Raw genomic sequence first — 57671 nt, 5'->3', positions numbered from 1 at the left:
CTCGGACTTGGCTGCGCTCAGTGCATTGATCGGCGCTTGCGGGCGAGCACCCATAATGCCGACGACAGACAGACCGGTCCCCTGCGAAGCGAGGACCCCCCGGGAGGTGGACGGGTTCGGAACCATCGATGCCATAGCGCTTGTCGAAGCGAGAGCCACGATGCAGTTCATTTTGTCTACCTCCCTCCTACTCGATTTCCGGCTGATCATTGTGCGCACCGGAAGTTGCCTCCCAACGCGCGTTCCCCACACTACGGGTGCGATACACAACCGCACAACCTATTTTTCACCTGCGGTTTTGCGATTTTTCTCGATGCCGCCGCCGGATCACCGGTTGCGCACGCACGAGCGCACGACAGCCAGTAGTTCCGGACCGAACTGTTGCGATTTCGCCTGCCCGATCCCCGGGATCGCGGCCAGTGCGTCCTCGTCCATCGGCACCTGTTCGGCGATCGCGGTCAGGGTCTTGATGCTCACCACGGCGAACGGTTTGATCTCGAGTTCCTCGGCCCGTTCCCGGCGCCACTGCTGCAGGGCACCGAGCAATTCGGCATCGACCTCGGCGGGACAACTCGAGCAGCGCCCGAGCAGGGTGTCGGTGGAATTGAGCAGCGAGCGCCCGCAGACCCGGCACACCGGCAGCCGTTTACCGCGCCGCCGACCGGTGGCGTTCGCGACCACCGAGGCCGGCGATTCGTCGGGCACCAAACCGGTGAGAAACCGGCTGCGACGGCGATTGCGGCGGCGGCCGTCCGCGCGGGCCAGCGCCCAGGACAGGCGCAGATGTTCACGAGCACGGGTGACCCCGACGTAGAGCAGCCGGCGTTCCTCCTCGAGCCCTGCCTCGTCGACCACCGCACCCCCATCGCCCAGGACGTGCGCGATGGGCACGGTGCCGTCGGTCAGCCCGACCAGGAAAACCGCGTCCCACTCCAAGCCCTTGGCCGCATGTAACGAGGCGAGGGTGACTCCCTGCACGGTCGGTGGATGGCGGGCCTCGGCGCGCGCCGCCATCTCACGCAGCACCCCGGCGAACCGGAGTTCGGCATCGTGGGCGGCGAGTTCCTCGGTGAGCTGCACCAGCGCCATCAGTGACGACCAACGCTCGCGGGCCTGAGCGCCCGCCGGCTCCTCGGCGGTCAGTCCCAGGCGGGCGAGGACCGCACGCACCAGCGACACCACCTCGGAGCCGCGCGCATCGGGCAGATCGTCACGCGCACCGGCCTGGCGCAGGGCCTGCACCGCCTGCCGGACCTCGGTGCGTTGAAAGAACCCCTCCCCACCACGTACCTGGTAGGGGATGTCCGCCTCGGTCAGCGCCTGCTCGTAGACCTGCGACTGCGCGTTGATGCGATACAACACCGCGATCTCGGACGCGGGCACGCCGTTGCCGAGCAGTTTCGCGATGCCCTTGGCGACAGCGGTGGCCTCCACCATCTCGTCGGCGTATTCCGCGAACGACGGTTCCGGGCCATCGGACCGCTGCCCCACCAACTGCAGCCTGGTCCCGGCGATCCGGCCGCGCGCCGCGCCGATCACCCGGTTGGCCAACGACACCACCTGCGGGGTGGAGCGGTAATCACGTTCGAGACGGACCACCGTGGCCTCGGGAAACCGGCGCGAAAAATCCAGCAGATACGACGGACTCGCACCGGTGAACGAGTAGATGGTCTGATTCGCGTCGCCGACCACGGTCAAGTCGTCGCGGTCACCGAGCCACGCGTCGAGCACACGCTGCTGTAATGGGGTGACGTCCTGATACTCGTCGACGACGAAGCAGCGGTAACGGCCTCGGAACTCCTCGGCGACGGCCGGGAAATCCTCCAGCGCCGCGGCGGTGTGCAGCAGCAGGTCGTCGAAATCGAGCAGCAGCCCCTCGGGCGTGTTCTTGAGTGTCTCGTAACCGGTGTACACCGCGGCGATCTTGTCCGCCTGATACGGGATATCGCGGTGGTGGCGGGCGGCGGCCCCGGCGTAGTCCTCCGGTGCGACGAGTGAGGCCTTCGCCCACTCGATCTCGCCGGCGAGATCACGCACATTCTCCGTGGCCGTCGGCAATCCGACCCGGTGCGCGGCCTGCGCGACGATCGTGAACTTGGAATCGATGAGCTTCCACGGCACCTCACCCACCACCTGCGGCCAGAAATACTTCAGCTGCCGCAGCGCCGCCGCATGGAAGGTACGGGCCTGCACCGTATTCGCCTCCCCGCCGAGCCCCAGCCCGCGTAGCCGGGAACGCAGCTCCCCCGCCGCCCGCGCAGTGAAGGTGACCGACAGCACCTGATCGGCGCGTACGTGTCCGGCCGAGACCAGATGGGCGATGCGATGAGTGATGGTGCGGGTCTTACCGGTGCCGGCGCCCGCGATCACACATACCGGGCCACGCGGCGCCTGCACCGCGGCCGCCTGCTCGGGGTCGAGCCCGTCGAGCGGCGGACTGGTCGATGGGGTCGGGACAGGCACGGGCTCCATCATGACAGGCGGTACCGACACGTGGTCGGCCCCTGCCAGGGCTCGTACTCCGGGTGCAGCGCGGGCGCCGGCGGACCGAGCACCGCGCCACCGCGGCCGCCGCACCGACCACGACACCGACGTCCGTCGCCGCGTGTCACACCACCGACGGGAACAACTGCGCCCGGATGCGATGTTTCACCGGATGTGACTGCAACTGACCTGACCATGTACTCGACGACCTGGTGCGGCTATTGCCGCCGCCTGGAGAAGCAACTCCAGGAGGCCGGCATCACCTACTCCAAGGTCGATATCGAACAGGATCCGGAGGCGGCCGAGTTCGTCGGGCGTGTCAACGGCGGCAACCACGTGGTGCCGACCTTGAAGTACGCCGACGGGTCGACGGCGACCAATCCGACCCTGGCCCAGGTGAAGCAGGCCCTCTCCGCGATCGGCTGACCGGCCCGACCGCCGGATCAGACCTCCGCGGCAGCCCAGGACTCGACGATCGTGCGGGCAATGGAGATGGACCCGGGCAGCAGTAGCCGCTGCTGCCCGGCCGCCGCGGTCTCACCGGTGACCGAACCCCACGCGCCCGAAGCCAGTGCCTGGCGCACCTCGTCGCGAGTGAACCAGTGCGCCTCGGCGATCTCACCATCGGAGAAGACCAGCGGGGCCTCCGGATCGGCGACTGCGGCGAAGCCCAGCATCAGCGACCGCGGCAGCGGCCAGGGCTGGCTGCCCAGATAACGGATGTCGCGCACCTCGACGCCGACTTCCTCGCCGATCTCACGCGCCACACACCGCTCCAGCGATTCGCCGGCCTCCACGAAACCCGCGAACAACGAGAACATCTTTTCCGGCCAGTTCTGCTGCCGGCCGAGCAGCACCCGATCGGCACCGTCGTGGATCAGGCAGATGACCGCCGGATCGATGCGGGGGAACTCCTCGTGCCCGGCCGCGTCGATCCGCGACCACCCGGCGTTGGAAGGTGTGGTCAAGCTGCCGTCGACGGCGCTGTAGCGAGCACGATCGTGCCAGTTCAACAACGCCAGCGCGGTGGACAACACCCCGAGATGCACATCGTCGACCTGCAGCGCGGCACCCACCACCCGCAGATCCATCAGTTCGCCGTCGAGGTCGTTGTCGCGGATGGCCCAGATGTGCTCGTCCTCGATCACCCCCAGCAGCACGGCTTCGGGCGCCGGCTCCGCCGAGTACTGCACAGCGCTCTCGAAGACGATGCGCTCACCCTCGACCCGGACCTGGCCGCGCCGCGTCATGCGCAGCAGCTTGGCACCCGACCAGCCCTGCTTCAGTGCCTGCTCGTCCGAACGCAACGTCTCGGCACGATCGAGGGCGGAACGCGACAGCAGCGGAAGATCATTCAGTTCGAATAGCGACACATACCGAGACTATCGGCCCGGGCTACTTCTGGACGCGGCGGATGAACAGCAGCTTGTCCCCCGGCTCGAGCGCGTCCACCTGGGGCTCGTCGACCCGGATGAGGATGCCCTCGCGGACCACGCCGAGCACGATGTCGCGCAGGTGCCGCGGCGAGCCACCGACCTCGTCGGATTCGACATCACGTTCGGCGATCGCGAACCCGGCCTCCGGAGTGAGCAGATCCTCGATCATGTCGACCACGCGCGGGGTGATGGTCGCGATGCCCAGCAGCCGTCCCGCGGTCTCCGAGGAGATCACGACCGAATCGGCGCCCGACTGCCGTAGCAGATGTGTGTTCTCCGCCTCCCGGATGGCCGCGACGATCTTGACCTTCGCATTGAGTTCGCGCGCGGAGAGGGTGACCAGCACCGCCGTGTCGTCCCGGTTTGCCGCCACCACCAGCGAGGCGGCGTGCTGGACCCCCGCCAGACGCAGCACATCCGAACGTGTCGCCGGCCCGTGCACCGTCACCAGGCCGGCGTTGGCCGCGATCTCCAGCGCGGTCGCATCGGTGTCCACCACCACGATCTCCGAGGGCTGCACCCCGTCGCCGAGCATCGCGTCGATCGCGGTCCGCCCCTTGGTTCCGTAGCCGACGACCACGGTGTGATTACGCACCTTCTGCCTCCATCGCTGAATCTTGAACGCCTGACGTGACCGCTCGGTGAGGACCTGCAGGGTGGTACCGACCAGCACGATCAGGAACAGCACACGCAGCGGGGTGATAACGATGGTGTTGATCAGCCGCGCCTGCTCGGTGAGTGGCGTGATATCGCCGTAGCCGGTGGTGGACAGCGACACCGTCGAGTAGTACGCGGCATCGAGCAGGGTCATTTCCTCGCCACGGGCGTCGTGATAGCCGTCGCGACCGAAATACACCACCAGAGTGGCGAGCACCAGCAGCAGAATCGCGAACATGACCCGGCGGGCGAGTGAGACCCACGGGCTGATGCGCAGTTCCGGAATGCGGAGAATGCCGACCAGCGCGTAGTCCGGACTCTCGGTCAACCGACCCAGCCCTCGCGGGCCCTTACCGAACACGGCATCCCCCGGATCCGTCGTCACTCACCTGTGCCACAAACCGGGAGCGTACCGGCACGGGACCGACTCGACGGACGGGGCACGCGAGTGCCACAGTGGGGCCGGGAAAGGACGAGAACCTATGAGTGATATCCCTCGCGCCGCGCAGCGGCGCGCCGTGCTGATGAGTGCCGCATTGTTCGGCATGGGCACCCTGCACTTCGTGCTGCCGAAACCGTTCGATTCGATCGTCCCGCCGGCGCTGCCGGGCCGGGCCCGCACCTACACCTATCTCTCCGGCGTGGCCGAACTCGGGGTCGCGACGGCACTGGCGGTGCCGCGCACGCGGCGTCTGGGCGGGCGGATCGCGGCACTGCTGTTCATCGCGGTCTTTCCGGCCAATGTGCAATTCGCCGCGGACTCGGTGCGCAACGCCGAGGCACCGAAGCCGGTGAAATGGGTGTCGGTGCTGCGACTGCCGCTGCAGTTTCCGATGATCACGCAGGCGCTGCGGATCAGCCGCGAGGCGCCCTCGATGCGCTGATCGCCCGCGGTGGCCTTCCGGACCTCCGGTTACTCCAGCTCTTCGGGCACAGGTTCCTCGGGCGCAGGTTCCTCGGGCGCAGGTTCCTCGGGCCCGGGGTCTTCGGGCTCCCCTGGATCGGGAGCCGCCGCCCAGCGCGGTGCCGCCGCGGCGATGAAGTCGGCGAGTTCGTCCGGATCGGGCAGGTTCGCCGGCGCCACGGTGTGTCCACTGCGGACGTAATGAAAGGCGGCACCGACCTTTTCCAGCATCCGGGCCTCGGTGTCGCCGGTGCGGGCCGCCATCATCCGGGCCCACGCGATCCGGTAGACCGCCAACTGCATCGCGACCGATTTCTCCTGGGTGCGGGTCGGCTCGGCACCGGTCTTCCAGTCCACCACCACCCAGCCACCGCCGGGCTCGGCGAACACCGCGTCGATCCGGCCGCGCAGCAGCGTGCCGCCGATACTCGTCTCGAACCCCACCTCCACCTCGAGCGGATTCCGGTCCGCCCACGGCGAGGCCAGGAACGCCTCCTGCAACCGAATCAGATCGCCGTCGCTGTCCGCACCATCCGCGGCGCCGGGTAGTTCGTCGAAATCCAGCAGGCCGACCGCGCCGAACCAACGTTGCAGCCACGCGTGGAATGCGGTGCCGCGGCGGGCGAGTGGACTCGGTGGATACGGCAGTGGGCGACGCAGTCGCGCCGCCAGCTTCGCCGGATCGGCCCGCATATCGACCAGCGCGGTCGCGGGCAGCTGGGTGGGCAGCTCCACTTCCCGGATGCCGTCCTCGGGAGCGAAGTGCTCGGCGAGCAGTGCGTCGACATCGGCGGCCCAGCCCTCCGGATCGGAGTCGGGCACCCCGGCTGCGATGCGCGGCTCCTCGTCGGACGAACTACCGGTTGCCGCTGCCCACCCTGCCGGTCCTTCGGACGAATCCGCGGCCGGCACATCCGAGGGCCCGGTAGCTGCGGACGAACCGCTGTCGTTGTCCGGATCGTCGAAGAGTTCCAACTGGTGCGGCGACTCGGACGCGGGCCCGGGCTCCCCGGCGGGGGCCCGGGTATCACGCAGTGCCGCGCGCACCAGCGCTGCACCCGACTCGACAGCAGACCGGTTGTGTTCCAACGGGTCTCGTGGCCAGTTCGCCACATCGGGACGGTCGGTGAACGGGTTGACGGCGTCGGCGGGCGGGGTCTCGGCCCACAGCTCGACACGAATGGTGCCGTGGCCGGGTGATTGCGGATGCTCGGTCCACCGCTTCAACTCCAGCAGGAAATCCGAGGGGCCCTTCGGGGCCGATCCGGTTTCGGCCCAGTGATGCGCCGAAACAAACAGTGCGCGTTCGGTTCTGGTCAGCGCGACATAGAACAGCCGCCGCTCCTCGTCGAGGCGGCGGCGGCCGAGCGCGTCCTTGTGCGCCTTGATGGCCTGCTCGAGGTCGGTGCGATCGTAGAGTTCGCGCAACTCCAGCACCGGGACTCCGTCGCGTGCCGTGGATTCGTCGGCGCCGGAGTCGGTTTCGCGCTGCCGGTCACCCCGCAGGGAGGTGGGCAGTTCGGCGAGCGCACCGAGCCAGGTCCCGGCGGCGGTTCCGGAGGGGAACAGTCCGCGCGAGACGTGCGGCACCGCCACCACCTCCCACTCCAACCCCTTGGCCGCGTGCACGGTGAGAATCTGCACGCGGTCGTGCGCCACCTCCACTTCGCCCGGCTCCAACCCGTTTTCGACCTCCTCGGCGGCGGCGAGGAAGCTCAGCAGACCGGGCAGGGTGGCGCGATGGTCTCCGGCGAATCCGGCCACCACGTCGGCGAAGGCATCCAGGTGCTCGCGACCGGCGCCCGTTCCCGCACCGGCCCGCCGGGTCTGGGTTTCCACGCCCACCCCGATGGTCCGTTCCACATCGGCCACCAGCTCCGACAGGGGTTGTCCGGCGCGCTCGCGCAGTGCCGCCAGCTCGCGGCCCAGCGCATCGATGCGGGCGTACCCGGATTCCGAATATCGTTGCGCCGGTCCGGGGTCGGCGATCGCATCGGCGATACCCGCCTGTTCAGCAGGTTCGGGTGCTACCTCGCGCAGTGCCGCCGACAGCGTGGCGGCATCGGTGATCGGTTCGGCGCGGCCGTGGTCTGCCACGATCGACAACTCCCGCGCCCGCGCCGCCAAGGCGGCCAGATCACTCACCCCGATGCGCCAGCGGGCGCCGGTGAGAATCCGCATCGCCGCACTACCGGCGCCGGGATCAGCGATGAGGCGCAGGGTGGCCACGATATCGGCGACCTCGGGAGTGGCCAGCAGGCCACCGAGGCCGACGATCTCCACCGGTAGTCCCCGCGCCCGCAGTGCCTCGGCGAGCGGTGCGGCATCGGCATTGCGGCGTACCAGGACCGCGGAGGTGGGCGGTGGGTCGCCACGCTCGGCCGCCTGCGCCCATTCGGCGGCGATCCGCTCGGCAACCCAATCACGTTCGGCTGCCACGGTTTCGGCGAGCGCCAGTGCTACCGCACCGGCGGTCGCCTGTGGTCTGGGACGCAACGCGTCCACCCGCACCCCGCTGTCGCGCAGCGGTTCGGCCACCAGATTCGCCAGATCCAGTGCTTCGGGCGGGTTGCGCCAACTGGTCAGCAACGGCAGCACCGGAGCCGGAACCCCGGGCGCGGCCGGGAAGTCGGTGGTGAAACGCGGCAGATTCGCTGCCGACGCACCACGCCAGCCGTAGATGGACTGCATCGGATCGCCGACCGCCGTCACCGCGGGACGGGCCGCACCGCCCGAATCGGACCCTTCCGCCCCGATGTCGACGGCCGAGCGCTCACCGAACAGGGCGGCCAGCAGAATGCGCTGGGCGTGCCCGGTGTCCTGATATTCGTCGAGCAGTACCAGCCGGAAGCGGTCACACTCGGCGTCGGCGACCTCCGGATGGGTAACCGCCAGCCGCGCCGCCAACGACATCTGCGAGCCGAAATCCAGTGCGCCCCTGCGGCGCAGCTCCTCGCCGAGCCGTTCCACCAGCGGTAGCAGCGCCACTCGGTCACGCTGCACCTCGACGATATTGCGTAATTCCTGTTTGGGCCCACCGCGCTGTCGCGGTCCCGCGGGCAGGGTGTCGACCAGATGCTGCAGCTCACGGTGTGCGTGCACCAACTGTTCGGGTTCCACCAGGTGTTCGGCGAGCTGACCCGATAAGGCCAGAACCGATTCGGTGACCGAGACCGGGCTGCGCTCGGTATCGAGATCACCGTCCCAACCGGTGACCACGCGGTGCGCGAGCTGCCACAACTGGGTCTGGGTGAGCAGGGTGGCCGAAGGTTCCACCGGCAGCAGCAGACCGTGTTCGCCCAGTAACCGGCCCGCGTAGGAGTGGTAAGTACTGATCTCCGGTTCGGATCCCAGCAGGGTGGCCCGCAGACGCCCACCGGCGTCGATGTCGCGCATCAGCGGCGCACCCGCCAGCCGGGCCAGCCGGGTGCGGATACGTGTGGTCAACTGCTGCGCGGCTTTACGCGTGAAGGTCAGGCCCAGCACCGCATCGGGGGCGACGAGCCGGTTGGCCACCATCCACACCACCCGCGAGGCCATGGTTTCGGTCTTCCCGGCCCCGGCACCGGCCACCACGAGCGTGGGCCCGGCCGGTGCGGCGATCACGGCGTCCTGCTCGTCCGTCGGCGGCGGCAGACCCAGCGCCTGCGCCAGCTCGCCGGGCGTGATCATCTCTGCGTCACCTGGCGGCCCCGGTCCTGCACCGGGCAGCTCCCGGCAACCTGGCAGTGCCGGCATCCGTCATTGCGCATGGCCAGGAAGCTCGGCCCGCGCGTAGCCGCGGCCGCGGCGTGAATATTGTCGCGCCACTGGGCGATACCGTCGGAGTCGAGTGCGGACTGGAGGCGTTCGGTGGCGCTGCCCCGGCTGGGCTTGGCCACGTAGACCAGCCGGGCACCGCCGGGTTCGGTGTCGCTGCCGTCCTCGGCGCTCAGGCCGTTCGCACCGGCGGCCACCTGGTAGGTGGCGAGCTGGGCGTGCTGCTGGGCGGACTGCTTGGTGATCGGCGTCTTCCCGGTTTTGATATCGACGATAACGAAGCGGCCGAAGGCATCTCGCTCCACCCGGTCGACTCGACCGCGAATGCGCACCGGTATCTCGTCGGCGTCGCGCGCCGGGAGGACACAGTCCACCGGGACCTCGACGCCGACCGCCTCCAACTCGTCACGGGTGTTGCGTACCCAGGCCACGAAGGTGTCGACCATCGACTCGGTGCGGCGTAGTTCCAGGCGCGAGTGCCAGCTCCGCGGACCGTCCTCACCAGCACTGGGGTCCACCGTCTTCCACGCCTTGACCAGTGCCTTCTTGACCTGTTCCTCGGTGACCCGGCCCGCCAGTGCCTGCACCAGCGTATGCACCAGGTTGCCCTTGACGGCGTGCGGATTGTCGCCGTCGCTGCCGCCGTGCCGTTCCAGGGCCCAGCGCAGCGGACAGGTGCTCAGCAGTTCCACGGTCGACGGGGACAGCGCCACCGGTCCGTCACCGGAATCCCACAGTGCCAGTTCCGAACTGGGATCCACGAGGCCGTACCACTCGTCGGGGTGTGCGCCCGGCACCCCGGCTCGCGCCAACCGGGCCAGTTGGCCGGCGGCGCGTTCGCGGCGATGCGGTTCGGCCTCGTCGTCGCAGACCACGCCGCGCAACTCGGCGATCAAGGCCTGCGCCACCAGCGCGCGGCCCGGATCGACCGGTGCCGGGACACGGCCGGGCTCCCCCGGCTGTGCGTCCGGATCGAGTTCGGCGAGAAATCGGGACGGCACCAGGTCCCGGTCCCCACTGACGGATTCGACGGCGGTGACCAGCAGGCTGAACCGCGCCCGGCTGCACGCCAGCAGGAGCAGCCGGCGCTCCTCGGCCAGGATCGGTGCGGCGCGGCTGAGCTGCTCACCGGGCTCGGCGACACCGCCGACCAGATCGACCAGCTCCTCGACGCCCAGCAGGGTGCCGCGCGGGCGCAGATTCGGCCAGATCCCCTCCTGCACGCCGGCTACCGCGACCACATCCCATTCTCGACCGGCCGCGGCATGCGCGCTGACGATGGCGACCGCGTCGCCGGGTTCGGTCAATGGTGCCGAATCCTGGCTGATCTCTTGTAATTCCAGATATTCGACGAAGCCCTCCAGGGAGGCGCCGGGGAGCCGGTCCACATGGGCCGCGGCCGCATCGAACAGGCCGACGGCCGCATCCAGATCACGGTCGGCCTGCACCGCGCCCGGTCCGCCCCGCTCGGACTGTGCCACCCAGCGCTTCTCCAACCGGGAAGCCGTCCACAGCGCCCACAGCACATCTTCGAGACCGGCACCGCGGCGCAGCGCCCGCCGGGCCCGGTCGACGGCCTTCAGCACCCGCACCAGCGGCGCCACCTCGACCTCGGTGAGCTGTTCGATCACACTGCGGTCGCCGACCGCGGTGATGAGATCGCGGAGTACCACCGCGGTGGAACGGTCCAGCTCCGAATACGGCGCCAGGTCCTCATCACCGCTGCCGTCCCGGTCACCGTCGCCCGGGCCGCCGGATCCCGCGTCCGTGTCATGGTCGAGCGGCGGGCCCGCACCGTCGCCGGGCACCGCGCCGGTATCGCCGCCGGGCACCGCGTCCGTATCGACGTCGGCTTCCGCGTTCCCCTTGTCCCCCCGGGCGATCATCGCGCGCCGCACCCCACGGCGTAACCGGCGCAGGCTGATCTGGTCCGCTCCGCCCAGCGGACCGACCAGCAGATCCAGCGCGTCGTCCGCGGTGAACGCCCCCGGGCGGTCGCGTTCGACGACCAGCAGTGCCCGCAGCGACTGCAACATCCAGGCCGCGCCGCGCCGCCGCGCCAGCGGGATATCCGGTTTGGGCCGCAGCACCGGAATACCCGCAGCCGTCAGCGCGCGGCGCAGCGGGCCCAGCGACAGCGGTACCGATCGCACCACCACCGCCATCCGCGACCACGGCACCTGGGTGGTCAGGTGGGCACGGCGCAGGTGGTCGGCGATCAATGCCGCCTCCTTGGCCGGGGTGGTGAGTACCCGGACCTGTACCTGACCGTCGACCGCCGGTTCGCCGAGGAGATGCGGACCGCCGATCCGCACGTCGAAGCGGTGTTCGGTGCGGCCGGGCATCCGGGCCGCGATCCGGGCCACGGCATCGTGCACCGCCGGTGCGCAGCGGTGGTCGTCGTGCAGGACGATGCGGCGCGCGGCGGCGGCGCCCGGGTCGGTGACGAATCCGGTGTCGGCGCCCCGGAAGCTGAAGATCGACTGATCCGGATCTCCGGCGACGACCGTGGTCGCCGGGCCCGAACCGATGGCGCGAATCAGCTGCGCGGCCAGTGGATCCACATGCTGGGCGTCGTCGATCAGCAGGGTGCGTACCCGGTCGCGTTCGGCGGCGAGCAGCTCGGAATCCGCGATCAGCACTTCCAGCGCGGCGCCGACGAGTTCGGCCGCGTCCAGGGCGGGTGCGCTGGCCTCGGGTGCTTGCACGCCGACCGACCAGCGCAGCAGCATCATCTCCTCGTAGCGCTGTGCGAACGCCCCGGCGGCCTCCCATTCCTCGCGGTGGTGCAGACGGCCGAGGTCGACGAGGTCTTCGGGGCCGAGGTCGCGCTCGGTGGCCCGCAGCATGAGATCGCGCAACTGTTCGGCAAAACCGTTGGTGCCCAGGGCCGCGTGCAGGCGCTGCGGCCACAGCGGTGCGGCCCCCTCGGTCCCACCGGCCATGTCTGCCATGTCCGCCAGGTCGCCGCGCAGCATCTCCCGCAGCACCACATCCTGTTCGGCACCGGTGAGCAGTCGTGGCGGCGGATTGCCGCGGGCAGCGGCATGCTCGCGCACCACGGCGAAGGCATAGGAGTGCACGGTGCGCACCATGGGCTCACGGCTGACGCCCGGAACACCGTCGAGTCCGGGAGCTACCGCGTTCAACTGCCGGGTGAGCGCGCCGCGCACCCGCAGCGCCGCCTGCTTGGAGTGGGTGAGGATCAGTACCGACGACGGGTCCGCGCCGGCGGTGATCCGATCGACGGCGAGGTCGGTGAGCAGGGCGGTCTTGCCGGTCCCCGGCCCGCCCAGCACCTGCCAGGGGTGCCAGCCGGGATCGGCCGCCGACCCGCCCGCGAACAGCGTTCGGGCATCGGCACCCCATTCGCGTGGCCGGGGTGCGGTCTCACTGCGGCGCACCAGTCGCACCGAGCTATCCGATCGCATCACAGCGGCTATTTCAACAGACACCCCCGACAGAGTCGGATCCGACCGACAACCTCCGGCTATCACCTCCGCCGACCACCACTACTCGGGCGCCGGACACACCGGCACAATGGGCGGGTGCACGACGCCCACATCCACCGTTTCGGTCCCGAGCAGGGCCCGCTCGTCCTGGCTTTGCACGGTCTGACCGGACACGGCCGGCGCTGGGCGGACCTGGCTCGGCATCAGCTGCCGCAGGCCCGATTCATCGCCCCGGACCTGCGCGGACATGGTCTGGCCGACCCGTTGCCGCCGTGGACGTTCGAGCAGATCGTCGACGATCTGGTCGAACTACTCACCGAACCGGCGGTCGTGCTGGCGCACTCGTTCGGCGCCGCGGTGGCGGTTCATCTGGCCCGGCACCGCCCGGACCTGGTACGAGCGCTGGTGCTGCTCGATCCCGCCATCGGGCTGGATCCGGCGCTGGTGGCCGAGATCGCCGAGGCCGGGCTGGCCCGGCCCGACTACGCCGATATCGCGGCGGCCCGGCAGGACAAACTGAGCACGGCCTGGGCCGAGGTCGCCCCGGAGCTACTCGAACAGGAACTGGCCGAACATCTGGTCCCGACGACCGGCGGGCGGGTCGGCTGGCGCATGAGCTTGCCGGCGATCACCTCGTACTGGGGACAGCTCGCACGTGAATTGGTGCTGCCGCCACCCGAGGTGCGCACCGTGGTCGTGCGCGCGGAGAAGGCACCGTTCGTCACCCCGGCGACCATCGCGGCGTTCCGCACCCTGCCGCGGTTCACGCTGTACGAGTTCGACTGCGATCACATGGTGGCGCAGGCCCGGCCGGCCGAGACCGCGGACATCGTCCGGGCGGTGTTGTGATGCCCACCTCCGATGCGGAGATCGAACGGGTCCGGGAACTGGTGGCGGCGATTCCACCCGGGCGGGTATCGACCTACGGCGATATCGCGGCGGCGGCCGGTCTGTCCACGCCCCGCACCGTCGGCTGGATCATGCGGACCGATTCCGCGGACCTGCCGTGGCACCGGGTGTTGCGTGCCGACGGCACTCCGGCTGCTCACCTGCGGCAACGGCAACTGCACCGACTGGCCGAGGAGGGCGCCCCGGTGCGCGGCGACCGGGTCGACCTCGCCGTGGCGCGGTTCCGTTTCGGCAGCTGACACGACGCGCATCGAAGATCCGCGCAATCCGCACATATCGGCGGCCGGCGAGGTTACCGTTGAGTTATGTCCACCCGTCTGGCGTGCGTGGTGTTCGATGCGATCCGGCCACACAACGTGGCGCGGTTCTGGGCGGAACTGCTCGGCTGGCAGATTACTGTGGATCGTCCACAGGCGGTCGAGGTCGCCGCGCCCGATCCGGACGCCGCGGATGTGTCGTTGATGTTCGTTCCGACCATCCGGCCGAAGACCGCGAAGAACCGCATTCATCTGGATCTGGTCGGGCGGTCCCTGGATCACCAGAGCGTCCAGGTGGACCGGGCACTGACCTTGGGCGCGCGGCCGCTCGATATCGGCCAGGGCTTGGTGCCGTGGTCGGTGTTCGCCGACCCGGAGGGCAACGAATTCTGTGTTCTGGAGCCGCGCGAGGAATATGTGGACACCGGTGCGGTCGCCGCGATCGTCGTCGACACCCCGCATCCGAGCCGGCTGGCCCGATTCTGGTCCACCGCCGCAGGCTGGCCGCTGACCTACGATGCCGCCCGGGTGTCGGGCATCCGCGCCGCCACCGGCCAGGGCCCTTGGCTGGAATTCCCCCGGACCAGCGCCGCACCCCGGGAAGGCGACCGGCTGCACCTGGATATCGTGGCCTGCCCGGCCGATGATCCCGCGTACGAGGTCGCCCGGCTCACCGCCGCAGGGGCCCTGCCCGGCGACGACCTGCGCACCTATCCGACCGCGCAGGCGGTCCTGACCGACCCGGAAACCAATCGCGTCCGCCTGCTACGCGCCCCCGAAGACTGACCACCCGATCGACCGGGCGAATCCCGCCGAACACCCGCATTACGATCGGTGCATGATCTACCAGCCGAGTGAGCCGCTGTGACAACTGTCGACGCGATCGTGCTGGCCGGTGGGCGCGCCACCCGGATGGGCGGAGTGGACAAACCCGCGATCATCGTCGGTGGCCGACCCATGTTGACCGCCGCACTCGAGGCGACGGCGGGATGTCTGCGCCGCGTCGTGGTGGGCCCACCGCGACCCGAGCTGACCTCCGAAATCGGGCAGGTGCAGGAGGTTCCGGCGGGCGCGGGTCCGGTCGCCGCCGTCGCTGCGGGAATGGATGCGCTGGCCGAGCACGATTACCCCGCCGATCTGGTGGTCGTCCTCGCCGCCGACCTGCCGTTCCTGTCCACCGGGGTGATCGACGAATTGGTCGCGCAGACAACCTCTTCCGGCGCAGCGGCGGCATTCGCCACCGACGACTCCGGCCGGGCACAGTATCTGGTGGGCGTATGGCGACGGACCGCTCTGGTCGCTGCCTTGCAGCGCCTCGAGTCGGTGGCCGATCAGCCGATGAAAGCCCTCGTTCCCGACGACGCCCTGCTGGTGCGTTCGGCCGGCGTCGCCGATTGCGACACCCCCGAACAGGCTCGTGCCGCACAAGCCGCCGCACCACCCCTGCCCCTCGCGCGGGCGCGCGTCGTGCTGCACACGGAAATCACCGGAATACCCGTGCGCGAGGCAACTCTGGCCGCCGCCCGGGGTGCGGCGCTGGCGGCACCGCTGCGGGCCGGGGAGGCGCTGCCTCGCTTCGATGTCTCGGCCATGGACGGCTATGCCGTGGCCGGATCGGCGCCGTGGCGGCTGCGCGACGAGATCGGCTTCGCCGGCGGCGAGCGCGCGGCCGGCCTGCGGAACGGGGAGGCGGTCCGGATCGCTACCGGCGCCCATATTCCCGACGGCACCGACACCGTGGTCCGCGACGAGTACGTACGGCTCGACAACGGTGTCGTGCACCGATTGCCCGACGCTCCGGTGCGCGACGATGTGCGCCGCCGGGGCGAGGACTGGCTACCGGGCGACGTCGTCGCCGCCGCGGGCACGCCCGTCTCGTCCGCCCTGATCTCGGTCGCCGCCTCGGCCGAGATCACCGCACACCAGGTGCGCGGACCGGTGCGGGCGCGAATCGTCATGACCGGTGACGAGATCCGTGCCGACGGCCCGCTGCGCAGTGGCCAGACCCGCGATTCCCTCGGTCCGGTGCTCCCGGACCTGCTGTCCTGGCACGGCATCGAGACCACCGGCCGGATCCATCTGCGTGACACCGCGCACGGCTTCGACGACATCCTGTCCGGTTCTTCCCGCACCGGGCCCGTCGACACCGACGACCTCCTCGTCGTGGTCGGCGCCACCGGTGGCGGGGCGGCCGATCAGCTCCGCGGTGCACTGGACCGGGCGCAGGCACGGATTCTGCTGCACCGCTTGTGGATGCGACCCGGCGGGTCGACCGTGGTGGCCGAATTATCCGGCGGGCCGGTGGTTCTCGGATTGCCCGGCAACCCGTTCGCCGCGGTGGCGACGCTGTCGGCCCTCACTCCGGCGATCGTTTCCGGTCTCACCGGACGCAGACCGGCGCGACCGCTGTGCGGACCGCTGCACAACGGCGCCGCCATCGCCGGCCCGGTTCCACGGATCGTGCCGGCCCGCGCGGCCGAGGACGGCGGCTGGTTCGGTGACCCGAATATCCGTACCGCCCACCTCGCGGGCCTACTCGGACGCGAGGGACTGGTCGTGGTGCCGGCCGGTGCGACCGACGGTGACCAGGTGGAATTTCTGGCGCTTCCCGGCTGAAAAGGGGCCGCACGGTCACGACGCCGGACGGTGCCCGCAAGCCGGTCCCACGGTGTTAACAAATGTAAAACGCTCGCGACCGTGCAGTTTCGAAAGCTTCACCGACCGCCGCCGAACCCGCGCCCGCGGCGGCCCGCCACCGCGCGGAACCAGTGTTCGCGCAGGTCGACCCCCGCCCCCGCGAGGCACTCGGGAATCGGCCGGTGACCACTGCGTTTCCCCCGGCTCACAGCTCACAGCTACCGCAGACAGGATGTGCGCGAACTGTTTTGCCGCCTGCCCGGCGATCCCTACTCTCGGATCCGTCAGCCCGGTTCAACAGTCTCGATGGGGGCGCTGTGGTTATCTCGCACAACAAGGGTCCGGCCCCTACCTCGCATGGTCGCCCCGGCCCGGCGCGGCCGAATCCGGATCCCGCCGCCGAGGCGCTGTTGAAGGCCGGAAGGTATTTCCAACGCGGCGAGGTCTCCGAGGATCTGCGTACCGTCCACAAGACCGGCGGCCGCGAGGCCGACGAGTTCTACCGTGACCGCTGGTCACACGACAAGGTGGTGCGGTCCACCCACGGCGTGAACTGCACCGGTTCGTGTTCGTGGAAGATCTACGTCTCCGAGGGCGTGATCACCTGGGAGTCGCAGCAGACCGACTATCCCTCGGTCGGCTCCGACAAGCCCGAATACGAACCGCGCGGCTGCCCTCGCGGCGCCTCGTTCTCCTGGTACACGTATTCGCCTACGCGAGTGCGCTATCCGTACGTGCGCGGGGTGCTGCTCGAGATGTACCGCGAGGCCAAGCAACGACTGAAGGATCCGGTCCTCGCATGGGGAGATATCGTCTCCGATCCGGAGCGGGCCCGGACCTACAAGTCCGCGCGAGGAAAGGGAGGATTCGTCCGCGCGGAATGGTGGGAGGCCGCCGAAATCGCCGCCGCCGCCCATGTTTACACGATCAAGGAATTCGGCCCGGACCGCATCGCCGGCTTCTCCCCGATCCCGGCCATGTCGATGGTCTCGCATGCCGTCGGCGCCCGCTTCATCTCCCTGATCGGCGGCTCCATGCTGTCGTTCTACGACTGGTACGCCGATCTCCCGGTGGCCTCACCACAGGTCTTCGGCGACCAGACCGACGTGCCCGAATCCGCGGACTGGTTCGACGCCGGATACCTGATCATGTGGGGGTCCAACGTCCCGGTGACCCGCACCCCCGATGCGCACTACATGACCGAGGCGCGCTACCGCGGCCAGAAGGTGGTGGTCGTGTCCCCCGACTACGCCGACAACACCAAGTTCGCCGACGAATGGGTACCCGCACGTCCCGGCACCGATGCGGCACTGGCGATGGCGATGGGGCATGTGGTGCTGCGTGAATTCTTCGTCGACCGATCCACTGCCCGCTTCGACGATTACGTCAAGCGCTACACCGATCTGCCCTTCCTGATCATCCTGGACGAACGCGCGGTCGGCGACCCGAGCCCGGAAGGTGCGGACGGCGGCGCCACCTGGCTGCCCGGAAAGTTCCTCACCGCGGCGGATCTCGTCGCCGCCGGCGCGACGGAATTCGACACCGAACACGCCGACCACAAAACGGTGCTGCTCGACGGCGACGCGAACCCCGTGGTGCCCGGCGGCACCCTCGGCGACCGATTCTCCGACTCGGGCGCCGGCCGCTGGAATCTGGATCTCGGTGCTGTCGATCCCTTGACGACACTGTACGGACACACCGGAGACAGCACGCCCGTGCAGTTTCCGCGGTTCGACGACGAGACACGCATCGTCACTCGTTCGGTGCCGAGCACCGTCGTCGCCGGCCGCCGCGTCACGACCGTGTTCGATCTGCTGCTCGCCCAGTACGGCGTGGGGCGGCCCGGGTTACCGGGCGAATGGGCCGGCGGATACGACGATGCCACCGCGCCCTATACCCCGGCTTGGCAAGAATCCATCACCGGAGTACCAGCCGCCCAGGCGATTCGGATTGCGCGCGAGTTCGCCGACAATGCCGATCGTTCCGGTGGCCGGTCGATGATCCTGATGGGCGCCGGCACCAACCACTGGTTCCATTCCGATCAGATCTACCGCGCCTTCTTCACCCTCACCCTGCTGACCGGATGTCAGGGCGTCAACGGTGGCGGCTGGGCCCACTATGTGGGGCAGGAGAAGTGCCGCCCCGTCACCGGCTGGAACACCCTGGCCTTCGCCTCCGACTGGCAACGTCCGGCACGGCAGATGCAGGGCACCATCTTCTGGTATCTGACCAACGACCAGTGGCGCTACGACCGGTTCACCTCCGAATCCTTCGCCTCCCCCCTCGGCTCCGGCCTCTTCGCGGGACGCACCACCGCCGACGACATCGCGCTGGCCTCGCGGCTGGGCTGGATGCCCAGTTACCCCACCTTCGACCGCAACCCGCTCGATCTGGTCGACGACGCCGAGGCAGCGGGCCGGTCACCGCAGGACTACGTGGTCGACGCGCTGACATCGGGAGATCTGTCGTTCGCATGCGAGGACCCCGATGCGCCGGAGAACTTCCCCCGCCTGCTCACGGTGTGGCGGGCGAATCTGCTCGGCTCCTCGGGTAAGGGCAACGAGTACTTCCACCGCCACCTGCTGGGCGCCGATTCCAACCTGCAGGCCGATGATTCGGCGGGAATACCACCCAGCGAGGTGCGCCGGCCCGATCGGGCGCCCACCGGCAAACTCGATCTGCTGACCACCCTGGATTTCCGGATGACCTCGACCACGTTGTTCTCCGACATCGTCTTCCCGGCCGCCACCTGGTACGAGAAACACGATCTGTCCTCGACGGATATGCATCCGTTCGTCCATGCCTTCTCTCCTGCGATCTCCCCGCCGTGGGAGGCCAAGACCGATTTCGAGGCATTCCACCGCATCGCCCGCGGCTTCTCGTGGCTCGCCGACAAGCATCTCGGCGTGCGCAAGGATCTGGTCGCGGTACCGCTGCAACACGACACCCCCGACGCCCTGGCGCAGGCGCGCGGCCGCGTCCGGGACTGGAAGGCCGGCGAATGTGAACCGATACCCGGGCGCACCATGCCGAAACTCGTTGTCGTCGAACGGGATTATCCGGCTGTCGCCGAGAAGATGGCGGCACTCGGGCCCCTGGTGGAAACGCTCGGAGTGACCACCAAAGGCGTGACCACGGTCCCGGACGCCGAAGTCGACTACCTGCGCGGCACCAACGGCACCGTCGTTTCCGGTGTGGCGCAGGGTCGTCCCTCGCTGGCCAAGGATGTGCATGCGGCCGAGGCGGTGCTGGCATTGTCGGGCACCACCAACGGCCGACTCGCGGTGGCCGGATTCCACGCCCTCGAACAGCGGACCGGCACCCGGCTCGCCGATCTCGCCGCGGAGCACGAGGGCAAGCGGATCAGCTTCGCCGATACCCAGGCCCGCCCCGTTCCGGTGATCACCTCGCCGGAATGGTCGGGCTCGGAGACCGGCGGTCGCCGTTACTCTCCCTTCACCATCAATACCGAGCGGCTCAAGCCCTGGCACACGCTCACCGGACGCCAGCACTTCTACCTCGATCACGATTGGATGATCGAACTCGGCGAACAACTCCCCACCTTCCGCCCGCCGCTGGACATGTCCGCACTGTTCCGGGAGCCGGGAATCGGCGCCGTCGGCGACAGCGGTCTCACCGTCCGTTATCTCACTCCGCATTCCAAGTGGTCCATCCACTCCGCTTATCAGGACAACCTGCATATGCTCACCCTCTCCCGGGGTGGGCAGGCCATCTGGATGTCCGATCGTGACGCCGCGAAGATCGGTGTCGCGGACAACGACTGGATCGAGGCGGTGAACCGCAACGGTGTGGTGGTGGCACGCGCGATCGTCAGCCACCGGATGCCCGAGGGCACGGTCTTCATGTACCACGCGCAGGACCGGACGGTGAACGTGCCACGCATCGAGGGCACCCCGCAACTGCGCACCGGCAAGGGCAAACGCGGCGGCATCCACAATGCGCTGACCCGCATCATGATCAAACCCACCCATCTGATCGGTGGTTACGCCCAGCAGTCGTTCGCCCTGAACTACCACGGCCCCACCGGAAATCAGCGCGACGAAGTCACCACGATTCGTAAGCGTTCGCAGGAAGTGGAGTACTGATATGCGTGTCATGGCGCAATTGGCCATGGTGATGAACCTGGACAAATGCATCGGCTGCCATACCTGCAGCGTCACCTGTAAACAGGCGTGGACCAACCGGGGCGGAACCGAATACGTGTGGTTCAACAACGTGGAAACCCGGCCGGGACAAGGCTATCCACGCGGGTACCAGGATCAGGAGAAGTGGAAGGGCGGCTGGACGCTGAACCGCCGCGGCCGGCTGACCCTGAAATCCGGCTCCCGGATGAAGCGGATGCTGAACCTGTTCGCCAACCCGGATATGCCGACCGTGTCGGACTACTACGACCCGTGGAGTTACGACTACGACACGCTGCTGTCGGCGCCGGCCATGGATACCAGCCCGGTGGCGCGGCCACGATCGCTGATCACCGGCGAGGAGACGGCGATCACCTGGGGCGCCAACTGGGACGACGACCTGGGCTCCGGACCGGACCAGGTCGGCCGGGATCCACTGCTGTCGCGCCTGTCGGAACAGGTCAAGCTCGAATTCGAGCAGACGTTCATGTTCTATCTGCCGCGCATCTGCGAGCACTGCCTCAACCCGTCCTGTGGTGCGTCGTGCCCGTCCGGGGCGATCTACAAGCGGACCGAGGACGGCATCGTGCTGGTGGATCAGGACAAGTGCCGGGGCTGGCGGCAGTGCATCACCGGATGTCCGTACAAGAAGATCTACTTCAACCACACCACCGGCAAGGCCGAGAAGTGCACGTTCTGCTATCCGCGGGTGGAGGTCGGCATTCCGACCGTCTGCTCGGAGACATGTGTGGGACGGCTGCGTTATATCGGCGTCATGCTCTACGACGCCGACGCGGTACTGGAGGCCGCCTCGGTCACCGAGACCGATCAGCTGTATCCCGCACAGCTGGGCGTCTTCCTCAACCCGCACGATCCGCGCGTGATCGCCGCGGCGGAGCAGGCCGGTATTTCACCGGAATGGATTGCCGCCGCGCAGGACTCACCGGTGTACAAGCTCATCGTCGACTACAAGATCGCGCTACCGCTGCATCCGGAGTACCGGACCATGCCGATGGTCTGGTACGTGCCGCCGCTGTCACCGGTGGTGGATGTGCTCACCGAAACCGGGCACGACGGGGAGGATGCGGCGAATCTGTTCGGCGCCATCGACTCACTGCGCATCCCGGTCGAATATCTCGCGGAACTGTTCACCGCCGGTGAGGTGGGGCCGGTGCGCGCCGCACTGGAACGGCTGGCCGGAATGCGGTCGTTCATGCGCTCGATCAACCTCGGTCAGGAACCGGATCTCACCATCCCGGGTGCGGTCGGACTCGACCCCGAGGAGATCGAGGCCATGTATCGGCTGCTCGCGATCGCCAAATACGAGCATCGCTACGTGATCCCGTCCGGCGCCACCGCACGAGCCCACGAACTGGATTCCCTCGCCACCGGATGCAGCCTCGACAACGACGGCGGGCCGGGAATGAACGCCTTCGACGTGACTTCGGAGAAGTTCGCGCTGGTCGATGCGAACCTCGCTGCGCCGGAAGAGAAGTCGAGCCGTATCAACCTGCTGAACTGGGACGGCGGATCGACCGAGGGTCTGGTGCCGGCCCGCGACGGCGAGACCGGCACCGACACAGCCGACGACATGCCCCGCCCCCACGCCGCCGAACCGAGGAGTCACGCATGGGACTGCTGACGCTACGCAGACGGCCCGCGCCGGAGACCGAGATGTCCGAGCGCGACCGGCGGCTGACCTGGCGGATCGCCGCACTGGCCCTGGACTATCCGGGGCCCGACACCCTGGCGATGCTCGACGAGCTGAGTGCCGCGGCCGAGGCACTACCGGATCCCGTCCGCACCGGTCTCACCCGCCTGCTGTCCCACCTCGCCGCTACCGCACCGCTGGTGCTCGCCCGCGACTACGTCGAGACCTTCGATCTGCGCCGCCGCGCCAACCTGCACCTGACCTATTACGCCTACGGTGACACCCGCAAACGCGGTATGGCGCTGCTTCGGTTCAAACATGCGTACCGGCTTGCGGGGGTGGAACTGTCGGACCGTGAACTACCCGATCACCTGCCGGTGCTCCTCGAGTTCGCCGCAACCGTCGACCCGGTCGGCGGTGAGCGTCTGCTCGGGGAACATGTGCCGGTTCTGGAGATGCTGCGACTGTCGTTGTCGGACAGCGCCTCTCCGTATGCCGATGTGCCGGCTGCCGTGCTCGCCACGCTGCCCCCGCTCACCACTGCCGACCGTCGCCGCGTCGCCGAGCTCGCGGCGCAGGGGCCGCCCGGCGAAGACGTCGGTATGGAGCCGTACGCGATGTCGTCCGATGCCCTGCATCCGGCGATGAACCCCGAGTTGTATTCCGCCCCCGCGGCCGGGGCCGCTACCGGCACGGAGCCCGTCGCAGGAACCGGAGACCGACGATGAATTCCACAGTCTGGGCGGCCCTGCCCTATGTCGCGTTCACCTCGTTCGTACTGGGTCATCTGTGGCGTTACCGCAACGACCAATTCGGCTGGACCACACGGTCTTCGCAGATCTACGAATCCCGGCTGCTGAAACTGGGCAGCCCGCTGTTCCACTTCGGCATGCTCGGGGTCATCGGCGGACATGTGCTGGGCGTGCTGATCCCGCAGTCCTGGACCGCGGCGATCGGCATTTCCGAGCACGTCTACCATCTGGTCGCGGTCACCGCGGGCACGGCCGCCGGGCTGGCCGTGCTCGCCGGGGTCGTCCTCCTCGCCTATCGCCGCTTCACCGTCGCGGCCGTGCGCAGGGCCACGACCACCAACGACAAATTCATGTATCTGCTGTTGGCCGGCGCCCTGCTCACCGGCCTGCTCAACACGGTCGGCTCCAACCTGCTGTGGGGCACCTACAACTACCGCGAAACCGTCTCCCCGTGGTTCCGCAGCCTGTTCACCGCCACCCCCGAACCCGGCCTCATGGTGGGCACGCCCTGGACCTTCCAAGCCCACGGACTGCTGGTGCTGACCCTCATCGGAGTCTGGCCCTACACGCGCCTGGTGCACATGTTCAGTGCACCGGTCGGCTACCTGGTGCGTCCCTACGTCGTCTACCGCAGCAAACCGGCCGATACCACCGACAAGCGCAAATACGCCCGCGCCTGGCAGTCCCCGGTGGTTCCCCCGTCCCGCTGACCCGGTGGAGTCGAGCCTGCCGCGAGGGTGGACGCTCGCGTATGCAACCAAGCTTCCAGACCATGGGAACGCTCGCTCTATCTCGCTTTACTGAGTACATGACAGCGACCACCGCCTCCGCCAGTTCCACCGCCTCCGGCTTCGCCACCGGATCCCTGATCGGTGCGACCATCACCACCGGTCTACTCGCCGGTGTCTTCTACGCCTACGCCAGCTCGGTCATGCTCGCGCTGCGCCAACTCGACGACCGCACCTTCGTGGACGTGATGAACCGGATCAACACCGTGATCGTCAATCCGGTCTTCATGCTCAGCTTCCTCGGCTCGGTCGCCTTCACCGCCCTCGCCGCGGTCCTGCACCTGCGCGCCGATCAGCGCCCCGTGCTGTGGTGGATCCTGCTCGCCCTGGCACTGAATGTGATCAGCTTCCTCATCACCTCCGGCGGCAATGTGCCGCTGAACAACCAGTTGGCCGATGTGTCGTCCGGAGATTTCGCGGCACTGCGGCAGCAGTTCGAGGGGCCGTGGGTGGCCCTGAACATCGCGCGCGCCGTCGCCAATACCGGCGCGGTCGGCGTGCTCGCCTGGGCCTTGCGCACCGCCGGCAGAGGCTGAACGCCAGGCCCGCAGCACCGATCCGCCGCCTCTCCTATCTACCGAAGGAGAACACCTTAACCCTTCTCCACGGCTGACGCCGGGGGATTTCCAGCTCGGACCGCACCACCAACCGCTCCCGAGGGAGGCCCGTGATGTCTTACGTCGTCAGCACTGACACGGTCGAGTTCTACCGCGGCCGCCAAAATCACTCGGGCAGCATTACGATCTCGGTCCTCGGTGTGGCCACAAGCAGCACACTCGAACACACGTATATCCAGTCCGAGCCGCTGCTTGGCTCTCGCACCACAACTCGAACACGTCATCGTCGTATACGCGGGCGGAACCAACACCACCTTCCGCCCCGCCCGCACAGCACACTCGACCAACTCCCGTTTCGCCGCACCGATCGCAGCATCAGCCGCCTTACGGGCCATCGTGGACTTCGCAAGAAACTTCGGTGTGAAATCCTCGACCGCGATCGTGTGGTGATCGGCGACCACACGCCGCGCCCACACCCGAGCCGCATGCGTGTTCTGCCGGGCGGCCTTCTTGGAAATCTTCGCCGCCCGGCGACGCGCGCGCACGTAGCCCGCACTCGGAGCTTGCCCGCGCGCACCGCGACGGCGAGCCATCTTCCGTTGCGCCCGAGCAAGTTCGGCGGCACAACGTTTGCGGTGCCCCGCATATGGGAGGTCATAGACCGGGTCGGTGGCGGTCGCCGTGGTCGACACACCCCAGTCGAAACCGATACCACCCGTCGCGGTAGGAACGCTGGTGTCAACTTCTCGCCGCACCACGAACGAGGCGTACCAGTGGCCGAGCGAATCCCGATACACACGCACCGACGACGGCTCCGACGGCAACTCACGCGACCACACCACCGGGACCGACACCTTGCCCGGCAATCGCAGGCGACCGTCTCTGATCGAAAAACCACGCGTCGTGTACTCCAGCGACGGCAAAGAAACCTTGCGAGGCTTGACGGTCGGTCGGCCGCAACCTTTCACCTTGAAGGAATGGTCCAATGCCTGAGAGTAGGTGCGCAGCATCTGCTGTTGGGCAACCTGCGACCCATCGCGCAACCATGCGGTGCGGCCGCGGGCTTCGGTAAGCATCTTCGACAGACGCGAGAAGGTGGGCTTCATACCCGTGCGCTGCTGGTGAACAGCTTCGTTCCACAAGTACCGGCAGCGATGCCATTCGGTTTCGAGCGCGCGCACTGCTTGCACGCCGGGGCGCAAACGGTAGGTGTAGCGCACGATCTCTTCCACTTCGGCAATCGTATCCTAGTGTTCGACAAGGCGTTTCACCTAGCGGGCCGCCGCAACCTCGGGCACCGAGGTGATCCGATTCGACCTCGCCGGCGAGGCACAACGGCTGGCCCGGGTGCTGGCCGCACTGCTGCCCGACGAACCGGAGGTTCTCGGACTGCTGGCACTGCTGGAGTTGACCGCCGCACGGTTCCCTGCCCGCACCGGGCCCGACGGCGCGCCCGTCCTGCTGGAACAGCAGGACCGCCGACGCTGGGACCGGGCGGCGATCGGCCGCGGCCGGGCCTGTCTGGCGCGTGCACAGCGACACGGGCTGGGCTATTACGGGATCCAGGCCGCGATCGCCGAATGCCATGCCGTGGCACCGTCGGTCGCCGACACGGACTGGCCGCGGGTGGTCGGCCTGTACGAGGCGCTGGGCCGGTTGGCCCCCTCCCCGGTGGTCGAGCTGAACCGCGCGGTCGCGGTAGCCATGATGGACGGTCCCGCGGCCGGGCTCGAGATCGTGGACCGCCTGCGCGACGACGGCGCATTGCCGAAATCGCAACTGCTGCCGACCGTCCGAGGCGAATTACTCGCCCGGTCCGGGCGCACCGCCGAGGCACGCACGGAGTGGGAACTGGCGTTGCACTGGTGCACCAACGACGGTGAGCGCACGGTGTTGCACCGCAAACTCGACGACCTGGACGGGCAGTCGAGCGCGGACTGATTCCCGCCGCCACGGTCAGGACGCGGCGAGGAACCGCCCGGAACGCGCCGAACCGAGTCCGGGCGCCGCCACTCCGTCACCGAAAACCCGCCGCCCGTTGACGAATACGGCGTTCACCGCGGCATCGTTGCGGTTCACCATTCGGGAAAGATTGCCGTAGCAGGGAACCGTCTGTTCCGCGTAGCGGTCGAGTTCGTCGTCCAGACGTTCGGGATCGATCACCACCACGTCGGCCCGGTCGCCCACGCGCAGACGACCGGCATCGATGCCGTACCAGTCGGCCAGTTCACCGGTGAGCCGGTGCACCGCATGTTCGACCGTCATGAACGGCCGCCCGGCCTGCTGTGCGTCGCGCACCCGGCGCAGTAGCCGCAGCCCGAAGTTGTAGAAGGCCATATTGCGCAGATGCGCTCCGGCGTCCGAGAAACCCAGCTGCATACCGGGATCCACCGCGAATCGATTCAGGACGTGCGGACGGTGATTGGAGATGGTGGTACGCCAGCGCACCTTGGCCCCGTACTCGACGACCAGATCCAGGAAGGCGTCGGCGGGATGGACCCCACCTCGCTCGACCCCGATCTGTCCGAAGGTCTTACCGATCACGGACTCGTCCGGACAGTCCACGATCTCGGCGTCGAACAGGTCGCGATGCCACACGCGGGGCCCGTATCTGTGGTCGTAGTCCTTGCGGAACCGCCGCCGGTACTGTGTGTCCTGCAGCAGCTGGTGGCGTCGGTCGAGCTGGTCGGCCAGGTGCAGTGCCTCCGCCCCGGAGCCGAACTCCTCGAATATCACCAGGTCGATGCCGTCGGCGTACACCTCGAACGGCACCGGCAGCTGCTGGAAGCGGAAATCGCCACCCAGTGCGTTCACCGTCCGGGCCAGCACCGGGAACAGGTGTGCCATCACCGGAATCGCCTTGATATCGGCCGCCGAGAGCAGGCTGACCTTCAGATTCGGCTGTCCCACCCCGAGACTCGACAGACCCATGGTCACCAGGCTCTGCGGCCGCGAGACATCGGGACCGCCCTGCAGCGCGCGCCGACGGCTCCGCAGGATCGAATTCAGTTGGTGCCGTTCCCGCATCGACGCATAGGTGGAGGGCAGCGTGCGGGAGCGGCAGGTGTCGCCGTCGAGTTTGTCGAACAGCAACTGCTGCGAGGACATGCCCACGAAACCGGCGTCGAGGGCCTCTTCCAGATGCCGGCGCATCGCGGTGAGTTCACCTGCGGTCGGCTTCACCTCGGCCCGGGTGGCCCGGTCGAGTCCCATCTCGGCGGCCCGAATATCCGAATGTCCCAGGAAACTCGCGATATTCGGGCCCAGCGGGAGCGCATCCAGGGCGGCGGCGTAGTCGTGGGCGCTGCGCCAGGTCTTCGCCCCGGCCACCGCATCGATCACGTGGGCCCGCGGTATGGCCTCCACCCGCCCGAAGATATCGCCCGCGGTCTCGGGATCGACGTGCACGGTCGACAGCGAACAGGAGCCGATCAGGACCGTGGTGACGCCGTGACGCACCGATTCCGACAATGCCGGGTCGAGCAGTACCTCCACGTCGTAATGGGTGTGGATATCCAGCATCCCCGGAATCACCCATTTTCCGGCGGCGTCGACCACGTGGTCACATCCGGACTCGTCCAGCGGGTCGGTCGACAGCGTCGTCACCCGGCCGTCACGGATGCCCAGGTTGCGCAGCGCCGGTGGCGCGCCTGTACCGTCGAACCACATACCGCCTTTGATAATGCTGTCGTACACGGCAGTCCTCTTCTCACCCATCCGCCCCGACGGGACGGTCAGATCTCAATAGCACGCCGCACGACCTTGCCGGTGGCGTTTCGCGGTTACGGTATGAGCACGGCACGGCCCCGGATCAGGCCCTGGTCGAGCCGCTCGAAGGCGGCGGGCCCGGCGGCGAGGTCGAACCGTTCCACCGCGACGTCGATCGCGCCGCGCTGAGCGAGAGCCACCGCCGCGTAGAGGTCACTTCGAGTGCCGCCGTACGACTTTCGTACGGTCGCACCCCACGGCAGGCCCGGACCACCGGCCGGCCCGGCATCGATACCCGGAATGCCACCGTCCAGGCCGACCATGCGATACGCGCCGTTGGGTGCGACCGATTCGACGGCCAGCTTCGCGGTGGTGTCGTTGCCGACGAAGTCGAAGACCGCCTCCGCGCCCCGGCCACCGGTGCAGTCCAGAATCTGTTCGGCGGTCGTCGGCCCCGCCTGCAGCGTGAGATCGGCACCACAGCTCGTGGCGAGATCCAGTTTCTCGGTGGTGATGTCGACGGCGATGATCCGGCAGGCCGTGACGGCCTTCAGGATCTGCACCGCCACATGCCCGAGCCCGCCGATGCCGATCGCGACCGCGGTGGCGCCCGGCCGCAACTGATCGGCCGCGCCGCGAATCGCGTGATACGGGGTCAGTGCGGCGTCCGCGAGCGGTGCGGCTTCGGCGAAGTCCAGCTCACCGATCGGCACGAACGCGCTCGCCGGGATCCGGACGTATTCCGCCATCCCGCCGTCCGGCCCCAATCCCGGACACGGCGGCATCGCGGTCCGCCCGGCTGCCAGGCAGACATTCTCGTTACCGCTGACACATTCCCGGCACACACCGCAGGACCAGCACAGATACACCAGTCCGCGTTCGCCGGGCCGGCGGCCCTCGACCTGGCTACCGACCCGTTCGATGGTGCCGGCGATCTCGTGCCCCATGGTCAGCGGATCCTCGCGCAGCGGAAACGGCAGGCCGAGCACGAACGAGTCCGAATGACAGAGACCGGCGGCGCCCACCTTCAGCAGGAGATCCGCGGGGCCGATTTCCGGGATCGGTATCTCCCGCAGTTCCAGGGTGCCCGGTGCGGTCAGTTGCAGTGCGCGCATCACAGCGGAACCTCCATCGCGGCGTAGATCGCTCGTAGGTAGGCGTCGGCGCGTTCGTCGATCAGGAGGGACGGCCCCATCCGATTCATGCAGTACGCCACTGTCGTCCGGCGGTCGAGATCGTTGGCGACCAGGGAGCCGCCGTAGCCGGCCCACCAGCACACCCGGCCGGACGGCAGCGCGGCCGTGGCACGCGGGTGCGGCAGGCCGTAGCCGATCCCGAAGCGCACGGGCAGCCCGAGCGCGAGGTCGATACCGTCGGATTGTTGTTCGAAGATCAGGTCGAGGGTGCGTGGCGACAGGATCCGGGTGCCGTCCAGCTCTCCGCCGGCGGAGACGATCGACTGCACCCGAGCGATCGAGCGCGCGTTGCCATGTCCGTTGACCGCACCCAGTTCGGCCCGGCGCCACTGCGGCGTGGCTGTTTCCGCGATGTCGAGCACCGGGCTGGTCATGGTGCGCACCGCGATGCTGTCCGGGTCGAGCTTGCTGCGGTCGACCACGCGTCGCGGCGGGGGCACCAGAGTGGCGATCCGATCGAAATGTGCTGCGCCGGTACCGATATGAAAGTCGGCGCCCGACGGCCCCGCCAATTCCTCGGCGAAGAACCGGCCGAGGCTACGACCGGTCACCCGGCGGATCAGCGCATCGATCAGATGGCCGTAATCGAGTGCGTGATAGCCGGAGGCGGTACCCGGCTCCCACCAGGGCGCCTGCGCGGCGAGCCGGTCGGCGGCGGCCGGCACGTCGTAGATATCGGCCAGTTCGATCGGCCGATTCCAGCCCGACACCCCGGAGGTGTGCGCGAGCAGCTGCCGAACCTCGATGTCGCCCTTCCCCGCTGCGGCGAACTCCGGCCAATAATGCGCCACGGGCCGACGAGGATCGAGTTCTCCGCGATCGATCAGCAGCAGCGCCGACAGCGCTGTCATGGTCTTGGTGATGGAGAAGACATTGACCAGTGTGTCTGATTCCCAGCGCTTTTCCCGCGCCGCGTCGGCATAACCGCCCCACAGGTCGACGACCGGCTCCCCGTCGCGGATCACGCACAGTGCGGCACCTGTTTCGGCCCCGCTACTCAACTGCCGATCGAACAACTCCCGGACGGGTGCGAACTGCTCCTGGCACAGCCCCGCGCTGGTCACCCGGCCTCCTGTACCGCGCGCGGCCGAACCGGCAGCGTACTGCCCGCGGCCGCGGCCCGGGTAGCACCCACTTCCAGTTCCTTGGTCAATTCCGCCACGTACGGCGCGAATTCGACCTGGATGGTGTGACGTGGGGAGTCGTAGTAGCGGGCCGCACGCCGCGACTCGCGCGCCGCGATGGCCGTGTTCATCTGCTCGGGTGTCGGCGGGTGGTAGCGACCGGTGAGGTAGGCGGCGACGAACTTCGACTGCTGTTCGGCGAAATTCACCAGCGTGGGCAACGGTTGTGCCAAGCCTACGTAGAACAGATTGTCGATCCCCGGCTTCATCATCTGCTGGTACAGCGAAATTCGATTCTCGCTGTCGGGCAGCAGGGCGGGATCGGTGAAGAACGGGAAGCTGATGTGATAGCCGGTCGCGCACAGCACCACATCGATCTCTTCGACGCTGCCGTCGGCGAAATGGACCTGCCGCCCGTCCAGCCTGGTGATCTCCGGTTTGGCGGTGATATCACCGCTGCCCGCCCGGTGCAGGAACTCTTCGCTCGCCGACGGATGCGCCTCGAGCGGAAGATGATCCGGGTCGGGAAGTCCGTAGCCCGACATGGACCCCAGATTCTTGCGAATGAAACGCTGCCGCAGTTTCAAGGCCAGCTTCGGCGGTAGCCACCCGGGTGTGCTGCGCCGGTCGGCGGCCATACCCTTCACATACTTCGGCAGCACCCACACACCTCGGCGGGCCGACACGAACAACTTCTCGGCGAGGAAGCGCTGCGACAATTCCGAGGCGATATCGAGTCCGGAATTGCCCATCCCCACGACCACGATTCGCTTGCCGCGCATATCGATCGGATCGAACGGATCGTTGTAGGCATGACTGTGCATGAGCACACCGTCGAATTCGCCCGGATATTCGGGAAGACGAGGGTCCCAGTGGTGGCCGTTGCAGACGATCAACGCGTCGTAGGTCCGGACGTTCCCGGCCTCGGTGGTGACGAGCCACAACCCGTGCGCATCACGCTCGGCATGCAGCACTGTCGTGTTGAACCGAATGTGGTCGCGGAGGCCGAAGTGGTCGACGTAATCCTTGAAGTACTCGAACAATTCGGAGTGGTGCGGAAAATCGGGCCAGTGTTCGGGGGCCGGAAAATCCTCGAACTGCAGCCGGTACTTCGAGGTGTCGATGTGCAGGCTCTGATAACAGGCCGACATTCCGTTCGGGTTCTTGTAGTACCAGTTACCGCCGACCTCGTCGGAGGCCTCGTAACAGTCGAAGGGGATGCCGTATTCGGCGAGCCGCTTGGCAGTGGTGATACCCGACGGTCCGGCGCCGATGACGCATACCCGGGGCAATGGGCGTGTTTCCAACTCGATCTCCTGTTCGACACGCTGCCGGACGTGACGTGGCACACACGCTAGCACTCACTGGACATGGCGTCCAGTGAGTTGGCAGGCGGCTATCATCGACTCCATGCCTTCGGAATCGACGGCCCGGCGGGGGACGCTGCGCGACGAACAGAAGCGTGCGACACGGCAGCGCATCGTGGGCGAGGCCAGGCGGCTGTTCGCCCAGGAGGGCTACACCGCCGTCCGGGTCGACGACATCGCCGCGGCCGTGGGATGCAGCCGGGCCACCTTCTACCTGCATTTCACCGGGAAACCGGAAGTCCTCCGGGATATCGCGCGGGACGACACACTCACCGGGGTCCAGTCCTACTATCGCGATCTGGACCGCGTGCTCAGCAGCAACTCCCGCGACGAATTCGCCGACTGGGTACGCCGGGCCATCGGATGGTTCGTCGACAACAAGGAACTGCTGCCGGCCTGGGACGAGGCGACGGCACTGGAACCGGAGTTCCGCGATCTCGCTCGCCAGGGCATCAATCAGCTCGCCGACAGCATGCCGGAGTACCTGTCGCGCTGGCCGCGCGCACGCCACGACGAGGCACGGTTGCGGATCGAACTACTGGTGGCGCAGCTGGAACGCTTCTTCACCCGGTGGGCGATGCAGGGCACCATCGAGGTCACCGTCGACGAGGCGGCGGAGGTACTGACCGAGATCTGGTATCCGGCGCTGCGAGCACCCGCGAGCTGATCGGCCGCGGCGCCGAATTCAGACGCCCAGCGCGCCGGCGAAAACCGGCCACGAATTGTGCAGGTCGTCCTGCCAGTAGGGCCAGGCGTGGGTCCCGTTGTGCTTCACTACCGTCGCCGGAACACCCAGGGCAGCGAGGCGATCGGTCAGTTGCTGCGTGCACTGGCCGACGACGGCCTCCATCGCACCGCCGACGCTGATCCGGTTGGCGAGTTTCGCCGCATCACCGGCAATCGAGGGATCGGCGAGCGTGTCGTGCACCCCGGGCGAACCGTTGCCCGAGGAGATGTAAAGCGCCATCCCCCGCAACCGGTCGGCGTTGGCGACCGGATCGTGTGCGGTCCAGGCGGGATCGATCGGACCGCCCCACATATTTCCGGCATTCGCACCGAAGATCCCGAGCTGGGAATACACATACGCCTGCGCCAGCGGGCCGCTGGTCACCGGGCACCCGCTGTAGGACCCCACCGCCTGATACAGGCCGGGGGCGCCGATCGCGAGATCGAGCGCCGAGGTCGCCGACATCGATGTCCCCGCGACGGCATTACGGCCGGTCAGCTGGAATCGCGATTGCAGCAGCGGCGGCAGCTCCCTGGTCAGGAAGGTGGTCCACTGATTGCGGCCCAGCACCGGATCGTCGGACTTCCAGTCGGTGTAGTAACTGGCCCGGCCACCCATCGGCACGATCACGTTGACCGGTTTGTCGGCGAAGAACTGCGCGACATCGGTCCGGTTCATCCACGGACCACCGTCCTCGCCACCGTCGATCGCATTGAGCAGATACAGCGCCGGCGCCGCGAAATCCGGATGCGACATCCACACGGTGATCTGCCTGTTCATCGCCGGTGAGTAGACGTCCACCGAATACTGACGGCCACCCAGGGGGTGGACACCGAGGATTGCCGGAGCCCCGGGAGCGGCCGACGCCGTCCCCGGAACGATCGCCGCAATCGAGGCGAATGCGGCGAGCAGGACAGCAAAACAGCGTGGTAGCCGGTGCATTCGTGGAGTATGGCACCCCGCTTCGGCCGCCGCAGCATCCTCGGTACGCGTGTTCTCCCGGTCCACTGTGGTGCGGATCAGCGCGCACCGCGACGGCCGAGGAATTGGGCCACACCGGCGGGATCGATGCGGACCAGATCGCCGGTCCGATAACAGCGGCGGCCCGGATTCTGCGGATCCGCGACGAAGTGGGCGGCCGTCGCCGCCGGATCACCGCGGTACCCCTGCGCCACCCCGTCACCGCCGAGGTACAGCTCACCCAGACGTCCGGGCGGCACCGGCAGCAACCGTTCGTCGAGTACGAGCGCACGCACACCAGGCAGCGTGGTGCCGATCGGGACCGCGCCGTCGTCCTCACGCACCTCGCACTGGGTCGCCATGACCGTGGTCTCGGAGGGGCCGTAACTGTTGAACAACCGCACGCATCCGCGCCACCGGCGGGCCAGGTGCGGCGGGCATACCTCCCCGCCCACCACCACGACCCGCAGCCGTGGCAGCTCACAGGGCTGCAGCGTCGCGAGGATCGCGGGCGTGCTGAGCAGATGGGTGATACCACGCTCCCGCAGCAGGTCTCGCAGTTCGGCACCGGCCACCACGGCGGGTGGTTCGACGATCAGGCGGGCGCCGGCAGCGAACGCGGCCAGCAGCTCCAGCAGATGCGCGTCGAAGGAGGACGTATGCGCGTGCAGTACCCGTGAATCCGCGCGCACCGCATAGGTATCGACGATGTGCCGGGTCAGATCGGCGAGTCCACGATGGGTCACGACCACTGCTCTGGACCGTCGCCTGGACGCCGAGAGCGGGACGACGTAGGCGGGATGATCCGGGCGCAAGCGACGGATTCGCTCCCCGGACGCAACCGCCGCGCCGGACCGGCCCGCCACCCGTGCAACGCATTCCGGACTGTCCAGCACGACCCACTCCGGGCCGTCCGGCAACCCGGAGCGCACGGCACTCGAGGTGATCCCGACGCGCGCCTGCGATCCCGACAGCGGCGCGACCGAGGGGCCGGACGGGTCGATGGGATCGAATGCGGCGCCGGTCATCGCGATCGCCCACAGCGCCAGCACCGATTCGGCCGAACGTGGCAGCGCAACCGGCACCGAATCCCCGGGGCCCACACCGTGTTCGAGTAGCTCACGCGCCCACCGCGCACCCCATTCGTCCCACTCCCGGTAGGTCCACCGCCGGTCCCCGTCCACCACCGCGATCGCGTCGGGGTCGGCGTCGACCGCGCGCCGGAGCAGCTCGGGCAACGTACGGGCGCCGGCGGTGACGCGACGCGGGGGCACCACCACGATGTCGCGCGGCGACAGGCCCGAAATCACTTGATCCGGTGCGGCGCCCAGGAAGTCGTGCAGGTAGGTGAGGAAGTGCTCGTGGTGCCACGCGAGGGTGGCCCGCGAGTACAGTGCCGGATTCGCGAGCATGTCGACGCGCGCGGAATGCTCGTCCGCACCGAGCTGGTACGCACTGATCAACAGATCCTCGACCGGCCCCTGCGCCAGCAGTACCGCCTGACCGGTGACGGAGCCCAACCGCAGCGGCTCGCCGAACCCCAGCACATTGACCACCGGACCGAAACCGCTACCGGGCACCCGGTTCTCGCGGCGGCCGGGGCGCGGGTCCGGGCCGCGATACCGCTGATGGCGCAGCGCACCGATCAGCCCGAGCCGAACCTGATCGATGAGCTCCGACACCGTCGCCTCCCCCACCCCGCGCAGCCGCAGCGGGACCACGTTCGACAACGAGCCGGCGGAGTGGCGTAACGCAGCGGTGGGACGCACCGCCAGCGGCAGCGCTACCACCGCATCGTCGCGTCCGGTCATCGCGGCGAGATAGCCGGCGAAGGCGGCGATCGTGAGTTCGGTGAACCCCGCCCCGGTGCGCGCCCGTGCCTGTGCGAGCCGGCGGGCGGTGGTCTCGGGAACAGGTCCCCCGATCCGGTGCGGGGTCGGCTCCGCCGGCGCGGTGGTTCCGCTCAAGCCGGTGCAGGACGGCAGTTCGGCGAGCTGTTCACGCCAGTACTCGGCATCGGCACGCGCGCTGTCGGAGTCCCGATACGCGGCCTCGTCGGCGACCAGGTCACCGATCGACAGTGGTTCCCGGGTCACCGGGCCCACCGGGTCGGCGCCGATACGGTCGGCATACAGTTCGGCGGTGCGGCGCAGCACCGCCGCGGCGCCGACCCCGTCGAGAACGATGTGATGACTACGCAGGTACAGCAGGTGCCGCTGCGGTTCGAGGCGGTACACGACGGCCGTCGACAATCGGTCGCGCAGCAGGTCCAGCGGCGTACCGTAGTCGTTCGCCATCTGTTCGGAGGCCGTCCGGATCGGGTCCGCGGTCCCGGCGAGATCGACCACCCGCAGCGTGTCGAATGCCTCCGGATCCAGGTACTGCCGCGGTCCACCGGCGCGGATCCGGAACCGGATGTGCGGCGACTGCAGGTCCCATGCCGCCATCGCGGCGGCCTCCCGCAACGGCTCGATCCGCAGCGGGCCGGTCAGGTCCAGGTACATCGCCACGGTGTGGGGAAGTCCGGGATTCAACTGCTGAGCAACCCACCAGCGCAGCTGCGCCTCGGAGAGCGGGCGATCGGCGATATCACCCGTATTCAACCTTGTTGCAGGGTCAGCGACTCGAGTCACCGGGCCTCCTCCCAGTCCGGGGAGCATCCATCGAACGGTCTCCCGGCAAAGCTACGGCATACGCATCCGGTCCCGGTGTACCCGCGCGCCGCGACTCCACACGCACCCGCCCGACCGCTGCCGATCCCCGCCGGCGAACGCCCGCTCCGGTCCCGGACGGAGCCGTCGGCATCCGCTGAGCGATACCGGCCACGACACGCGGGGACTCGCGGTAGGCACGTCGGCGCCCCGGGGGCGGGCGACTACCGATTCGCCACCGTGCTGTCGTCCGGTACACGCGCCACAGTCCTGCGGCACTCGCACGTACCGACGGATCTCCCCCGAATCCGAAAGCAGCCGCAGCCTGTGCTCAGCTACCCGACAACCGGTCCAGCGCGGCCTGGCTCTGCGGATCAGCCGCCCGGTAGATGACCAGGCGCTGATCGGGGTCCTGCAACGGCATCAACGTCTCGTAGGAAACGGTGACCGCACCGGCATCCGGATGATGCATCGTCTTGTACCCGCGCCCCTGGACCCGCACGTCGCGCTGCTCCCACAGCGCGGCGAATTCGGCGCTGGTGGTGCGGAATTCGTCGATCAGAGCGGCCAGGACGCCGTCGTCGGGATGAGCGGCCCAGGCCGAACGCAGTCCGGCGATCCCCTGCCGCACAATGGTTTCCCGGTCACCGTAGAAGGTGATCATGTCCGGGTGCAGCAGGCACAGCCACAGCGCATTGCGCTGCGCCGACGGCAGCGTGTCGAAGTCGAGCAGCAGCCGTGACATCTGCGGGTTCCACGCCAGGATGTCGTGGCGGTGGTTGAGCACCATCGCCGGTAGTGGCGCCAGATCGCGCACCAGCCGCACCAGCTCCGGTGATGCCTCGGTGGCGGGTTTACCGTCGTCGGGCAGGCGCTGCCTGGCGAGGTCGAACAGGTACATCCGTTCGTCGGGATTCAAGCGCAAGGCACCGGCCAGCGCCTCGAGCACCTCCGGCGAGGGGCGTAAACCGCGGCCCTGTTCGAGCCGGACCACATAGTCGATACTCACGCCGGCCAATTCGGCGACCTCTTCCCGGCGCAGCCCCGGAGTGCGGCGGGACCGGCGCCGTTGTGGCATACCCAATTCGTGCGGGTCCAGGCGTTCGCGCCGAGTACGCAGGAACGCACCCAGCTCGTGTGTCACTTCCACCGTGCCGGTCACCCCACGATCCTACGACGAGCCTGGTACCGGCGATCCCAGGAAGTTTCTTCCCTTACCGCGCCCATCGACGCGACGCAGACTGTGCTCCGGATCGCATTCACACAGGAGGACACACCATGGCGCTCACTCTCGACACCTATCGGCTGCTGGGCCGGTCCGGGCTGCGAGTCTCCCCCTTGGCGCTGGGGACGATGACCTTCGGCTCCGATTGGGGCTGGGGCGCCGACCGCGACGACGCTCGCAAACTGTTCGACGACTACGTCTCGCGCGGCGGCAATTTCATCGACACCGCCAGCTTCTACGCCAACGGCAGTTCCGAACGGCTGCTCGGCGAGTTCACCCGCGACAATCGCGAGAGCCTGGTGCTGGCCACCAAGTACTCGATGCTGCGCCGGCCCGGCGACCCGAATTCCGGCGGTAACGGCCGCAAATCGATGATCGGATCGGTCGAGGCCAGCCTGCGGAACCTGAACACCGACTACATCGACCTGCTTTACCTGCATGCCTGGGATTTCACCACCCCGGTCGAGGAGGTGCTGCGTGGCATGGACGATCTCGTCCGGCAGGGCAAGGTGCTCTACGTCGCCATCTCCGACACACCGGCGTGGCAGGTATCGCGCATGCAGGCCATCGCCGACCTGCGCGGCTGGTCACCCCTGGTCGCCCTGCAGGTGGAGTACAACCTGATCGAGCGCACAGTGGAACACGACCTGTTCCCGATGGCGCGCGAGCTGGGCCTCGGCGTCATTCCCTGGTCGCCGCTGGGCAGCGGGGTGCTGACCGGAAAATACAGCGCGGCGGATCTGGCAGACGAATCCACCGGCGGCCCCGAAGGCACCCGGCGTCAGGTCGCCCTGGCCAACGGTTCGCTCACCGCACGCGGCCTGGCGATCGCCGACGTGGTCGCCGAGGTGGCCGCCGACCTCGGCCGCACCCCTGCCCAGATCGCGCTGGCCTGGACCTTGCGTAATCCCGCGGTGACCTCGCCGATCATCGGTGCCCGCACCCCGGCACAGCTGACCGACAACCTCGGTGCACTGGACGTGGACTTCGATCCGGCGCACGTGGAGCGGCTCGAGGCCGCGAGCGCGGTCGCACTTCCGTTCCCGCACAACATGCTGGCCCGGGAGATGACGCAGGGCGTCATCCACGGGGACCTCACCATCGCACCGCGCGTGTGAGCCGGCCGGCCGCGACCCCCTCCAGCTGCGCGCAACGACTCATACTGCGGTGACGAGGAATTCACGAGCGTGGGCCCGGTATCGGTCGAGCAGCAGCTCGACCACCGCCGGGTGGACGCCGAGCGGGTCGGCCACGCCGTCGGCTCCGGCCTGGTGCAGTCGCTGCTGGAACAGCCCGTGCGCCAGCAGATAGGAACCCACGAATACCCGCCGCGCACCGGATTCGCGCAGTTCGGCGACCACGTCGGGAACCCGAGGCGTCCCGGTGGCGATGTAGCCGATGCGCACCGGCCCGCCCAGTTCCGCGGCCAGCATGGCGGCAGCACGCCGCACATCGTGGCGCGCACGAACGTCGGAGGAGCCCGCGGCCGCCAGCACCACCGCGTCGCCCGCGCGCATACCCGCTGCGCGCAGCCGCAGGCGCATCACCCGGGCCAGCTGCGGATCCGGGCCCATCGCCGGGGTCACGACCACATCGCGGCGGCCGCTGTCACGGACCTCCCGCGGCACATCCTGATAGACGTGATATCCGGAGGCCAGAAAGGCCGGAACCACCACGGCCGGACCACAGTCCAGCTCCCGCAGCACCGTGGCGGGCGAGGGGCCGAGGACGTCGACGAAGGCGGTGTGCACCGGTGTGCCGGCTGCACCCGAGCGGTCCAGCTCCGCCCGCACCGCGGCCGCGAGCGCACCGATCATGTGCACCCCCTTCGCGCTGCGGGTGCCGTGGGCGGTCAGCACCAGCGCGGGGGCGCTCACCACACCTCCACCATCGACGCCGGTCGCGGCGGCTGGGAGGACGAGTCGTATCCCGCTGCCGGACGCGGCGCGTCGACGCAGTCGGCCGGATCCAACGCCAGCCGGTAGCCCCGTTTGACCACCGTCTGGATCGCCTTGGGGGTTCCGAGAGCCGCACGCAGGCGGGCGATTCCGGTTTCCACGGCATGGGTGTCCGCACCTCCGCCGGGCAGCGCCGCCAGCAGATCCGCACGCGAGACCACCCGGCCCGGCTGCCGCGACAGCGCCCGCATCAGCGCCATCGGCGCGGGAGCGAGCTGACGTACCGCGCCGTCGACGACAACACAGCCACCACGCACACTCAGTTCGTGCCCGGAGGCGTGGATCCGGTTGGCACGCCGGGGCAGTTCCTCGGCCACATGCCGCGCCAGCGCTCCCAGCCGCGCCCGGCCGGGTGTCGACGTCACCACTCCCAGATCCTCGAGCGGTGCCCCCGTGATCGGCCCGACACACGCCGGCAGTACCCGTGCGCGCATCGCCTGCAGCACGCCCTCGAGCAACCCGGTTTCCTTGGCACGCATCAAGGTCGAGGCCACCGCCGGCGCGCTGGTGAAGGTGACACAGTCCAGACCCGAGGTGACCACCCCCTCGAGCAACCGGTCCATGGCGGTGCGATCCTCCGGTGGCACCCAGCGATACACCGGCACCGGTACGACATCGGCTCCGGCGCAGCGCAATACCTCACAGAAGTCCGGTACCGGCTCCCATTCGGTGGTGGCGCCGTGCAGTTGCACGGCGATCCGCATCCCCTCCACACCCTCGGCGAGCAGATGATCGAGCACCTCCGCCGAGGATTCCGACGCCGGTGACCACTCCTCCCGGAGCTCCGCGGCGCGGATGGCGCCCTTCGCCTTGGGGCCGCGGGCCAGTACCCGGGTCGAGCCCAGGGTGGCACGCAACTCCTCGGCCAGGCCCCAGCCCTCCGCGGCCTCCATCCAGCCGCGGAAACCGATTCCGGTGGTGGCGACCGTCAGCTGCGGCGGATCGGCGACCAGTCTCCGGGTGACCCGTTCCAATTCGTTGTCGTCGGACAACGGAATGATGCGGATCGCGGGCGCGACGACCACGGTCGCGCCGCGCCGCGCCAACAGCGTGGCGAGCTCGTCGGCCCGGCGCGCGGCGGTCACCCCGACGGTGAACCCGTCCAAGGGTCTGGCGTCGCTCACGGCCGACCGCCACGATCCAGCGGCTCGTTGGACACCGCGACCACTCCGTCCACCACCCGCACACCGTAAACCGGCAGCGCGTGCGTGCCGTCGTCGAGACAGTGCCCGTCGATCAGCGAGAACGCCTGTTTGAGCAGCGGCGAGACCACCACGGGCACGATGCCGCGGCTGCCCACGAGGCCCCGTGAGATCACGGCAGCGCGACCGAACGGGTCGATATTGCCGACCGCGTACAGGGTGCCGTCGGGCAGCAGGAACAGCGCGGCCTGTCGCCCACCGCGCAGCAGCACCGCCACGCCACGACCGGGGATCAGATGGTCGAGCCGACAGGCCGAGGTCCAGCCGCTGGTAGGTGCCGGTACGAAGCCGGGTGCGTCGATTACGGTCATCGGTACTCTCCCTGGTGATGAACGCCTTATCCAATAGGTACCGGCGTCCTGTTTCCGCACGATTACGTGACTATTTCCCGGGCGTGGCAGATGAAACAGGCGCTCCGGGTACCCCCGGCAAACCCAGCAGCACCGGCACCTTGCGGGCGCCCGTGTCGTCGAACGAGATGGTCGGGTCGGTTTCCTCGGGGGCGTTGACGAAGGAGACGAAGCGGGACAGTTTGTCCGGGTCCTCCAGGACCGCGGCCCATTCGTCGCGGTAACCGGCCACGTGGCGGGCCATGCTCTCCTCCAGTTCGGCGGCGATACCGAGCGAGTCCGCACAGACGACCTGCTTCAGGTGCTCGATGCCGCCCTCGAGTGATTCCTGCCACGGCGCGGTGCGTTGCAGGCGGTCCGCGGTGCGGATGTAGAACATCAGGTAGCGGTCGATGTATCGGATCAGCGTCTCGTCGTCCAGATCGCCGGCCAGCAGCACCGCATGCTTGGGAGTCAGGCCGCCGTTGCCGCCGACGTAGAGGTTCCAGCCGTTCTCGGTGGCGATGACGCCGACGTCCTTGCCGCGGGCCTCGGCGCATTCGCGGGCACAACCCGACACTGCCAGCTTCAGCTTGTGCGGCGAGCGCAGCCCGCGGTACCGCTGCTCCAGCAGCACCGCCATGCCGACCGAATCCTGCTGGCCGTAGCGGCACCAGGTCGAGCCGACACAGCTCTTCACCGTGCGCAGTGATTTCCCGTAGGCGTGGCCGGATTCCATCCCCTTGTCGACCAGTCGCTGCCAGATCTGCGGCAACTGCTCGACACGGGCACCGAACAAGTCGATGCGCTGACCGCCGGTGACCTTCACGTAGAGTCCGAAATCCTTGGCGATGGAACCTATTTCGATCAACTGTTCGGCGGTGACCTCACCGCCGGGCATCCGCGGCACCACCGAGTAGGTGCCGTTCTTCTGCAGGTTGGCCAGGAAATGGTCGTTGGTGTCCTGCAGTGCGGACTGTTCGCCGTCGAGAATGTGCTCGCTGGAAGTGGAGGCCAGGATCGAGGCGACGGTCGGCTTGCAGATATCACACCCGATTCCGGTGCCGTGCTTGGCGATCAGCTCGGAGAAGGTACGGATTCCGGTGACCCGCACGATCTCGAACAGTTCCGAACGCGACTGGGTGAAGTGCTCACACAGCGCCTTCGACATCTCCACGCCCGACTGCTCGAGCAGTTTCTTGATCATGGGAACGCAACCGCCACAGGACGTTCCGGCGGACGTGCAATTCTTGACCGCGGCGATATCGCAGGCGCCCTCGTGCACGGCCCCGAGAATGGCCCCTTTGGACACGTTGTTGCAGGAGCAGATCTGCGCCTCGTCGGGCAGTGCGTCGGCGCCGAGTTCGGCACCGGCGGGTGAGATCAGCGCCGCGGGTTCGGCGGGCAGTTCACTACCGACCAGTGGGCGCAGTGCCGCGTACTGGGAGGCATCGCCGACCAGAACGCCACCGAGCAGTGTCTTGGCGTCGTCGGAGAGCACGAGTTTGGCGTAGGTGCCCTTGGCTGCGTCGTGCAGCACCACCGACAGCGCACCATCGGTGGTCGCATGAGCGTCACCGAAACTGGCCACATCCACACCGAGCAGTTTCAGCTTCGTGGACAGATCGGCACCGGGGAATTCCCCGGCACCACCGAGCAGCCGATCCGCGACGATCTCGGCGGTGGTGTAGCCGGGTGCGACCAGGCCGTAGCAGGTGCCCTCGATCGCAGCGACCTCACCGACCGCGTAGATGTGCGGATCGGAGGTGAGCATGCCCGGATCGGTGACCGCACCACCGCGCGGGCCGACCTCGAGGCCGGCGTCGCGAGCGATCTGGTCACGCGGGCGCACCCCGGCGGAGAACACCACCAGCGACGCGTCGATCGCCGATTCGTCCGACAGTGTGACCCGCAGTCCCGCACCGTCTTCGGCGGGCTCGATGGACGAGGTACCGACGCCGGTGTGCACCTGCAACCCGAGGTCGGTGACGAGCTTCTCGAGGATCGCACCACCACCCTCGTCGACCTGCACCGGCATCAATCGGGGCGCGAATTCGACCACGTGCGGTGTCATTCCGAGCAGCCGCAGCGCATTGGCCGCCTCCAGGCCCAGCAGCCCGCCGCCGACGACCACACCGACCGCCCCCGGTCCGGCGGCCCGGGCGGCGTCGCGAATGCCGTCCAGGTCCTCGAGGGTGCGATAGACGAAGCATTCGGGCCGGTCGTGCCCCGGCACCGGCGGTACGAAGGCATACGAGCCGGTCGCCAGCACCAGCGCGTCGTAAGCGATCACGTCGCCGGAGGAGGTGGTGACCTTGCGTGCGGCCCGATCGATCTCGTCGGCTCGAACACCGAGGCGCAGATCCACCAGCGCGTCACCGGCGTAGTCGTTCCCCGGAAGGGCCAGCGCCGCCGGATCCCAGCTTCCGACGTAGGACGAGAGGCCGACCCGGTCGTAGGCCGCCTGCGACTCCTCGCTGAGGATCACGACCTGCCACCGGCCGGCGTGGTCGCGAGCGCGCAGTGCCTCCACGAATCGGTGCCCGACCATGCCATGGCCGACCACGACCACGGTCGCGCGCTGAGTGGGTTCGACTGTCGAGTTCATGGCTGTCCTCCGTTGCTTTCGGTGAGATCAGGCGCGAGCCGCGGTGGGATCGGATTCCGGCGTACGTCCGGCGTCGGTAACGGTCTCGGCGACACCTGTTGCCGAGCGTGGCGCCGAGCTGCCGGGACGTCGCAGGAACACCGCCCAGACCACCGCCGCACAGACGACGTAGAAGCTCAGGAAGACCCAGAACGCGGTCGTCGCGGAGTTCGTCGAGGCGTAGGACGAGCGCAGCACCAGGTTGATTGCCACCCCGCCGAGCGCACCGATGGCACCGACGAAGCCGATCAGTGCTCCGGAGGTATTGCGTGACCAGGCGGTCTGTTCGGCCGGACTCGTCTGCAGGCTCTTCGATTTCGCGTCGAACACCGACGGGATGATCTTGGTGACCGACCCGTTGCCGATCCCGGAGAGCACGAACAGTGCGATGAATCCGGCGACCAGCACGATCATCGTCGCCCCGGAGGCGACCCCGTCGTTGCCGTCGGCGACCACACTGGCCCCGGCGACCACGAACGCCGCGGCCGTCATGCCGACGAAGCAGAGCAGGGTGACCCGGCTGCCGCCGAACCGGTCCGCCCATTTGCCGCCGTACGGCCGGGCCACCGATCCGAGCAGCGGGCCGATGAAAGCGATCTGCGCGGCATGAAGGGTGGCCTGGGCCACCGAATCACCACCGGCCTTGAAACTGATCTGCAGTACCTGGCCGAAGGCGAAGCTGAAGCCGATGAACGAGCCGAAGGTACCGATATAGAGAAAGGCGATCGCCCAGGACTGCGGCACCTTCAACGATTCCAGCATGTAGGACATATCCGCCTTCTGATTGCGCAGATTGTCCATGTACAGCGCCGCACCGATCCCCGCGATCGCGATGAACACCAGATACACCAGGCAGACGACCGAGGCATAGGAGTTGCCCAGCAGGGCGATCACCAGCAATCCGATCAGCTGGATCACCGGGACGCCGATGTTCCCGCCGCCGGCGTTCATCCCCAGCGCCCAGCCCTTGAGCCGTTGCGGATAGAAGGCGTTGATATTGGTCATCGAGGAGGCGAAATTGCCGCCGCCGAATCCGGCGAATGCCGCGATCACCATGAAAGTCGTGTACGAGGTGCCGGGCTGATTGATGAAGTACAGCGTCAGCAGCGTCGGGATCAGCAGCATCAGCGCGCTGAGGATCGTCCAGTTACGGCCGCCGAAGCGGGCGGTGGCGACCGTATAGGGGACGCGGAGGATGCCGCCGACCAGCGTGGGCATCGCGACCAGGAAGAACTTCCCGGCGGGGTCGATGCCGAACTTCTCGGTGGGCATGAACAGCACCATCACCGACCAGATCGACCACACCGAGAATCCGACATGTTCGGCGACGACCGACCAGATCAGATTCCGGCGGGCGACCTCCTTACCGCCGGCCTCCCAGGCCGCGACATCTTCGGCATCCCAGTGCTCGATGTCGTGGTTTCGCGTCAGCGTGCTCAACGGGGCCTCCCTGAATTCCGGTTGGCCCCAAGGTAGAAAACGGGTATTGCCGCGATGCTGCGCTACATGACGCGAAAATCAACGGTTGCTCACCAGGGTCGGCATATTCCGGTGAGAAGCGGCTACCAGGTGGTGCTGGTGGCGAGCGTCCCGATCCCCAGGAGCACCAGCACCCCCGAGCTGATCTCGTCGAGCCTGCGAGTCACCTTCGGTCGTGCGATCCAGTCCACCGCCGTGGCGGCCCCCAGCGCCACCGCGGTCAACCAGAGGACCGCGATGACACCGTCGATCGCTCCGAGCAGCATCGTCGAGCCGAAGTTCGACGTATTCGGAGGCAGAAATTGTGGTGCGACCGCGAGGAAGAACAACCCGACCTTCGGATTCGCGGCACAGGACACGAGTCCGGTGGTCAGGGCCGTCCACAGGCTCGCTGCCGGTTTCCGGCGACCGAGCTGTTCACTGTCCGCCCCTACACGCCGACATCGGATGAAGCCGGAGACCCCGAGATACAGCAGGTAGAGCCCACCGATCGCCTTGACGGCCCCGAATGCGACCGCCGAACTCTGCAGCAGGGTCGCCACGCCGAGCGCCACCAGTGCCGCCCACAGCAACGAGCCGACGCCGGAGCCGAGTGCCGCGGCGATCCCGAACCGCGCTCCGCCGAGGCCGAACCGGAGAACAAGAAATGTGTCGGGCCCCGGCGTGGCCGCCAACAACAAGCACAGCCCGGCGAAACCCACCAGTAGGGGCACACTCACGCACTGCCCTTTCGGTCGGGCGGGTTACGCGCGACGGTAACGCGACACCAGGAAGGTCTCCCAGGTGCCGTCCTGCACCTGGTGGTACGAACTGACCGTCCGGAGGTCAGGAGTGTCGAATGTCATGACGTCCTTGAACCTGGTCGTCACCGACTGGTCGAGGATTCCGGGCCCATCCGCGCACAGGGTCAGGGAGTTCGCGGCGGAATCGAGGCGGATGTCGTCGTACTGCCACAGCGAGCTCATCATCGACCCTATCCAGGTACAGATGAAACTGTCCCGCTGCGAATCGAACCCCAGAGTCAGCAGAGTCGTGGTCGACTCGTTGCCGGGAAGTGCGCCCTCGCCCTCGGCCACGACCCACAGATCACCGACGGCACGGACACGCTCGGTCCCGGTGAAGGTTTCGGTGGTCTCACCCGGTCCGGCGACCGGACTGGACTCGTATGCCCAATCCCCGAGAAACTGCCGCAGCCAGCGATGCTCAGCTCGCACGTCGGTGAGCAGTGGAGATACTTGCTGATCGTGCTGCATTGCTTTCAATCCTCCGCGATCCGGATGTCGACCTCGATGTTGCCCCTGGTCGCCCGTGAGTACGGGCACACTTCGTGCGCGCTGTCGGCCAGCGTCCGCGCGAGAGTCGCGTCGACCCGTGGCAGGGAAACCTCCAGCACTACCTCGAGCAGGTAACCGCCGGCCCCATCGGCGCCGATACCGACCTCGGCGGCAACCGCCGAATCCGCGGTGTCCGCGCCGTGTTCTTTCGCGAGCGTCCGTACCGCGGAATGAAAACACGCCGAGTAGCCGGCGGCGAAGAGCTGTTCGGGGTTGGTTCCCTGCCCGGTTCCTCCCATCGGTTCCGGGACCGCGAGCGTGATATCCAGATTGCCGTCCGGTGTCCGGACAATTCCATTGCGCCCGTCGCCCGAGGCAATCGCCTGTGCCGCGTTGCGGCTCGGCCTCTTCTTCCGCACCACTTCACTCATTCTGCGCCGATTCCCTTCCGAATTGCTTGTTCCACAGGCGAATACGAACTATCGTCCCGGTCGAGCACACATTGCCCGGTGGCTGCCAGCAGTGGTTGCGCCATGAACTTGACACGTCCGGTTCGGTTGGCTTGCGCCGCGTGCACCAGGAACGGATGGCAGACATAGGCGTCCCCTGCGCGACCGGTGCCGAGCGCCTGGGGCAAGTCGTCGGTCGAGTTGTAGGCGTCATCCATCTCCATGACGCCACCACCGTTCTCGCCCTTCGGGAACAGCAGCTTCGCCATTCGCTGGTGCGAGCCGACTCGAAAACGGGTCGGCGCATCATCGGGGCCGATGTCGGAGAAGAGGAACAACGGAAGCAGCGCGCGCCCCCTCGACCACACGTTGACCCGCCACGGCACCGGGGAACCGGGCATATCCGCCTCGAATCCGCCGTCGATATGCCATCCGTCGTCCCCCGGCGGCTTCTCGCTCGGGAACCGGATCGGGAAGCCATCGAGGCTCTGCATCGGCACCCAACGTCGCGCACCCGCGAGTTGGTCGAACGCCTCGACCAGCGCGGACGCTCCGGCAGCCAGCCGGAACGGTTCGGACTTCTGCTCACCCACCCGAATCACCGGCTCGGTCCAGGTGGAAGAGTCGGTCGGGCTACATCCGGTAGCGCGCCACAGGATCTCGCGCCCCTGTTCGGCGAGAGCGCTAGGAAACGCATTCTCTACCTTGACGAACCCGTCTCTGATGAAATCCGTGATCTGCTGTTCTGTAAGCATGATTGTCTTTCGCCTAGCTGGTGATGAGTTCCGCAGCACGCTCACCGATCATCATCGTGGCGGCATTGGTATTTCCGCCCACTATCTCGGGCATGATCGAGGCATCCGCGACACGTAACCCGTCCACACCCAACACGCGCAGCTGCGGATCGACCACGGCGCGTTCGTCGGTACTCATCCGGCAGGTGCCGACCGGATGATTGACAGTCGTGATGTGCTGGCGAATATGCTGTGCGAGATCGCCGCGGTTGATCACCGACGGCCCGGGGGATATCTCCGCTCCCAACTCCGAAGCGAACGGGCTCGTTCGAGCTGCTTCCCGAACCATCTCGATACCGGCCGTCAGAACGTCCACATCATGGTGCTCGCTGAGGTAATTCGGGTCGATGATCGGACCGTCGGCAACGGAATTCGACCGTATCCGGACCGTACCGCGGCTTCGTGGATAGAGGGTTTTCACCAGCACGGTCAGGACGGGCACAGATGCCGGGGGCGCCCCGCTGGTCGCGTACCCGTCATAGCCCCACGAAATCATCTGCATCTGCAGATCCGGAACACTGCCCGCGTAGGCGGTGCGGGCGAAGGCCACCATTTCGAACAGCGATTGGCGCAACCAGCGCGCGCGGCCACGAACAGCGTTGCGGATGAACGCCGGATCGAAGTACGCCGGCAGCTCAGCGGCTCGGACCGACGGCAGTGTCATCGTGACCGGCACCAATGCGTGATCATGCAAATTGGTGCCGACCGGGAGATCAGCCGTGACGTCGATTCCTGTCGCACGCAAGTGATCCGCCGGACCGATACCGGAGAGCATCAACAGGTGTGGCGAGCCGAAGGCTCCCGCGCACAGCACAACCTCCCGGTGCGCACGCACGACGCTGCGGTCCGAGCCGGTCGCGAGCTCCACTCCGACGGCGCGACCGTGTTCGAAGACGACCCGCGACACCGGTGCACCGGTCAGGATCCGCAGTGTGCCGAGGTGTTCGCGGAGGTATCCGGTGGCAGTACTGGAACGCCTTCCAGCCGAACAGTTCTGCTGCGTCGGCGATACACCTTCTTGTACGGCACCGTTGTAGTCGGGATTCGGTTTCAAACCGATCGAACCTGTGAGAGCCTCGCTGAACAGCACCGCGGGCGCGTGCGGATTTCGCCATCGAGTGACCTCGATCGGCCCGTCACCACCACGCAACTCACTCCCGCCGTCCTCGAACGACTCGAGTCTCTTGAAGCTGGGCAGCACGTCCGAGTAGCTCCATCCGGCATTTCCCTCCCGTGCCCACATGTCGAAGTTCCGGGGATTGCCCCGCACGAACGCCATCGCGTTGATCGAGCTGGATCCTCCGAGGACCTTCCCGTGCAGCTGCGGAAATACCCGGCCCGCCGCATGATGTTGTGGCGTCGAATAGTGTCCCCAGTCGAGCCCCCGATGCAGCCGCGGCGACGCGTACAGCGGGCCGATGATTCCGGGGCGGCGTACGAGCCAGGTCTTGTCCACCGCGCCCGCCTCGACCAGCGTGACCGATGCACCGGTTTCGGCCAGCCGACGCGCCACAATACTTCCCGCGCTACCGGAACCGACGACCACGTAGTCCGATTCGGTCCTCATGTGCACCTTTTACTTTCCCCTAGCCGGCGTGTCGCCGCTGTAGTCGTCACCATTCGACGAAGATCTCGCGTACCCCGCCCGAGAGCAGTTCCTCACGCCGTCGCCACTGGTGATCCGAGACCAAACGAAGTTTCGGAAACTCCCGGAAAACCTGTGTCAGTACGGATTTCAGCTCGATGCGGGTGAGCCGGGCGCCCGCGCAGTAGTGCAGTCCGTAGCCGAACGCGAGATGCTGAGCGGGGCGTCGCTCGATATCGAATCGAGCGGGGCACGTGAATTTCTTGGGATCCTCGTTTGCAGACTCGAAATCGAGGATGACCAGGTCACCGCGCTGGATCTCGACCCCGTCCACCTCCAGGTCGTCCAGCGCGAATCGCGGCGAACCACTGTTTCGCCGGAACACGGGATGTCCGACCCGCAGGATTTCTTCGATCGCATCGTCGACGATGGCCTCGTCGGCGAGGAACAGCTCGCGCTGCCGCTCATCGGTAAGCATCAGAATAAGCGCCTTCTCGACCGTCGTCGTCGCGTTCATCTGGCCGGCGATCTGGATCCCCTTCAGCATCTCGGCCAAGAGCCGGACGTCCTCGGCCGTTTTGCCGTCCCGATCGATCGCCCGGCGAATATTGCCGATCATGAAATCGCGCGATTCGGGTGGGTTCTCCCGTAGCAAGTCCAAAAACAGGCCGGTGAGCTCGGTCGCGGCGCCGCGCGAGATCTCTCCGTCATTGATATTGCTGGCATCGTTGGCCAGCTCACGCACCTGTACCCGTAGCGGCTCCGGCACCCCGATGAGCGTCGAGGTGACAGCCGGCGGCATAGGATAGGCCAGCAGATGGCGAATATCGCAGGGCGACCCCGATTCCCGCATCCGCTCGAAGCCGGCGTCCACCTCGGCGTCGACAATTTCCTCCAGGCGCTCCTGCTCGCCCAGCTTGAAGATCGGTGCGATGAACTCTTCGGTCCCTTTGGCGCGCAGCCTGTCGATGTCCTCGTCGTAGAGCGGCGCACCGATCATCTCCGAATGGGTGAACTTCGGCGCGTGCTCGGGGTTCGGGTGGGCGAACCGGCTGAGTCTCGGATCGTTCAGCAGCCGTCGGACGGCGGCGTACTCGGTGACGAGCCATGCCGGAGATCCGGCCGGGCTGAGGACACGTTCTGGTTGTCCGGACACTCGCATTCTCGTTTCGCTCGATTATCGGAAGGACGACGATGACGTGGCTGTCGGTAGCCGCACGGCAGTGCCGGTGAGTGACGCACTGACCACGCTGTGCACAACGACCACACACATCAACTGCGCCAGTGACGCTCCTGCGCAGCGGTGAACGCCCACTCCGAACGGGTACAGACCGGCCCGGGCACCGCCGGAAGGTTCCGGACGATCCGGGTCGTAGCGGTCCGGATCCGGGAAGAACTCGGCCGATCGGTTGTGCGTGGACAACGAGATCACGAGCCGATCGCCGGGTTCGATCGTTGCGCCCAGCAGTTCGAAAGGTGCGGTAGCCAGACGAGTCACCGCCCACACCGGCGGGTCCAGGCGAATCGCCTCTAGGACACAGCGCCAGGTCAGAGTGTTCGACAGCACGGCTTCGGAGGGAAGCACACCACCGTCGAGCCCCAGGGGGCCTGCTTCGGCGTGAATCGCTGCGGGCAGGTCGGCAATGGCTGCCACCTGCTGACAAGCCGATGCACAGGCACGGCCGACCGTCTCGGTCACGACCATGAACGAGGACAGCAGATGCGTTACCACCTCGCTGTCGGAAATCAGATGTGGACATTGTCCGGCTGCCGCTTGCAGGCGACGCACCAGCGGTGACTCTCCCTGTCGCACAACCTGTTCTGCAAATGTTCGCACTTCCTCGCGGGCGCGCAGGTACTCCGATCCCGCGAGGCTGCGCCGCGATCGCGCCTTACCGGCCACGGCGAGCAGCACCGACATCATCCGATCCATGGACTCAGATTGCGCATCGCTCAGCTCGATGCCCATCAGAGCAGCGAAGAGCTTGTGCGCCAGCCGCGTGGTGAGATCACCCAGTGCGGTCGGACCGGCATTGCCCGCGGCGGCAATCTCCTGTCGTGCGAGTTCGGACAGTTGCGTGCCGGTGTGGTTGTCGACGGCCCCGCGAGAGAACCCGGGTGCGATCAAGCGGCGCAGATCATGATGCACCTCACCGTCGGAGGCGAGAAGGGTATACCGCCCTCCCAGCTCCTGCGGAATGATCGACAGCGCTTCGTCCTGCCGGAGGGAATCGATTGCCACCCTACTGCCGAGGAACTGTACGGCTTCGGGTCCCGCCAGACCCAACGACTCTCCCTTTCCGACCGGAAACCGGAAAACCGGACCATATTGCGCATAGGCAACTTCGAAGAGCCGCCGCGGATCCGTAGCATATTCCGACAGCATGGCAGTGGGAATCAACGGGGGTTGCATAGCATTGTCCAACTTTCTATCCGTCGACAGCGCTTACCCGGACAATCAGAAGTAACGTGACACTATTTCCGACGGATCATCCTGAGCCGCTATCCGCGCCGCAAGCGAAGCGGCTGCTAAGCTGTACTCCTCGCGGTCGAGAATCCGCATCAGGTTATCCGAAAGTTCATCGTACCCGAAGTCTATATCGTCCATAACAAGACCAGCACCGAATTCATTAACAATTCGTTCGGAATTCAATCCGGCTTCCGCTGTGAACGGTATGCACAGCTGCGGCACACCCTTGACCGCTGCAGTCATCACCGTTCCGGCAGCACCGGTGTGCACGATACAGTCCGTTTTATCCAACACACCCGCGAGTGGGACGTCCACCAACAACTCGACATTCTGCGGAAGCGGATCCAGAAGGCTTACCTGCTCGGCCGGCATCATGAGCCGCACATCCACCGGGATCCTACCCAAGAACTCGACGATCCGATTCAGGATAAAGGAATCCGCACCGAAGAGCGCGTCCAGAAATCGCGACCAGATAAGGCATACCGAAGGACGCCTGCCGCGGGCCGACTCCGCTCCCTCGTCCGCGCCGTTGTAGGGGATGTAACGGACCTTCACCGACAGTCCGGCATCGTTCACCGTGGCCACACCCGGTGGCGTCGGATCCAATACCATGTCGAACGGTGGGATTTCCGTGCCGCCACCTGCAGTCACCATGGCGAAGTAGCCAGAAGTGTCGACGGGCTGGAAGACGACACCGTCGCCGGACTCGCAATTGCCCACCGGACCCCACAGGTGACATACCGACCGTATGCCCAACTTGGCACCGAGCCAGCGGGCCTCGTCACTGAGCGGATCACTCATCACGACATCGGGGTGCCACCGGGTCGCGAAATCGAGGGCATTATCGAAGTTGCCCCGCTGCTCAGCAACAAGGACCGGAAATCTACGTTTCAGATAGTCGTCCTTGTCGAAATCCTCCAGGCAGGACAACGACTCACCGGTAGCCGGGTGTGCCAAACCGTGCTTCGGCATTTCCCCTTTCTCCAGCGCCCGTTGAACATGATGGATACGACATCGCTCGACGATGCTGTTCCCGGACAGAAAATCATGGGCTGTCAACCCTGCCCGCTCCACCGCTGCAGATATTGCCGGCGTGCACCCAACTGCCACTTCATGGCCGCGGCGCTGCAGAGCCCTGGCCAATGGAACCATCGGGTACAGATGAGATTGATAGTCCGAAACGGTCATCAGTACACGCATACAGTTTCCGCCGCCCTCACTACCCTACGAATACCCGGCCGACTCTAAGTACGCCTGCAGGCAGGATCAACGACCGTTTTCGATGAGTGGAAGTCCTCGGTAAAGTGAGCCGCGAACATATCGTCGGCGATCTCACTCGAGGTCTGTCGCAGCACCGCTACCAGCCGCAACTCGTTGCGATGAAACTCGCTCGCCGGTCCACACAGCGAAAGCGCCAGATCGTGCCGAGCACTGTGAGTTCCCAGCGAGACCGCGGCACAACCGACTCCGGCCAGGTACTGACCGCGCTCGTACGCGACGCCGGCAGCGCGCACACGATCCAGCTCGCGGCGCAGGTCGTCGCCGAACGCCGGCCGAGTGCCGGGATCGAGCTGGTCCACGGCGTGGTGGGCCAGCAACGCCTTGCCCACCGCGGTGCGGCATGCAGGCTGGCGACCACCGACCCGGGAGGGCAGGAACCTACCGAACTCGGTGCCGATCTTGTCGAGGTAGACGATATCGAGCCCGTCGAGATAGCCGAGGTGAACGACCATTTTCGTGCGGCTCTGCAGAGCTGCCAGGTGTGGCGCCGCGATCCGGCACAGCTGATTGTTGTACACCGAGGCCGTGCCGAGCTCGAAGATGCGCCGGCCCAGTTCGTACCCGGAACCTTCCAGCCGCACCACCCAGCCGATACGGCTGAGCCTGTCCAGTATTCGATGGACCGAGGGGCGGGGTATGCCCGTCGCCTGAGATATCTCGGTGAGTGTCAGTTGTCCGGCCGTTTCCAGCGCTTCCAGAATGATGTCAATGCGGTCGATCTGAGAAATCGCTTCGCTGACCATCGACTACCTCCCGGTACTCGCCGGCGCACCATGCTGCGCCACGGCGTTTCGTACTGCATGAATGGGCCCCACCCGGTACATCGTGCGCGAGCACCGACCGTGGCACTCCAGCCCAACCGGCTACTCCCCGATCAAGACTTAGCATCACCTAGAACAAGTAGCAATACTCGCGCCGTATCGGACGAGTCGCTAGCGGCTTTCACACCGTTGCAGGATTGCGCAAAGGTCGCCACCACGTCGGAGCAAACCCCCCTCGAACAGGATTGACATCGGACTGCCCGTGACCAATAGTACTCATCGCAGCGGTTCGCCGTCTGCACATCCGACGAATTCACCTGCGACCAGCGACATTTCGGCAAAACCTCGAGCCATACGCGACGACGCATCCATCGGCCGTCACGCCCCGGCCGACCGCCGACATGACTACATTCGAGAGGTCCACAGAGAGGCAACGCCCCGGCAATCTGAGCAGGACAGCGGCCGAACAAAAATGTAACGTGTTCTAGAAACATAGGGTAGCGTGCCCTCGGAGGGGGCCACCCGTGAGTTGTGTGGAGGGAATCAGTGAACGACTCTGACGAGATGCCATCGGAGCCCGCGAAGACGTTCGACGTCATCGTTGTAGGTTCGGGAGCGGCAGGCATGAGCGCGGCCATCACAGCGGCCCGGCACGGCCTGAACACCGTAATCGTCGAGAAATCTCGGTATTGGGGCGGTTCGTCCTCCCGGTCGGGCGGCGGCGTCTGGATTCCCGGAAATTCAGTGCTGCGGCGTGAGGCACCGGCCGACACCCCTGACGCGGCACGCGAGTACGTTCGTTCGATCGTCGGCACCGACGTCGATCCCGCATTGATCGACCAGTATCTGAACCGTGGCAGCGAGGCCCTCGACTTCATCCTCGAGAACACACCGCTGCGTCTGGAGTGGGTGCGTGACTACTCCGACTACTATCCGGAGGCCCCGGGCGGCCGGTCCACCGGGCGCTCCTGCGAACCGAAGCCGTTCGACGGCAACAAACTCGGCGCAGACCTGGCGACGTTGCACCCTCCGTACAACAAGAACCCGATGAACGTGGTCATCAAACAGGCCGAGTACCGCTGGCTGAGCACCGGACTGCGGCACTGGCGGGGGCCGGTCAAGGCTTCCCGGGTCGCGGCACGGCTACTGCTCGCCCGAATTCGCCGACAGCGGCTGCTGGGTTTCGGTGCTTCGCTGATGGGACAGATGATGCTCGGCCTGCGAGCTGCCGGAGTCCGACTCGAGCTCGGTACCCCGCTGGTCGGACTGGTGACAGCCGAAGATCGGGTGACCGGCGTACGCGTCGAGGTCGACGGTGAGTCGCAGATCTGGCACGCCGAACACGGTGTCGTGCTCGCCTGCGGTGGTTTCGACCACAACGCCGAGATGCGACAGCAGTATCAGCGCGCCCCCATCGGATCGGACTGGACCACCGGAGCGGCAACGAACACCGGTGACGGCATCAACGCCGCACTCGAGATCGGGGCGGGAATCGGCTTCATGGAGGACGCCTGGTGGGGGCCCACGATCCCATTCCCCAGGGGGCCGTGGTTCGCGCTCTCCGAGCGCTCGCTGCCGCGCAGCATCATCGTCAACGAGCGTGCCGAACGCTTCATGAACGAATCACTGCCCTACGTCGAGGCCGTTCATCGGATGTACGGAGGCGAGAACGGTCAGGGTGAAGGACCGGGCGAGAATATTCCGGCGTGGCTGGTGTTCGACCAGAAGTACTTGAACCGCTACATGTTCTGCGCGGTTCCGCCACGCAGCCCGCTTCCCAAGAGCTGGCTCGAGAGCGGCACGGTCGTACGCGCTTCCACCATCGAGGAGCTCGCCGCGAAGATGGGGGTTCCCGGTGACCGGCTCGCTGCGACGATCGCCCGATTCAACGGCTTCGCCCGCTCCGGCACCGATGCTGACTTCGGCCGCGGTACAAGCTCGTACGATCACTACTACGGTGACATCACCAACAAACCCAACCCGAGCCTCGGTGAGATCACCGATGGTCCATTCTACGCGGCGAAGATGGTTCCCGGCGATCTCGGCACCAAGGGCGGGGTCACCATCGACTCGTCGGGGCGCGCACTGCGCACCGACGGCTCGGTGATCGAGGGACTCTACGCCGCGGGCAACACCAGCACACCGGTCATGGGGCACACCTACGCCGGGCCCGGCGCGACCATCGGACCGGCCATGGTCTTCGGCTATCTCGCGTCCCTCGATATCGCCGAACGAGCGGGCCGGCGCAGCGCCGTCGCCGCACGCTGACCCCGCGCTTCGGTCCCGGTTCGTGCCGGTGCGGTTCGGCGAGAACCCTGAACCGCACCGGCACCGCCGTCACTGCTCGGCGTCGTTATCCGTTGTGCCCCAATACGCCTTGATCGAAGTGACCCGGCCGTCGGAGTCGAACTCCATCACGCTGATGGCGCCGATCGTGATCACCTCACTCGTGCTCGTCAGAGCCATCGCGGCGGCGGATCCGTGCGAGGCTCGGACAGGCGCATCCAGAGTCAGTTTCGATTCGAATGTCATCGCGAATTCATAGAACTTGCGCAAGTCGTCGAGACCGACGACGGGCTCGTTTCCGTACGGATCCTCCACCACGGCATCAGGGGCGAACAATGCGAGGATGCCGTCGACATCGCCGGCATTGAAACTATCCAGGTAGCGACGGAGTACGTCCTTCATCTCCAGTTCAGTGGGCATCTCGTGCAGTTCCTTTCCGGTAGCTCACAGGAGCGCACGCCGACGTAGGTCATCGGCGTACTCGAGAATGAGATCTGGTGTGATCCGTGGAATTTCGCCATGGTCGCCGATTCGCTGGGCACGAACGCCCGCAACGAAGGCGGTGGCCGGCAGCGCGGACCCGGCGACGGGAGTCTCCGGGTTTCGATACGAGTCGAGCAGCGGCAACAGTGAGTTCTGCCGGTGTTCCCCGCTGAGCCCCGACAGTACGACAGCAACTCGCTCGACCCACACCGCGTAATCGTCGATGCGAGTGATGCGGAAACCGGCGTCGATCATCCAGTCGACGAACGAGTCCAGGTCGATGCCGTCGTCGTGTGGATTGACCACGTGATAGGTCCGGAAATCACCCTGGGCCTTCCGCGCGAGCGTCACCATTGCCTCGGCAACGAAATCCACGGGCAGCCCGTCGTAGTGCGCCCGGACAGATCCCGGCCTCGTCGAGTAGAACGTCGCGGGCGCCAGCCCCGTCGTCAGCACGCCATGGAGCAACCGGGTGAAACGATCACTCACGTTCACCTGTCCGGGATAGTGGCGATGCGCCAGGATCATGGCCGACCGGAACACGGTGACCGGTAACCCGTATCGGTCGTGCGCGTCGCGCAACAAGACTTCCCCGGCCCACTTACTCGTGCTGTAGCCCGTGGCGTAGTTCGCGCGATCGTCCGGAGCCGGGTTCCACTGCCGCACATCACTGTCCTCGTCGAACACTGTCGATCCGGCAACGGCCGCCACACCGACTGTGGACACGTAGCTGAACCGTTTGCGTCGAGAGGTGATCGCGAACCGGATCAGCTCCGCGGTCCCCACGGTGTTGGGACCGAACAAGTCCTCATAGGGCAGTACATGATTGACCAGCGCTGCCGCGTGCACGACCGAATCGACCCGGCATGCGAGTTCGTCCCAGATCCGCGGTGGCAGGCCCAGCTCCCGCGCCGTCACGTCACCGGCCACCACCTCGAGCCGGTCGACGGACAGCTTGCGGAATTGTTCGGCGAGAGGGGGAGTCGACTCGAAGGCCGATTCCAACCGAACCCGGGCATGCTCCGCATCGTCTCCCCGCACCAGGCAGATCAGCGTCCCGCCGTCGCGCTGGAGCCGAGATAACCATTCCAAACAGAGAAATCGGCCGAGGAATCCGGTGGCTCCGGTCAACAACACCACGTGTGGCGCGGCGGTCGGCGGCGCCGCCGATTCGGCGGCGCCCAGGGCTGCGGGGGCGATGAATTGGTCCAAGACCAGGTCCGCGGCCCGCACATCCGCTGGTGATCCGTGTACGGATTCGAACCGGGGCCCGTGCATATCGTTCGAAGAACGCTGCCTCTGTACGTAGTCGGACAGCCGATCGAGGTCG

At 67.2% G+C, this 57671-nt stretch carries 43 protein-coding genes and 1 pseudogene (1 of these 44 only partly in view); 15 read left to right on the top strand and 29 right to left on the bottom strand.

Going from position 1 to position 57671, the window contains the following annotated elements; genetic code table 11:
• Nucleotides 1-327: 327 nt before the first annotated feature.
• A complete protein-coding gene (locus NV2_RS19330; RefSeq protein ID WP_067876158.1) occupies nucleotides 328-2475 on the bottom strand; it encodes an ATP-dependent DNA helicase UvrD2 in 2148 nt (715 codons plus the stop codon).
• Between the two features lie 183 nt (nucleotides 2476-2658).
• Between NV2_RS19330 and NV2_RS19325 the strand changes: the two genes are divergently transcribed.
• On the top strand, nucleotides 2659-2910 hold the full coding sequence (locus NV2_RS19325) for a mycoredoxin (RefSeq protein ID WP_373863589.1): 252 nt from the start codon (nucleotides 2659-2661) through the stop codon (nucleotides 2908-2910).
• A 17-nt stretch (nucleotides 2911-2927) separates the two neighbouring features.
• Here NV2_RS19325 and nudC read toward each other — a convergent pair whose 3' ends face one another.
• Complete coding sequence (gene nudC, locus NV2_RS19320; RefSeq protein WP_067876151.1) at nucleotides 2928-3857, bottom strand: NAD(+) diphosphatase; 930 nt, start codon at nucleotides 3855-3857, stop codon at nucleotides 2928-2930.
• Nucleotides 3858-3879: 22 nt separating this feature from the next.
• A complete protein-coding gene (locus tag NV2_RS19315) occupies nucleotides 3880-4962 on the bottom strand; it encodes a potassium channel family protein (RefSeq protein ID WP_245662674.1) in 1083 nt (360 codons plus the stop codon).
• A 97-nt stretch (nucleotides 4963-5059) separates the two neighbouring features.
• Here NV2_RS19315 and NV2_RS19310 point away from each other — a divergent pair, with 97 nt between their 5' ends.
• Entirely contained in the window at nucleotides 5060-5461 is a 402-nt protein-coding gene (locus tag NV2_RS19310) for a DoxX family protein (protein ID WP_067876150.1), read from the top strand.
• A gap of 29 nt (nucleotides 5462-5490) precedes the next feature.
• Here NV2_RS19310 and NV2_RS19305 read toward each other — a convergent pair whose 3' ends face one another.
• Both NV2_RS19305 and NV2_RS19300 read right to left on the bottom strand, forming a co-directional pair.
• Nucleotides 5491-9153, bottom strand: coding sequence for an ATP-dependent helicase (locus NV2_RS19305; RefSeq protein ID WP_245662673.1), 3663 nt, complete (start codon nucleotides 9151-9153; stop codon nucleotides 5491-5493).
• Nucleotides 9150-12671 carry an ATP-dependent helicase gene (locus NV2_RS19300; RefSeq protein ID WP_067876147.1) on the bottom strand — a complete coding sequence of 1174 codons (3522 nt, stop codon included), beginning with the start codon at nucleotides 12669-12671 and terminating at the stop codon, nucleotides 9150-9152. The genes NV2_RS19305 and NV2_RS19300 overlap by 4 nt, the downstream gene beginning before the upstream one ends.
• Nucleotides 12672-12788: 117 nt before the next feature.
• On the opposite strand from NV2_RS19300, the gene NV2_RS19295 reads away from it, so the two are divergent.
• From NV2_RS19295 to NV2_RS19255, 9 genes are all read left to right on the top strand, one after another.
• Complete coding sequence (locus NV2_RS19295) at nucleotides 12789-13541, top strand: alpha/beta fold hydrolase (RefSeq protein ID WP_067876144.1); 753 nt, start codon at nucleotides 12789-12791, stop codon at nucleotides 13539-13541.
• The gene (locus NV2_RS19290; RefSeq protein WP_067876141.1) at nucleotides 13541-13840 is read left to right on the top strand and encodes an MGMT family protein; all 300 of its coding nucleotides are present in this window, start codon (nucleotides 13541-13543) and stop codon (nucleotides 13838-13840) included. Before NV2_RS19295 ends, NV2_RS19290 begins: the two co-directional genes overlap by 1 nt.
• A gap of 66 nt (nucleotides 13841-13906) precedes the next feature.
• A complete protein-coding gene (locus tag NV2_RS19285) occupies nucleotides 13907-14644 on the top strand; it encodes a VOC family protein (protein ID WP_067876139.1) in 738 nt (245 codons plus the stop codon).
• A 78-nt stretch (nucleotides 14645-14722) separates the two neighbouring features.
• Nucleotides 14723-16474 (top strand): NTP transferase domain-containing protein, encoded by a 1752-nt coding sequence (locus NV2_RS19280; RefSeq protein WP_168436146.1) that lies wholly within the window; start codon nucleotides 14723-14725, stop codon nucleotides 16472-16474.
• A gap of 431 nt (nucleotides 16475-16905) precedes the next feature.
• Nucleotides 16906-20601 carry a nitrate reductase subunit alpha gene (locus tag NV2_RS19275; protein WP_084475101.1) on the top strand — a complete coding sequence of 1232 codons (3696 nt, stop codon included), beginning with the start codon at nucleotides 16906-16908 and terminating at the stop codon, nucleotides 20599-20601.
• 10 nt (nucleotides 20602-20611) lie between these two features.
• Nucleotides 20612-22279 (top strand): nitrate reductase subunit beta, encoded by a 1668-nt coding sequence (gene narH / locus NV2_RS19270; RefSeq protein WP_084475099.1) that lies wholly within the window; start codon nucleotides 20612-20614, stop codon nucleotides 22277-22279.
• Nucleotides 22267-23016, top strand: coding sequence for a nitrate reductase molybdenum cofactor assembly chaperone (narJ, locus tag NV2_RS19265; RefSeq protein ID WP_084475071.1), 750 nt, complete (start codon nucleotides 22267-22269; stop codon nucleotides 23014-23016). Before narH ends, narJ begins: the two co-directional genes overlap by 13 nt.
• Complete coding sequence (gene narI / locus NV2_RS19260) at nucleotides 23013-23750, top strand: respiratory nitrate reductase subunit gamma (protein WP_067876135.1); 738 nt, start codon at nucleotides 23013-23015, stop codon at nucleotides 23748-23750. The genes narJ and narI overlap by 4 nt, the downstream gene beginning before the upstream one ends.
• A gap of 98 nt (nucleotides 23751-23848) precedes the next feature.
• Nucleotides 23849-24364 (top strand): anthrone oxygenase family protein, encoded by a 516-nt coding sequence (locus tag NV2_RS19255; RefSeq protein WP_067876130.1) that lies wholly within the window; start codon nucleotides 23849-23851, stop codon nucleotides 24362-24364.
• A gap of 56 nt (nucleotides 24365-24420) precedes the next feature.
• On the opposite strand, the gene NV2_RS19250 is transcribed toward NV2_RS19255, so the two are convergent.
• A complete protein-coding gene (locus tag NV2_RS19250) occupies nucleotides 24421-25617 on the bottom strand; it encodes an RNA-guided endonuclease InsQ/TnpB family protein (protein WP_067876127.1) in 1197 nt (398 codons plus the stop codon).
• A gap of 46 nt (nucleotides 25618-25663) precedes the next feature.
• Between NV2_RS19250 and NV2_RS19245 the strand changes: the two are divergent.
• Nucleotides 25664-26326, top strand: a pseudogene (locus NV2_RS19245) (RNA polymerase sigma factor); the annotation flags it as partial.
• A 15-nt stretch (nucleotides 26327-26341) separates the two neighbouring features.
• Here the strand turns inward: NV2_RS19245 and NV2_RS19240 are convergent.
• The 4 genes from NV2_RS19240 to NV2_RS19225 form a co-directional block, all read right to left on the bottom strand.
• The gene (locus tag NV2_RS19240) at nucleotides 26342-28102 is read right to left on the bottom strand and encodes an N-acyl-D-amino-acid deacylase family protein (protein ID WP_067876124.1); all 1761 of its coding nucleotides are present in this window, start codon (nucleotides 28100-28102) and stop codon (nucleotides 26342-26344) included.
• Between the two features lie 65 nt (nucleotides 28103-28167).
• Nucleotides 28168-29208, bottom strand: a complete 1041-nt coding sequence (locus NV2_RS19235) for an NAD(P)-dependent alcohol dehydrogenase (RefSeq protein WP_067876121.1) — start codon at nucleotides 29206-29208, stop codon at nucleotides 28168-28170.
• Nucleotides 29208-30353, bottom strand: a complete 1146-nt coding sequence (locus NV2_RS19230) for a serine hydrolase domain-containing protein (RefSeq protein WP_067876118.1) — start codon at nucleotides 30351-30353, stop codon at nucleotides 29208-29210. Before NV2_RS19230 ends, NV2_RS19235 begins: the two co-directional genes overlap by 1 nt.
• Nucleotides 30350-31720, bottom strand: a complete 1371-nt coding sequence (locus NV2_RS19225) for a flavin-containing monooxygenase (protein WP_084475097.1) — start codon at nucleotides 31718-31720, stop codon at nucleotides 30350-30352. The genes NV2_RS19230 and NV2_RS19225 overlap by 4 nt, the downstream gene beginning before the upstream one ends.
• A 103-nt stretch (nucleotides 31721-31823) precedes the next feature.
• On the opposite strand from NV2_RS19225, the gene NV2_RS19220 reads away from it, so the two are divergent.
• Nucleotides 31824-32447, top strand: coding sequence for a TetR/AcrR family transcriptional regulator (locus NV2_RS19220; RefSeq protein WP_067876111.1), 624 nt, complete (start codon nucleotides 31824-31826; stop codon nucleotides 32445-32447).
• An 18-nt stretch (nucleotides 32448-32465) separates the two neighbouring features.
• On the opposite strand, the gene NV2_RS19215 is transcribed toward NV2_RS19220, so the two are convergent.
• The 3 genes from NV2_RS19215 to NV2_RS19205 all read right to left on the bottom strand — a co-directional run bounded on the left by NV2_RS19215 (nucleotide 32466) and on the right by NV2_RS19205 (nucleotide 37280).
• The gene (locus NV2_RS19215) at nucleotides 32466-33449 is read right to left on the bottom strand and encodes an alpha/beta hydrolase (protein ID WP_067876108.1); all 984 of its coding nucleotides are present in this window, start codon (nucleotides 33447-33449) and stop codon (nucleotides 32466-32468) included.
• Nucleotides 33450-33526: 77 nt separating this feature from the next.
• Nucleotides 33527-36100 (bottom strand): AMP-binding protein, encoded by a 2574-nt coding sequence (locus NV2_RS19210; protein WP_168436144.1) that lies wholly within the window; start codon nucleotides 36098-36100, stop codon nucleotides 33527-33529.
• Between the two features lie 349 nt (nucleotides 36101-36449).
• Nucleotides 36450-37280, bottom strand: coding sequence for a helix-turn-helix domain-containing protein (locus NV2_RS19205; protein ID WP_067876102.1), 831 nt, complete (start codon nucleotides 37278-37280; stop codon nucleotides 36450-36452).
• Nucleotides 37281-37396: 116 nt separating this feature from the next.
• Here NV2_RS19205 and NV2_RS19200 point away from each other — a divergent pair, with 116 nt between their 5' ends.
• Entirely contained in the window at nucleotides 37397-38461 is a 1065-nt protein-coding gene (locus NV2_RS19200; RefSeq protein ID WP_067876100.1) for an aldo/keto reductase, read from the top strand.
• Between the two features lie 39 nt (nucleotides 38462-38500).
• Here the strand turns inward: NV2_RS19200 and NV2_RS19195 are convergent, their stop codons facing one another.
• From NV2_RS19195 to NV2_RS19130, 14 genes are all read right to left on the bottom strand, one after another.
• Nucleotides 38501-39220 carry a sirohydrochlorin chelatase gene (locus tag NV2_RS19195; RefSeq protein ID WP_067876306.1) on the bottom strand — a complete coding sequence of 240 codons (720 nt, stop codon included), beginning with the start codon at nucleotides 39218-39220 and terminating at the stop codon, nucleotides 38501-38503.
• On the bottom strand, nucleotides 39217-40425 hold the full coding sequence (locus NV2_RS19190) for a uroporphyrinogen-III synthase (protein WP_067876098.1): 1209 nt from the start codon (nucleotides 40423-40425) through the stop codon (nucleotides 39217-39219). The genes NV2_RS19195 and NV2_RS19190 overlap by 4 nt, the downstream gene beginning before the upstream one ends.
• Complete coding sequence (gene nirD, locus NV2_RS19185; protein ID WP_067876094.1) at nucleotides 40422-40814, bottom strand: nitrite reductase small subunit NirD; 393 nt, start codon at nucleotides 40812-40814, stop codon at nucleotides 40422-40424. The genes NV2_RS19190 and nirD overlap by 4 nt, the downstream gene beginning before the upstream one ends.
• A 70-nt stretch (nucleotides 40815-40884) precedes the next feature.
• On the bottom strand, nucleotides 40885-43440 hold the full coding sequence (gene nirB / locus NV2_RS19180; protein WP_067876091.1) for a nitrite reductase large subunit NirB: 2556 nt from the start codon (nucleotides 43438-43440) through the stop codon (nucleotides 40885-40887).
• Between the two features lie 27 nt (nucleotides 43441-43467).
• Nucleotides 43468-44919, bottom strand: a complete 1452-nt coding sequence (locus NV2_RS19175) for a nitrate/nitrite transporter (RefSeq protein ID WP_067876088.1) — start codon at nucleotides 44917-44919, stop codon at nucleotides 43468-43470.
• A 122-nt stretch (nucleotides 44920-45041) separates the two neighbouring features.
• The gene (locus NV2_RS19170) at nucleotides 45042-45677 is read right to left on the bottom strand and encodes a LysE family translocator (RefSeq protein WP_067876086.1); all 636 of its coding nucleotides are present in this window, start codon (nucleotides 45675-45677) and stop codon (nucleotides 45042-45044) included.
• A gap of 24 nt (nucleotides 45678-45701) precedes the next feature.
• A complete protein-coding gene (locus NV2_RS19165) occupies nucleotides 45702-46211 on the bottom strand; it encodes a DUF1579 domain-containing protein (RefSeq protein ID WP_067876083.1) in 510 nt (169 codons plus the stop codon).
• Between the two features lie 5 nt (nucleotides 46212-46216).
• The gene (locus NV2_RS19160; protein ID WP_067876080.1) at nucleotides 46217-46663 is read right to left on the bottom strand and encodes an organic hydroperoxide resistance protein; all 447 of its coding nucleotides are present in this window, start codon (nucleotides 46661-46663) and stop codon (nucleotides 46217-46219) included.
• On the bottom strand, nucleotides 46660-47436 hold the full coding sequence (locus tag NV2_RS19155) for a phytanoyl-CoA dioxygenase family protein (RefSeq protein WP_084475069.1): 777 nt from the start codon (nucleotides 47434-47436) through the stop codon (nucleotides 46660-46662). The genes NV2_RS19160 and NV2_RS19155 overlap by 4 nt, the downstream gene beginning before the upstream one ends.
• A 13-nt stretch (nucleotides 47437-47449) precedes the next feature.
• Nucleotides 47450-49042, bottom strand: a complete 1593-nt coding sequence (locus NV2_RS19150; protein ID WP_067876077.1) for a GMC family oxidoreductase — start codon at nucleotides 49040-49042, stop codon at nucleotides 47450-47452.
• Between the two features lie 46 nt (nucleotides 49043-49088).
• Complete coding sequence (locus tag NV2_RS19145) at nucleotides 49089-50216, bottom strand: cytochrome P450 (RefSeq protein ID WP_067876074.1); 1128 nt, start codon at nucleotides 50214-50216, stop codon at nucleotides 49089-49091.
• 21 nt (nucleotides 50217-50237) lie between these two features.
• Nucleotides 50238-51446: a cytochrome P450 gene (locus tag NV2_RS19140; protein WP_373863590.1), complete on the bottom strand. Its 1209-nt coding sequence runs from the start codon at nucleotides 51444-51446 to the stop codon at nucleotides 50238-50240.
• 72 nt (nucleotides 51447-51518) lie between these two features.
• Nucleotides 51519-52730 carry a glycosyltransferase gene (locus tag NV2_RS19135; protein WP_157102972.1) on the bottom strand — a complete coding sequence of 404 codons (1212 nt, stop codon included), beginning with the start codon at nucleotides 52728-52730 and terminating at the stop codon, nucleotides 51519-51521.
• 44 nt (nucleotides 52731-52774) lie between these two features.
• A complete protein-coding gene (locus NV2_RS19130) occupies nucleotides 52775-53554 on the bottom strand; it encodes an IclR family transcriptional regulator (RefSeq protein WP_067876065.1) in 780 nt (259 codons plus the stop codon).
• Between the two features lie 582 nt (nucleotides 53555-54136).
• Between NV2_RS19130 and kstD the strand changes: the two genes are divergently transcribed.
• On the top strand, nucleotides 54137-55840 hold the full coding sequence (gene kstD / locus NV2_RS19125; protein WP_067876301.1) for a 3-oxosteroid 1-dehydrogenase: 1704 nt from the start codon (nucleotides 54137-54139) through the stop codon (nucleotides 55838-55840).
• 69 nt (nucleotides 55841-55909) lie between these two features.
• On the opposite strand, the gene NV2_RS19120 is transcribed toward kstD, so the two are convergent.
• Nucleotides 55910-56278, bottom strand: coding sequence for a nuclear transport factor 2 family protein (locus NV2_RS19120; protein ID WP_067876062.1), 369 nt, complete (start codon nucleotides 56276-56278; stop codon nucleotides 55910-55912).
• 24 nt (nucleotides 56279-56302) lie between these two features.
• Nucleotides 56303-57671, bottom strand: the 3' end of a protein-coding gene (gene car / locus NV2_RS19115) for a carboxylic acid reductase (RefSeq protein WP_067876059.1). 2132 nt of this gene lie beyond the right edge of the window; the window shows 1369 of its 3501 coding nt (coding positions 2133-3501); its start codon lies off the right edge, out of view; it ends in the stop codon at nucleotides 56303-56305.

The sequence above is a fragment of the Nocardia vermiculata NBRC 100427 genome (assembly GCF_001613265.1).
GTDB classification, from domain to species: domain Bacteria; phylum Actinomycetota; class Actinomycetes; order Mycobacteriales; family Mycobacteriaceae; genus Nocardia; species Nocardia vermiculata.
Note: the sequence above shows the minus strand (reverse complement) of the source record. Positions and strands in the feature narration are given on the sequence as shown.

What these genes read in the sequence shown, in the direction of transcription:
- NV2_RS19330 (WP_067876158.1), bottom strand. Translation starts at nt 2,475, where the DNA reads ATGATGGAGCCCGTGCCTGTCCCGACCCCATCGACCAGTCCGCCGCTC.
- NV2_RS19310 (WP_067876150.1), top strand. Translation starts at nt 5,060, where the DNA reads ATGAGTGATATCCCTCGCGCCGCGCAGCGGCGCGCCGTGCTGATGAGT.
- NV2_RS19305 (WP_245662673.1), bottom strand. Translation starts at nt 9,153, where the DNA reads ATGATCACGCCCGGCGAGCTGGCGCAGGCGCTGGGTCTGCCGCCGCCG.
- NV2_RS19300 (WP_067876147.1), bottom strand. Translation starts at nt 12,671, where the DNA reads ATGCGATCGGATAGCTCGGTGCGACTGGTGCGCCGCAGTGAGACCGCA.
- NV2_RS19290 (WP_067876141.1), top strand. Translation starts at nt 13,541, where the DNA reads ATGCCCACCTCCGATGCGGAGATCGAACGGGTCCGGGAACTGGTGGCG.
- NV2_RS19285 (WP_067876139.1), top strand. Translation starts at nt 13,907, where the DNA reads ATGTCCACCCGTCTGGCGTGCGTGGTGTTCGATGCGATCCGGCCACAC.
- narH (WP_084475099.1), top strand. Translation starts at nt 20,612, where the DNA reads ATGGCGCAATTGGCCATGGTGATGAACCTGGACAAATGCATCGGCTGC.
- narJ (WP_084475071.1), top strand. Translation starts at nt 22,267, where the DNA reads ATGGGACTGCTGACGCTACGCAGACGGCCCGCGCCGGAGACCGAGATG.
- narI (WP_067876135.1), top strand. Translation starts at nt 23,013, where the DNA reads ATGAATTCCACAGTCTGGGCGGCCCTGCCCTATGTCGCGTTCACCTCG.
- NV2_RS19255 (WP_067876130.1), top strand. Translation starts at nt 23,849, where the DNA reads ATGACAGCGACCACCGCCTCCGCCAGTTCCACCGCCTCCGGCTTCGCC.
- NV2_RS19240 (WP_067876124.1), bottom strand. Translation starts at nt 28,102, where the DNA reads ATGGGTGAGAAGAGGACTGCCGTGTACGACAGCATTATCAAAGGCGGT.
- NV2_RS19235 (WP_067876121.1), bottom strand. Translation starts at nt 29,208, where the DNA reads ATGCGCGCACTGCAACTGACCGCACCGGGCACCCTGGAACTGCGGGAG.
- NV2_RS19220 (WP_067876111.1), top strand. Translation starts at nt 31,824, where the DNA reads ATGCCTTCGGAATCGACGGCCCGGCGGGGGACGCTGCGCGACGAACAG.
- NV2_RS19215 (WP_067876108.1), bottom strand. Translation starts at nt 33,449, where the DNA reads ATGCACCGGCTACCACGCTGTTTTGCTGTCCTGCTCGCCGCATTCGCC.
- NV2_RS19200 (WP_067876100.1), top strand. Translation starts at nt 37,397, where the DNA reads ATGGCGCTCACTCTCGACACCTATCGGCTGCTGGGCCGGTCCGGGCTG.
- nirD (WP_067876094.1), bottom strand. Translation starts at nt 40,814, where the DNA reads ATGACCGTAATCGACGCACCCGGCTTCGTACCGGCACCTACCAGCGGC.
- nirB (WP_067876091.1), bottom strand. Translation starts at nt 43,440, where the DNA reads ATGAACTCGACAGTCGAACCCACTCAGCGCGCGACCGTGGTCGTGGTC.
- NV2_RS19165 (WP_067876083.1), bottom strand. Translation starts at nt 46,211, where the DNA reads ATGCAGCACGATCAGCAAGTATCTCCACTGCTCACCGACGTGCGAGCT.
- NV2_RS19160 (WP_067876080.1), bottom strand. Translation starts at nt 46,663, where the DNA reads ATGAGTGAAGTGGTGCGGAAGAAGAGGCCGAGCCGCAACGCGGCACAG.
- NV2_RS19155 (WP_084475069.1), bottom strand. Translation starts at nt 47,436, where the DNA reads ATGCTTACAGAACAGCAGATCACGGATTTCATCAGAGACGGGTTCGTC.
- NV2_RS19150 (WP_067876077.1), bottom strand. Translation starts at nt 49,042, where the DNA reads ATGAGGACCGAATCGGACTACGTGGTCGTCGGTTCCGGTAGCGCGGGA.
- NV2_RS19140 (WP_373863590.1), bottom strand. Translation starts at nt 51,446, where the DNA reads ATGCTGTCGGAATATGCTACGGATCCGCGGCGGCTCTTCGAAGTTGCC.
- NV2_RS19135 (WP_157102972.1), bottom strand. Translation starts at nt 52,730, where the DNA reads ATGCGTGTACTGATGACCGTTTCGGACTATCAATCTCATCTGTACCCG.
- NV2_RS19130 (WP_067876065.1), bottom strand. Translation starts at nt 53,554, where the DNA reads ATGGTCAGCGAAGCGATTTCTCAGATCGACCGCATTGACATCATTCTG.
- kstD (WP_067876301.1), top strand. Translation starts at nt 54,137, where the DNA reads ATGCCATCGGAGCCCGCGAAGACGTTCGACGTCATCGTTGTAGGTTCG.
- NV2_RS19120 (WP_067876062.1), bottom strand. Translation starts at nt 56,278, where the DNA reads ATGCCCACTGAACTGGAGATGAAGGACGTACTCCGTCGCTACCTGGAT.